The sequence below is a fragment of the Marivita sp. genome, assembly GCF_048006345.1.
Lineage (GTDB): Bacteria > Pseudomonadota > Alphaproteobacteria > Rhodobacterales > Rhodobacteraceae > Marivita.
The window spans coordinates 2,766,859-2,822,357 of the sequence record NZ_CP180351.1 but is presented as its reverse complement, the minus strand read 5'-3'; the positions used below and the strand labels follow the sequence as shown (position 1 = coordinate 2,822,357).

The 55,499-nt window shown below is 60.8% G+C and carries 53 protein-coding genes, 2 tRNA genes and 1 pseudogene (2 of these 56 only partly in view); 28 read left to right on the top strand and 28 right to left on the bottom strand.

All coding sequences use genetic code 11. The features are described from left to right. A protein-coding gene (locus ACMVPR_RS13820; RefSeq protein ID WP_416883355.1) for an SPFH domain-containing protein crosses the window boundary here: on the top strand, nucleotides 1-61 show its 3' portion. It extends 1,064 nt beyond the left edge of the window; only the last 61 of its 1,125 coding nucleotides appear in the window; its start codon lies beyond the left edge, outside the window; the stop codon is at nucleotides 59-61. Between the two features lie 96 nt (nucleotides 62-157). Here ACMVPR_RS13820 and ACMVPR_RS13815 read toward each other — a convergent pair whose 3' ends face one another. Further along, on the bottom strand, nucleotides 158-526 hold the full coding sequence (locus ACMVPR_RS13815) for a CZB domain-containing protein (protein WP_416883354.1): 369 nt from the start codon (nucleotides 524-526) through the stop codon (nucleotides 158-160). A gap of 77 nt (nucleotides 527-603) precedes the next feature. Between ACMVPR_RS13815 and ACMVPR_RS13810 the strand changes: the two genes are divergently transcribed. Further along, a complete protein-coding gene (locus ACMVPR_RS13810) occupies nucleotides 604-1,695 on the top strand; it encodes a primosomal protein N' (replication factor Y) - superfamily II helicase (protein WP_416883353.1) in 1,092 nt (363 codons plus the stop codon). 3 nt (nucleotides 1,696-1,698) lie between these two features. On the opposite strand, the gene fnrL is transcribed toward ACMVPR_RS13810, so the two are convergent. Next, nucleotides 1,699-2,445 carry a transcriptional regulator FnrL gene (fnrL, locus tag ACMVPR_RS13805; protein ID WP_416883352.1) on the bottom strand — a complete coding sequence of 249 codons (747 nt, stop codon included), beginning with the start codon at nucleotides 2,443-2,445 and terminating at the stop codon, nucleotides 1,699-1,701. Nucleotides 2,446-2,504: 59 nt separating this feature from the next. Here fnrL and hemN point away from each other — a divergent pair. Then, a pseudogene (gene hemN / locus ACMVPR_RS13800) lies at nucleotides 2,505-3,861 on the top strand (oxygen-independent coproporphyrinogen III oxidase). On the opposite strand, the gene ACMVPR_RS13795 reads toward hemN, so the two are convergent. From ACMVPR_RS13795 to ACMVPR_RS13775, 5 genes are all read right to left on the bottom strand, one after another. Continuing rightward, entirely contained in the window at nucleotides 3,858-5,450 is a 1,593-nt protein-coding gene (locus tag ACMVPR_RS13795) for an ABC transporter ATP-binding protein (RefSeq protein ID WP_416883351.1), read from the bottom strand. The pseudogene hemN and the gene ACMVPR_RS13795 sit on opposite strands and share 4 nt — an antisense overlap. Next, complete coding sequence (locus tag ACMVPR_RS13790) at nucleotides 5,447-6,637, bottom strand: ABC transporter permease (protein ID WP_300588611.1); 1,191 nt, start codon at nucleotides 6,635-6,637, stop codon at nucleotides 5,447-5,449. The genes ACMVPR_RS13795 and ACMVPR_RS13790 overlap by 4 nt, the downstream gene beginning before the upstream one ends. 3 nt (nucleotides 6,638-6,640) lie before the next feature. Continuing rightward, nucleotides 6,641-7,801, bottom strand: coding sequence for a microcin C ABC transporter permease YejB (locus ACMVPR_RS13785; protein ID WP_416883350.1), 1,161 nt, complete (start codon nucleotides 7,799-7,801; stop codon nucleotides 6,641-6,643). A gap of 7 nt (nucleotides 7,802-7,808) precedes the next feature. After that, nucleotides 7,809-9,758: an extracellular solute-binding protein gene (locus ACMVPR_RS13780; protein ID WP_416883349.1), complete on the bottom strand. Its 1,950-nt coding sequence runs from the start codon at nucleotides 9,756-9,758 to the stop codon at nucleotides 7,809-7,811. A 185-nt stretch (nucleotides 9,759-9,943) separates the two neighbouring features. Beyond that, nucleotides 9,944-10,459, bottom strand: a complete 516-nt coding sequence (locus ACMVPR_RS13775) for a c-type cytochrome (protein ID WP_416883348.1) — start codon at nucleotides 10,457-10,459, stop codon at nucleotides 9,944-9,946. Nucleotides 10,460-10,583: 124 nt separating this feature from the next. Between ACMVPR_RS13775 and ACMVPR_RS13770 the strand changes: the two genes are divergently transcribed. Beyond that, nucleotides 10,584-11,417, top strand: a complete 834-nt coding sequence (locus tag ACMVPR_RS13770; protein WP_416883347.1) for a prephenate dehydratase — start codon at nucleotides 10,584-10,586, stop codon at nucleotides 11,415-11,417. A gap of 20 nt (nucleotides 11,418-11,437) precedes the next feature. Here the strand turns inward: ACMVPR_RS13770 and ACMVPR_RS13765 are convergent, their stop codons facing one another. The 7 genes from ACMVPR_RS13765 to ACMVPR_RS13735 all read right to left on the bottom strand — a co-directional run bounded on the left by ACMVPR_RS13765 (nucleotide 11,438) and on the right by ACMVPR_RS13735 (nucleotide 19,285). Then, a complete protein-coding gene (locus ACMVPR_RS13765; protein ID WP_300588601.1) occupies nucleotides 11,438-12,295 on the bottom strand; it encodes a DMT family transporter in 858 nt (285 codons plus the stop codon). Nucleotides 12,296-12,553: 258 nt separating this feature from the next. Further along, nucleotides 12,554-13,012, bottom strand: a complete 459-nt coding sequence (locus tag ACMVPR_RS13760) for a methylated-DNA--[protein]-cysteine S-methyltransferase (RefSeq protein WP_300588599.1) — start codon at nucleotides 13,010-13,012, stop codon at nucleotides 12,554-12,556. Beyond that, complete coding sequence (locus ACMVPR_RS13755) at nucleotides 13,009-13,245, bottom strand: DUF3253 domain-containing protein (protein WP_300588597.1); 237 nt, start codon at nucleotides 13,243-13,245, stop codon at nucleotides 13,009-13,011. The genes ACMVPR_RS13760 and ACMVPR_RS13755 overlap by 4 nt, the downstream gene beginning before the upstream one ends. After that, the gene (gene ileS, locus ACMVPR_RS13750) at nucleotides 13,229-16,162 is read right to left on the bottom strand and encodes an isoleucine--tRNA ligase (RefSeq protein WP_416883346.1); all 2,934 of its coding nucleotides are present in this window, start codon (nucleotides 16,160-16,162) and stop codon (nucleotides 13,229-13,231) included. Before ileS ends, ACMVPR_RS13755 begins: the two co-directional genes overlap by 17 nt. A 266-nt stretch (nucleotides 16,163-16,428) precedes the next feature. Beyond that, nucleotides 16,429-17,436 (bottom strand): YcjF family protein, encoded by a 1,008-nt coding sequence (locus tag ACMVPR_RS13745; RefSeq protein WP_416883345.1) that lies wholly within the window; start codon nucleotides 17,434-17,436, stop codon nucleotides 16,429-16,431. Continuing rightward, the gene (locus ACMVPR_RS13740) at nucleotides 17,433-17,873 is read right to left on the bottom strand and encodes a GNAT family N-acetyltransferase (RefSeq protein ID WP_416883344.1); all 441 of its coding nucleotides are present in this window, start codon (nucleotides 17,871-17,873) and stop codon (nucleotides 17,433-17,435) included. The genes ACMVPR_RS13745 and ACMVPR_RS13740 overlap by 4 nt, the downstream gene beginning before the upstream one ends. Next, on the bottom strand, nucleotides 17,870-19,285 hold the full coding sequence (locus tag ACMVPR_RS13735) for a YcjX family protein (protein WP_416883343.1): 1,416 nt from the start codon (nucleotides 19,283-19,285) through the stop codon (nucleotides 17,870-17,872). Before ACMVPR_RS13735 ends, ACMVPR_RS13740 begins: the two co-directional genes overlap by 4 nt. Before the next feature lie 111 nt (nucleotides 19,286-19,396). Here ACMVPR_RS13735 and truA point away from each other — a divergent pair, with 111 nt between their 5' ends. The 3 genes from truA (at nucleotide 19,397) to argF (ending at nucleotide 22,580) form a co-directional block, all read left to right on the top strand. After that, a complete protein-coding gene (gene truA, locus ACMVPR_RS13730; protein WP_416883342.1) occupies nucleotides 19,397-20,167 on the top strand; it encodes a tRNA pseudouridine(38-40) synthase TruA in 771 nt (256 codons plus the stop codon). 301 nt (nucleotides 20,168-20,468) lie between these two features. Beyond that, nucleotides 20,469-21,650 carry an aspartate aminotransferase family protein gene (locus tag ACMVPR_RS13725; RefSeq protein WP_416883341.1) on the top strand — a complete coding sequence of 394 codons (1,182 nt, stop codon included), beginning with the start codon at nucleotides 20,469-20,471 and terminating at the stop codon, nucleotides 21,648-21,650. 3 nt (nucleotides 21,651-21,653) lie between these two features. After that, on the top strand, nucleotides 21,654-22,580 hold the full coding sequence (gene argF / locus ACMVPR_RS13720) for an ornithine carbamoyltransferase (RefSeq protein WP_300588583.1): 927 nt from the start codon (nucleotides 21,654-21,656) through the stop codon (nucleotides 22,578-22,580). Here argF and ACMVPR_RS13715 read toward each other — a convergent pair. From ACMVPR_RS13715 to rpmH, 6 genes are all read right to left on the bottom strand, one after another. Continuing rightward, nucleotides 22,555-23,667: a Hint domain-containing protein gene (locus ACMVPR_RS13715; protein ID WP_416883340.1), complete on the bottom strand. Its 1,113-nt coding sequence runs from the start codon at nucleotides 23,665-23,667 to the stop codon at nucleotides 22,555-22,557. The two genes, argF and ACMVPR_RS13715, sit on opposite strands and share 26 nt — an antisense overlap. A gap of 86 nt (nucleotides 23,668-23,753) precedes the next feature. Further along, a complete protein-coding gene (locus ACMVPR_RS13710; RefSeq protein WP_416883339.1) occupies nucleotides 23,754-24,107 on the bottom strand; it encodes a hypothetical protein in 354 nt (117 codons plus the stop codon). A gap of 122 nt (nucleotides 24,108-24,229) precedes the next feature. Further along, nucleotides 24,230-25,300 carry a M35 family metallo-endopeptidase gene (locus ACMVPR_RS13705; RefSeq protein ID WP_416883338.1) on the bottom strand — a complete coding sequence of 357 codons (1,071 nt, stop codon included), beginning with the start codon at nucleotides 25,298-25,300 and terminating at the stop codon, nucleotides 24,230-24,232. Nucleotides 25,301-25,535: 235 nt separating this feature from the next. Continuing rightward, complete coding sequence (gene yidD, locus ACMVPR_RS13700; protein ID WP_416883337.1) at nucleotides 25,536-25,754, bottom strand: membrane protein insertion efficiency factor YidD; 219 nt, start codon at nucleotides 25,752-25,754, stop codon at nucleotides 25,536-25,538. After that, nucleotides 25,751-26,155, bottom strand: coding sequence for a ribonuclease P protein component (gene rnpA / locus ACMVPR_RS13695; protein WP_416883336.1), 405 nt, complete (start codon nucleotides 26,153-26,155; stop codon nucleotides 25,751-25,753). Before rnpA ends, yidD begins: the two co-directional genes overlap by 4 nt. A 28-nt stretch (nucleotides 26,156-26,183) precedes the next feature. Beyond that, nucleotides 26,184-26,318: a 50S ribosomal protein L34 gene (rpmH, locus tag ACMVPR_RS13690; protein WP_089233247.1), complete on the bottom strand. Its 135-nt coding sequence runs from the start codon at nucleotides 26,316-26,318 to the stop codon at nucleotides 26,184-26,186. Between the two features lie 504 nt (nucleotides 26,319-26,822). Here rpmH and ACMVPR_RS13685 point away from each other — a divergent pair. The 4 genes from ACMVPR_RS13685 to ACMVPR_RS13670 all read left to right on the top strand — a co-directional run bounded on the left by ACMVPR_RS13685 (nucleotide 26,823) and on the right by ACMVPR_RS13670 (nucleotide 30,542). Beyond that, entirely contained in the window at nucleotides 26,823-27,557 is a 735-nt protein-coding gene (locus ACMVPR_RS13685) for a TVP38/TMEM64 family protein (RefSeq protein WP_292264279.1), read from the top strand. A gap of 2 nt (nucleotides 27,558-27,559) precedes the next feature. Then, a complete protein-coding gene (locus tag ACMVPR_RS13680) occupies nucleotides 27,560-28,978 on the top strand; it encodes a dihydrolipoyl dehydrogenase family protein (RefSeq protein ID WP_416883335.1) in 1,419 nt (472 codons plus the stop codon). A gap of 24 nt (nucleotides 28,979-29,002) precedes the next feature. Beyond that, entirely contained in the window at nucleotides 29,003-30,385 is a 1,383-nt protein-coding gene (locus tag ACMVPR_RS13675; protein WP_416883334.1) for a sensor histidine kinase, read from the top strand. An 80-nt stretch (nucleotides 30,386-30,465) separates the two neighbouring features. After that, a tRNA-Arg gene (locus tag ACMVPR_RS13670) sits at nucleotides 30,466-30,542 on the top strand. A gap of 71 nt (nucleotides 30,543-30,613) precedes the next feature. Here the strand turns inward: ACMVPR_RS13670 and ACMVPR_RS13665 are convergent. Then, a complete protein-coding gene (locus ACMVPR_RS13665) occupies nucleotides 30,614-31,498 on the bottom strand; it encodes a LysR family transcriptional regulator (protein WP_416883333.1) in 885 nt (294 codons plus the stop codon). Nucleotides 31,499-31,765: 267 nt separating this feature from the next. Here ACMVPR_RS13665 and ACMVPR_RS13660 point away from each other — a divergent pair, with 267 nt between their 5' ends. From ACMVPR_RS13660 to ACMVPR_RS13645, 4 genes are all read left to right on the top strand, one after another. Then, nucleotides 31,766-32,731 (top strand): glycine betaine ABC transporter substrate-binding protein, encoded by a 966-nt coding sequence (locus tag ACMVPR_RS13660; protein WP_416883332.1) that lies wholly within the window; start codon nucleotides 31,766-31,768, stop codon nucleotides 32,729-32,731. A gap of 80 nt (nucleotides 32,732-32,811) precedes the next feature. Continuing rightward, nucleotides 32,812-33,867 carry a quaternary amine ABC transporter ATP-binding protein gene (locus ACMVPR_RS13655; RefSeq protein WP_416883331.1) on the top strand — a complete coding sequence of 352 codons (1,056 nt, stop codon included), beginning with the start codon at nucleotides 32,812-32,814 and terminating at the stop codon, nucleotides 33,865-33,867. Then, nucleotides 33,864-35,405, top strand: a complete 1,542-nt coding sequence (locus tag ACMVPR_RS13650; RefSeq protein ID WP_300588561.1) for an ABC transporter permease — start codon at nucleotides 33,864-33,866, stop codon at nucleotides 35,403-35,405. The genes ACMVPR_RS13655 and ACMVPR_RS13650 overlap by 4 nt, the downstream gene beginning before the upstream one ends. Next, nucleotides 35,402-36,178, top strand: a complete 777-nt coding sequence (locus tag ACMVPR_RS13645) for an alpha/beta fold hydrolase (RefSeq protein ID WP_416883330.1) — start codon at nucleotides 35,402-35,404, stop codon at nucleotides 36,176-36,178. Before ACMVPR_RS13650 ends, ACMVPR_RS13645 begins: the two co-directional genes overlap by 4 nt. A gap of 8 nt (nucleotides 36,179-36,186) precedes the next feature. Here the strand turns inward: ACMVPR_RS13645 and ACMVPR_RS13640 are convergent, their stop codons facing one another. Continuing rightward, nucleotides 36,187-37,425: a CoA transferase gene (locus tag ACMVPR_RS13640; RefSeq protein ID WP_416883329.1), complete on the bottom strand. Its 1,239-nt coding sequence runs from the start codon at nucleotides 37,423-37,425 to the stop codon at nucleotides 36,187-36,189. After that, a complete protein-coding gene (locus ACMVPR_RS13635) occupies nucleotides 37,422-38,258 on the bottom strand; it encodes an FAS1-like dehydratase domain-containing protein (RefSeq protein ID WP_416883328.1) in 837 nt (278 codons plus the stop codon). The genes ACMVPR_RS13640 and ACMVPR_RS13635 overlap by 4 nt, the downstream gene beginning before the upstream one ends. Before the next feature lie 329 nt (nucleotides 38,259-38,587). On the opposite strand from ACMVPR_RS13635, the gene ACMVPR_RS13630 reads away from it, so the two are divergent. The 6 genes from ACMVPR_RS13630 to ACMVPR_RS13605 all read left to right on the top strand — a co-directional run bounded on the left by ACMVPR_RS13630 (nucleotide 38,588) and on the right by ACMVPR_RS13605 (nucleotide 44,185). Beyond that, nucleotides 38,588-39,712: an ABC transporter permease gene (locus ACMVPR_RS13630; protein ID WP_416883327.1), complete on the top strand. Its 1,125-nt coding sequence runs from the start codon at nucleotides 38,588-38,590 to the stop codon at nucleotides 39,710-39,712. Then, on the top strand, nucleotides 39,709-40,494 hold the full coding sequence (locus ACMVPR_RS13625) for an ABC transporter ATP-binding protein (protein WP_416883326.1): 786 nt from the start codon (nucleotides 39,709-39,711) through the stop codon (nucleotides 40,492-40,494). Before ACMVPR_RS13630 ends, ACMVPR_RS13625 begins: the two co-directional genes overlap by 4 nt. Nucleotide 40,495: 1 nt before the next feature. Continuing rightward, nucleotides 40,496-41,149: an MlaD family protein gene (locus ACMVPR_RS13620; protein WP_416883325.1), complete on the top strand. Its 654-nt coding sequence runs from the start codon at nucleotides 40,496-40,498 to the stop codon at nucleotides 41,147-41,149. 17 nt (nucleotides 41,150-41,166) lie between these two features. Continuing rightward, nucleotides 41,167-42,234: a hypothetical protein gene (locus tag ACMVPR_RS13615; protein WP_416883324.1), complete on the top strand. Its 1,068-nt coding sequence runs from the start codon at nucleotides 41,167-41,169 to the stop codon at nucleotides 42,232-42,234. Continuing rightward, nucleotides 42,231-42,857 (top strand): ABC-type transport auxiliary lipoprotein family protein, encoded by a 627-nt coding sequence (locus ACMVPR_RS13610; RefSeq protein ID WP_416883323.1) that lies wholly within the window; start codon nucleotides 42,231-42,233, stop codon nucleotides 42,855-42,857. The genes ACMVPR_RS13615 and ACMVPR_RS13610 overlap by 4 nt, the downstream gene beginning before the upstream one ends. Before the next feature lie 116 nt (nucleotides 42,858-42,973). Next, on the top strand, nucleotides 42,974-44,185 hold the full coding sequence (locus tag ACMVPR_RS13605) for an APC family permease (RefSeq protein ID WP_416883322.1): 1,212 nt from the start codon (nucleotides 42,974-42,976) through the stop codon (nucleotides 44,183-44,185). A gap of 6 nt (nucleotides 44,186-44,191) precedes the next feature. On the opposite strand, the gene ACMVPR_RS13600 is transcribed toward ACMVPR_RS13605, so the two are convergent. Continuing rightward, nucleotides 44,192-45,844, bottom strand: coding sequence for a thiamine pyrophosphate-dependent enzyme (locus ACMVPR_RS13600; RefSeq protein ID WP_416883321.1), 1,653 nt, complete (start codon nucleotides 45,842-45,844; stop codon nucleotides 44,192-44,194). Between the two features lie 135 nt (nucleotides 45,845-45,979). On the opposite strand from ACMVPR_RS13600, the gene ACMVPR_RS13595 reads away from it, so the two are divergent. The 3 genes from ACMVPR_RS13595 to ACMVPR_RS13585 are packed head-to-tail and all read left to right on the top strand — an operon-like array spanning nucleotide 45,980 to nucleotide 48,905. Continuing rightward, on the top strand, nucleotides 45,980-47,014 hold the full coding sequence (locus ACMVPR_RS13595) for a pyridoxal-phosphate dependent enzyme (protein ID WP_416884657.1): 1,035 nt from the start codon (nucleotides 45,980-45,982) through the stop codon (nucleotides 47,012-47,014). Beyond that, nucleotides 47,011-48,168, top strand: coding sequence for a M24 family metallopeptidase (locus ACMVPR_RS13590; RefSeq protein WP_416883320.1), 1,158 nt, complete (start codon nucleotides 47,011-47,013; stop codon nucleotides 48,166-48,168). The genes ACMVPR_RS13595 and ACMVPR_RS13590 overlap by 4 nt, the downstream gene beginning before the upstream one ends. Continuing rightward, nucleotides 48,168-48,905 (top strand): Asp/Glu racemase, encoded by a 738-nt coding sequence (locus ACMVPR_RS13585; protein WP_416883319.1) that lies wholly within the window; start codon nucleotides 48,168-48,170, stop codon nucleotides 48,903-48,905. The genes ACMVPR_RS13590 and ACMVPR_RS13585 overlap by 1 nt, the downstream gene beginning before the upstream one ends. A gap of 1 nt (nucleotide 48,906) precedes the next feature. Here ACMVPR_RS13585 and ACMVPR_RS13580 read toward each other — a convergent pair whose 3' ends face one another. Further along, nucleotides 48,907-49,668, bottom strand: a complete 762-nt coding sequence (locus ACMVPR_RS13580; RefSeq protein WP_416883318.1) for a hydroxypyruvate isomerase family protein — start codon at nucleotides 49,666-49,668, stop codon at nucleotides 48,907-48,909. A 197-nt stretch (nucleotides 49,669-49,865) separates the two neighbouring features. On the opposite strand from ACMVPR_RS13580, the gene ACMVPR_RS13575 reads away from it, so the two are divergent. From ACMVPR_RS13575 to ACMVPR_RS13560, 4 genes are all read left to right on the top strand, one after another. After that, a tRNA-Gly gene (locus tag ACMVPR_RS13575) sits at nucleotides 49,866-49,939 on the top strand. Nucleotides 49,940-50,075: 136 nt separating this feature from the next. Continuing rightward, nucleotides 50,076-51,875 carry an ABC transporter transmembrane domain-containing protein gene (locus ACMVPR_RS13570; protein ID WP_416883317.1) on the top strand — a complete coding sequence of 600 codons (1,800 nt, stop codon included), beginning with the start codon at nucleotides 50,076-50,078 and terminating at the stop codon, nucleotides 51,873-51,875. A gap of 98 nt (nucleotides 51,876-51,973) precedes the next feature. Continuing rightward, entirely contained in the window at nucleotides 51,974-52,924 is a 951-nt protein-coding gene (locus ACMVPR_RS13565) for an NAD(P)-dependent oxidoreductase (protein WP_416883316.1), read from the top strand. A gap of 46 nt (nucleotides 52,925-52,970) precedes the next feature. Beyond that, nucleotides 52,971-53,447, top strand: coding sequence for a hypothetical protein (locus tag ACMVPR_RS13560; RefSeq protein WP_300588532.1), 477 nt, complete (start codon nucleotides 52,971-52,973; stop codon nucleotides 53,445-53,447). Nucleotides 53,448-53,450: 3 nt separating this feature from the next. Here ACMVPR_RS13560 and ACMVPR_RS13555 read toward each other — a convergent pair whose 3' ends face one another. The 3 genes in view from ACMVPR_RS13555 to ACMVPR_RS13545 are tightly spaced (each overlapping or abutting the next) and all read right to left on the bottom strand, a layout consistent with a single transcriptional unit that may run on beyond the window. Next, nucleotides 53,451-54,263, bottom strand: coding sequence for a TadE/TadG family type IV pilus assembly protein (locus tag ACMVPR_RS13555; protein WP_416883315.1), 813 nt, complete (start codon nucleotides 54,261-54,263; stop codon nucleotides 53,451-53,453). Next, nucleotides 54,263-54,802, bottom strand: coding sequence for a TadE/TadG family type IV pilus assembly protein (locus tag ACMVPR_RS13550; RefSeq protein ID WP_416883314.1), 540 nt, complete (start codon nucleotides 54,800-54,802; stop codon nucleotides 54,263-54,265). The genes ACMVPR_RS13555 and ACMVPR_RS13550 overlap by 1 nt, the downstream gene beginning before the upstream one ends. Then, nucleotides 54,799-55,499, bottom strand: partial view of a pilus assembly protein TadG-related protein gene (locus ACMVPR_RS13545; protein ID WP_416883313.1) — the final stretch only. 970 nt of this gene lie beyond the right edge of the window; only the last 701 of its 1,671 coding nucleotides appear in the window; its start codon lies beyond the right edge, outside the window — the gene reads right to left on this strand; the stop codon is at nucleotides 54,799-54,801. Before ACMVPR_RS13545 ends, ACMVPR_RS13550 begins: the two co-directional genes overlap by 4 nt.

Genomic DNA, 55,499 nt, shown 5'->3' with positions numbered 1-55,499 from the left:
AGATGTGATGGAACTGGCCCAGCTTTTCACCGTTTTGCCGCCGCCCCCGCCCGGAGCATGACCAGATGCGAGATGGGCACGTGCTTTGTTGTGCCCCTCAACGTCTCATCATCACCAACATGGGTGAACGCGGTTCATGATGACGTCCCACACCGGCTTATCGGCTTGCCGACAGTTTCCACTTTGCGACAGCACTTTTGAGCGCGCTCGACGCTTCGCTGAATTCGTCATCCAGAAGGGCAAGTGCCGCGTCCTTTTTGCCTTGCGCAATCATCTGCGCCACCCGGCCCGCGCTTTTGTGAAACGCGGCATGCAAGTCGATCGTCTCGCGGGCTTCGGGCTGTGCCCGCATGTCGGCGGGAAGGCTGTCCAACCAGCGGCCAAAGTCGCAGGCATGGCAATCGCCAGCAGCGCCCGTGATGTCGGACCTTTCGCCTTTCATTGCGGCCATCCGCAAACGAAGTTTCCACGCGCCATGTGCTCCGATCGCGTCGCTCAGCTGCGTGTAGAGGTTTGCGTTGTTCATGAAGTATCCTTGTCTTTAGTTGTACAACCTGAGAACGACCCCCTCCGCCTTGGATTTAGACACTGGGACAATTTGGCATGACGGACCCCCAGCATCGCTTCCCTTGTGACAATTGCGGTGCGGACCTTCGGTTCGACCCGGACAGCGGGAAGATGCTCTGCGATCATTGCGGGGCTACAAATGACATCGCGGGGTCTGGTCCCTGGACCGGGGGCAGCATTCGCGAGATCGACTTCCAGACCGCCATCGCAGATCGGCTGCCGATGCAGGAACTGGAAGAGACCCGCGTTTCGAAATGCCCGAACTGCGCTGCAATGGTGGAATTCGACCCCGGTGTGCACGCTGCCGAATGTCCGTTCTGCGCAACCCCGGTGGTGACCGACACAGGACCCAACCGACATATCAAACCAAAAGGTCTTTTGCCCTTTGCCCTGGATGAGAAAGACGCCCGCAAGGCCATGACCGACTGGCTCGGAAGGCTTTGGTTTGCGCCCAATGGTTTACAGGACTACGCGCGCAAAGGGCGCAAGATGACCGGGATTTACGTGCCTTACTGGACGTTCGATGCGGACACCAAGTCGTCCTATCGCGGCGAACACGGCACGGTCTACTACGAGGCGCGCCAGGTCGTTCGGAACGGAAAGACTGAAACCGTGCGTGTTGCCAAAGTGCGCTGGCGTCCCGCCTCGGGACACGTGGCGCGGTTCTTTGACGATGTGCTGGTGCTCGCATCGCGATCACTGCCGAAGAAATACACCGATGCGTTGGAGCCTTGGGACCTGTCGGCCTTGGAACCCTACCAGCCGGAATTCCTCGCCGGGTTCCGCGCCGAGGCCTACAGCGTCGAACTGGACGAGGGCTATCAAGAGGCGCGGTCCTACATGGACAGCATCATCATGCGTGATGTCAAATTTGACATCGGCGGAGACCGCCAGCGCGTGCACAACATCGACACGCGCATTTCCGATGTGACATTCAAGCACGTCCTCCTGCCGGTCTGGCTGGCTGCTTACAAGTACCGGGGCAAGAGCTATCGCTTCGTGGTCAACGGGCGCACGGGTGCGGTGCAGGGCGAACGGCCCTGGTCTGCGTGGAAGATCGCATTTGCGGTAATCCTTGGGCTTATCGTCGCCGCTGCATTCGGCTACGTCGCTGCGATGAACCAATAAGGGTCAGATCAGCATCCCGCCATCTGTGTCGTCACCAGCTTCTTCGAGAAGCAGGGTCATGTCAGGCACCGTGATGTGACGCTTGCCCTCAAGCTGGATGATCCCATCCTTCTTGAGCGCCGACACCTGACGCGACACTGTCTCAAGCGTCAGGCCCAGGTAATCCGCCATGGCTTCGCGGGTCAGTGGCAGGTCGAAGGTGACAGGGCCATCAAGCCCACCCATGTTCAGCGTCGCATCGCGCCGGGCGATGATCGACAGCAGTGAGGCGATCTTTTCGCGCGCCGTTTTCCGGCCCAGCACCAGCATCCATTCGCGCGCAGCGTCAAGCTCGTCCAACGTCATCTGCAAGAGGCGCTGCGCGATATGCGGAGTCCGCTCCATCAGGTCTTCAAAGGGCGCTTTGCGGAAACAGCACATCACCATGTCAGTGGTCGCCACAACGTCATAGGCAGCAGTCGATCGGCCCGGGCGACCGACAAAATCGCTGGGCAGCAAAAGACCGACCATCTGCGTCCGACCGTCTTCCATCGTTTGGGTCAGTGTTGCGATTCCCGACACGACCGAGCCCACAAAATCCATCCGATCCCCAGACCAGATCACCGTCTGGCCCGCTTCGTAACGGCGGTAGTATTTTATGTTTTCCAGACGCTCGAGTTCGTCCGTCTCGCAACGGGCACAGACGGCGCGATGGCGGATCGGGCAATCGCCGCAATCCTGAGTGACGGAGAGGCTGTCTTCTTTCAACATGGGTCCGTTCTTGATCTGCATCAAAGTTGATTGGGTGTAACTCTCATAATGGTATGCACATGGTAGCGAGAACACAACTTTCCCGTTTGGGACTATTCGACGCGAAGGTACCTCGGTACACGAGTTACCCCACGTCTCCGCATTTCAAGAATGACGTGAAACCAAGGGATTTTTCCAGTTGGATCGAAGCGATCCCGGAAAACTCGGACATATCGCTCTATTTGCATGTGCCGTTTTGTCGCCGTCTGTGCTGGTTCTGCGCCTGCCGGACGCAAGGCACCGCAAGCGGTGAGCCGGTGACCGCCTATGTCGAGACGCTCAAGGATGAATTGTCCTTGCTGAAACGGCATCTGCCGCGCGGTGTGCGCCTGTCACGGCTGCATTGGGGTGGGGGCACCCCGACACTTTTGTCACCGGACCACATGCGCGACCTTTCTGCCGCCGTGCGCGAAGTTGCGGATTTTGCAGAAGGTTACGAATTCTCGGTCGAAATCGACCCGAACGAGATTGATGCGGGTCGTCTGGATGCGCTGTTCGAAAGTGGAATGAACCGCGCGTCCATCGGTGTACAGGATTTCGACCCAGAGATTCAAAAGACCATCGGTCGCGAACAAAGCTTCGACACCACAAAGCGTGCCGTCGACATGATCCGCGAGCGTGGCATCCAAAGCCTGAATGCCGATATTCTTTACGGCCTGCCGGATCAGAACCGCTCCAAGATCGTCGAACTCGGTGCAAAAGCTTCTGTCCCTCTCGCCGGATCGCGTGGCGCTTTACGGCTATGCGCATGTGCCGTGGATGGCCAAGCGCCAGCAGATGATTCCCTCGGACGCGCTGCCGCGCCCTGATGAACGGCTCGATCTGTTCGAAACGGCGCGCAGGTTGTTCGTCTGGGACAATTACGACGAGATCGGGATCGACCATTTCGCCACCAAGGAAGACGGTCTGTCGGTTGCAGCCCGCAAAGGCACGCTCCGGCGCAATTTCCAGGGCTACACCGACGACACATCGGATGTACTGGTCGGCTTGGGCGCGTCTTCGATTTCAAAGTTCCCGCAGGGCTACGCGCAGAACGCGCCGGCCACGTCGGCCTACACCAAGGCCATCCGGGCGCATGAATTCTCGACCGTCCGGGGCCACAGTTTTACCGAACAGGATAAGCTGCGCGCGCGGATGATCGAGATGCTGATGTGCGATTTCCGCGTCAATACGGCCGAGCTGGTCCGTGACTACGAAACCACCGCAACCGAGGTGACGGAAATGCTCCGACGGGCCAATGGCGAATTCGAAGGCCTGCTGCTTGTCGATGACACCGGCCTGTTCGTGCCGCATGACGCCCGTCCGCTGACCCGGATGATCGCGCGCAGCTTTGACGCCTATGATCTGTCTTCAGCGGGCCACAGCTCGGCGATTTAACTGGCCAGATCGAAAGCCGCTGCCATCAGTGTCTTGGTGTACTCCGTCTGCGGATTGGAAAAGATCTCTTCCGCCGTACCGTATTCCACCACATCACCGGCTTTCATCACGATGACCTTGTGGGACATCGCGCGCACGACCTTGAGGTCGTGGCTGATGAAGAGATAGGCAAGGTCGTATTTCCGTTGCAGCTCGCGCAGCAGGTTCACGATCTGCACCTGCACCGTCATGTCCAGCGCTGATGTCGGTTCGTCCAAGACCACCAGCTTGGGGCGCAGCACCATCGCTCGCGCAATCGCAATGCGCTGGCGTTGACCGCCGGAAAATTCATGCGGGTAGCGGTGCATGGTGGCCGGATCAAGCCCCACCTCGGTCATCACCTCGGTCACCAGTTCCCGGTCCGTCCGGCCATCTGGCGACCCGTGTACACCAAGCCCTTCGGCAATGATCTGTTCACAGGTCATACGAGGGCTGAGGCTGCCGTAGGGATCCTGGAACACGATCTGCATATCGCTGCGCAACCGCCGCAATTCCCGTGTGGACCAGTCGCGCACATTCTGCCCGCGATAGGTGATCCCACCTTCGGACCCGATCAACCGCATGATCGCCAGTGCCAGCGTCGTCTTGCCCGACCCGGATTCGCCGACGATGCCCACGGTTTCACCAGCCCGCACGGCGATCGTCGCATCATTGACGGCCTTCACATAGCCGACTGTGCGTTTCAGAAAGCCCTGCTGGATGGGGAACCAGATCTTGAGGTTGTCCGTGCGCGCGATTTCCTCTGCGCCTTCCTTGACCGGGTTGGGCGATCCGGTGGATTCGGCACTCAGAAGCATCTGCGTATAGGGGTGCTGCGGGTTGCTGAAAATCTCGCGTGTCGGCCCGGTCTCGACTATTAACCCGTCTTTCATCACGCACACCCGGTCGGCGATCTTGCGCACGATCCCAAGGTCATGGGTGATGAACAAAAGGCTCATGTCCTCGGCCTTTTTGAGGTCGGCCAGCAGATCGAGGATTTGCGCCTGAATGGTCACATCAAGCGCCGTGGTCGGCTCATCCGCAATCAGCAATTCCGGCCCGTTCGCCAAAGCCATTGCGATCATCACACGCTGGCGCTGACCGCCAGAAAGCTGGTGGGGATACGCCCCAAGACGGCTTTCGGGGTCACGGATGCCTACCTTGTTCAGCAGTTCGATGATCCGTGCGCGCGCCTCAGCGCCCGTCAAACCCTGATGCAGCGCCAGCGACTCGGCCAACTGCTTTTCCAGCGTATGCAGCGGGTTGAGCGAGGTCATCGGCTCCTGGAAAATGAAGCTGATGTCATTGCCCCGGATACGGCGCAGCTGAGCATTGTCCGCGCCCACCATCTCTTCGCCGTTGTAAAGCACCGACCCCGACACCCGCGCGGAATCACCCAAAAGCGACACCGTCGACAATGCCGTCACCGATTTTCCTGACCCGGATTCCCCCACCAGCGCCACGGTTTCCCCGCGTTCGATATGGAAGGATACGCCGCGCACCGCAGCCACCGTCTGACCGTCTTGCCGGAACCCGACGCTCAGGTTCTTGACCTCAAGGATGTTCGTCATGTGAACGTCTTTCTTGGATCAAACGCGTCGCGGACGCCTTCGAAAATGAACACCAGCAGCGACAGCATCAGCGCGAATACAAAGAAGGCGGTAAAGCCGAGCCACGGCGCTTGCAGGTTCTGTTTGGCCTGAAGAGTCAGTTCCCCAAGAGATGGCGCCGAGGAAGGCAAGCCGAACCCAAGGAAGTCCAGCCCCGCCAGCGTGCTGATCGTGCCTGTCACGATGAACGGCAGCATGGTCAGTGTCGCCACCATCGCGTTGGGCAGCATGTGCCGGAACATGATCGTCGCGTTGGACACGCCCAAGGCTTTCGCGGCCCGCACATATTCCAGGTTCCGCGCCCGCAGGAATTCCGCCCGAACGACGCCCACCAGCGCGGTCCAGCCGAACAGCACTGTGAGAAACACAAGGAGCCAGAAACTTCGCCCCAAGATCGCGAATAGAATGATGATGATGTAGAGCGACGGGGTGGATGACCATATCTCGATCACCCGCTGGAAGATCAGGTCCAGCCAGCCTCCGAAATAGCCCTGCAACGCACCGGCCACGATGCCGACGACGCTGGCCAGAACCGTCACGATCAGCGTGAACACGATCGACAGCCGGAAGCCGTAGATCACCCGCGCCATCACATCGCGCTTGGTATCATCGGTGCCCAGCCAGTTCTGTTCGTTCGGGGGCAGGGGGGCCGCGCCGGGGCGGTCCACCGGGGTCTGGTAGTCGTAGGGAATGGGCGGCCAGATCGACCAGCCCTTGTAGAAATCCCCGTCCGGCACAAAACCTTCCTCAACCTGTTCGATCAGGCCTTCTGGGTCGTCAAAGCATTCCTCAAGACCACCTGTCCGAATGAGGCACTGAACCTCGGGATCGCGATACGCGGCCTCGGTCCGGAAATCGCCACCGAACTCGGTTTCGGCGTAGAAGTTGAAGATCGGGGTGTAATATTCGCCGCGATACTGCACGAGGATCGGTTTGTCGTTCGCGATGAACTCGGCAAAGAGCGACATGCCGAACAGCACGCAGAAGATGATGAGCGACCAGAACGCGCGGCGATTGCGCTTGAAATTGTTCCAACGACGCTGGTTCAGCGGCGACAGGGTGAAGCGGCTGCGCACGGGCGCGACTGGCACCGCCGGGCTTGGTTCCGTCACGATGGCGCGCTCGTTCGGCTCAGGATTGGCTGCCATGGGTCAGCCCTCCCGTCTTTCGAAGTCGATGCGTGGATCGACCAGAACATACATCAGGTCCGACAGGATGCCGACCAAGAGACCGATCAGCCCGAAGACAAAGAGCGTGCCAAAGATCACCGGATAATCGCGCGCCACCGCCGCTTCGAACCCAAGCCGTCCCAGACCGTCCAGCGAAAAGATCGTCTCGATGATCAGCGACCCGGAAAAGAACACACCGATGAACACCGCCGGAAAGCCCGCGATCACGATCAGCATCGCGTTGCGGAACACGTGACCGTAAAGCACCTGCCGTTCCGCAAGGCCTTTGGCCCGTGCAGTGATCACGTATTGCTTTTTGATCTCGTCCAGAAAGCTGTTCTTGGTGAGCAGAGTGAGTGTCGCAAAGGCCGAGATTGTCGAGGCGAGAACCGGCAAGGTGATGTGCCAGAAATAGTCTGCAATCTTGCCAAAGAAGGACAGGTTTTCCCAATTGTCCGAGGTCAGCCCCCGGAGCGGGAAGATCTGATAATACGACCCGCCTGCAAACAGAACGAGAAGCAGGATCGCAAACAGGAAGCCGGGGATCGCATAGGCCACGATGATCGCGGCGGACGTGTAGGTGTCGAACGGGGTGCCATCCCTGACAGCCTTCCGAATGCCCAGCGGGATCGACACGATATAGGCGATCAGCGTCGACCAAAGGCCAAGCGAGATCGACACGGGCATCTTTTCCAGCACCAGCTCCATCACGCCGATGGACCGGAAATAGCTCTCTCCGAAATCGAGCCGCAGGTAGTTCCACATCATCAGGCCAAAGCGTTCAACCGCGCCGATGGCCTCTTTCTGGCAAGCGGGATCATCCAGATCGGGTTCCCCGACATAGCCGTCTTCGCAGACGATCCGGGCAAAACCGAATTCGATCTCGAGTGTTTCGATGAATTCCTTGGGCAGGCCACGGGCACCGATATAGTCGCTGTCGGACCCAAAGGTCTCTTCGACATTCTGGTTGCCACCGCCATCCCCCGAGAACCCGGCGAACACATCACCTTCGCCCTGAATGCGCGCAAGGGCTTGTTCAATCGGGCCACCGGGCACGAATTGCGTCAGGGCGAAGTTGATGACCATGATCCCGAACAAAGTCGGAATGATCAGCAACAGCCGTCGAAGAATATAGGCTCCCAAGGGTCTGTTACCTCAGCGCGCCAGCGGCCTTGAGGGCCTCGTATTTCTCTTCGTTGAACCACCAGAAGTCGAGCACGCCAATACCAAGCGGAGGCAGGTTTTCGGGGCGTTCGAAGATGTCGTAATAGGCAATCCAGTATTCCGGTACATAGCCCGCATGGGCAATCACCCGCTCGTAGCGCAGGGCGCGGTCAAGCGCCATCATCGCGACAACCTCTTCCTCGCGCGATTCTGCGTTCAGCGCCGCTTCGATAATGGCATCCACTGCCGGGCTGCGCAGCGCGGACGGGTTCCATGACGACACTTCCGCCGTTTCCGACCCGAACAGCTGCTTGAGACCTGTCCCAATGGTTGAGAAGGTCTGCATGGAGGTCTGAATCAGGTCATAATCCTTGTCGAGGAACCGCTGCTGGCCCTGTGCTGAATCGACCGCATTGGCGTTCACCTGAATGCCCCAGTCGCGGAGGGTATTCACATAAGTCTCGATCGTCGCCTGCCGCGTGTCGTCCCAAGTCGAGAGCACAAGGAAGTCGAGCGTCATCTGTTCGCCATTGGCATCGACCATGCGGCCCTGATCGTCCACCGTCCAACCTTCATCGGCAAGGATGCGCAAGGCCGTCCGCTGGTTGCGGCGGTCAGACGGATTATCCTTGTTCGACGTATGCGGCATGACAACGGGCTCGGTCAGCATCTCGGGTGGCACAACGTCGCCAAGCGATTGCAGGAAGGCCAGTTCCGCGCCCTCGGGGACGCCTTTGGCTTCCCATTCCTGCCCTTCGGCAAACGAGTTGCGCTGTGTCGTCAAATCGAATTCCAGCGACTCTCGCGTCCATTCAAAGTTGAAGGCAAGCGACAGCGCGTGACGCACATTTCGATTGTCGACCGGTGCGCGCAAGGTGTTGAAAATGATGCCGGAATTCAGCGGTGCCGTCTGGTCCGGCAACGCCTCCTTGATCACCTGTCCCTCTTGCAACGCCGGGAAGTCGTATCCTGTCGCCCAGCGTTTGCTCGATCCTTCGGATCGGAATGTATATTCCCCGGCCTTGAACCCTTCGAATTCCGCCGTCGCATCAGCGAAATATTCGATGCGGATGCGGTCGAAATTGTGCCGTCCTACGTTGACCGGATGATCCCAGCCCCAGTAGTTCGGGTTCCGTTCATACACCACGTAACGGTTGAATTCGTAGTCGCCCACCTGGTACGGCCCCGATCCCATCGGCGACAGAACCGACGGTTCGTCCAGCCGTTCGCCGGTTTCCTTGTACCACTCTTCGGACAGCACGATCATGCCGCCCACCTGGCTCACCAGGGAGCGGCGCGAGATGCCATCCACGAATTTGTAGCGCAGCGTCAGGTCATCAATGACTTCGACACCTTCGATCCGTTCACTCACCGACCGCGAGAAGGACCGGATGCCCTGTTCGATGAACAGGTTGAATGTGAAAGCTGCATCCTGCGCACGCAGCGGCGCCCCGTTGCGGAAAACCACGTCGTCCCGCAGGTGGAACACGCACCATTCCTTGGACTTCGGATATTCAACCTCGCGCGCGATCAGGCAGTATTGGTCGGTCAGCGAATCCGCCGGTACCGATGTACCGAATGCGTCGCCCGCCAAAAGCGACTCGCCCACAACATCCGAGTTGGTCTGCGGGTTCCCCCGCCAGGCCCAGCGGTTGAAGCCATCGAATGTGCCGCGCGCACTGAGCGTGATCTGTCCGCCCTTCGGGGCATCGGGATTCACGTAGTTGAAGTGTTTGAAATCCGGTGAATAGAGCAGGTCGCCGAAATAGGAATAGCCATGCGAACGGATGATCTCGTCCTCACCCCCATGGCTTGCGGCGAATGCCAACGTCCCCGAAGCGCCTGCACCTGCCGCAACGGCGCTGCCCCCCAGAAGTTTCAGCGTTTGTCGACGATCAATGTCTGCAAAGGAAGGCCGGTTGCGTCTGTTGGACATATTCAAGTCTCCATTGCTCGTGCGTGCGTTTCTGCGCTCTTATGTAAGCTAAAGAACGAATTTGCCCACATTCAAGGTGAGAATGCGCGACCCCGGCCCAAATGCCGATCAAAAAACGTGATTGTGAAAAAGAAAAGCCGCCGCCCAGCGGGCAGCGGCCAAATTTCGCAACGCGATGCGTCGAATTATTCAGAGAACGTCGCAAGGTAGGCGATCAAATCCTGACGCTCCTCGGATTTGCTCAGGCCGGCAAAGCCCATAGACGTGCCTGGTGCATAACCGCGCGGATTTTCGAGGAAGTAGTACAGGTTCTCCGGTGTCCACACATCGGCCACTTCGCTCAGAGCGCCGGAGTAGTTGAAGCCCTGCGCGGTACCTACATCACGACCAACGACGTTGAAAAGGTACGGACCAGCCGCGTTCTCGCCTTTTTCCAGCTTGTGGCAGGCACGGCACTTCCCGAACACGCGCTCACCTTTTGCGGCATCCGCTGTCTCGAGCATGGTGTCGAAATTGACGGCTGCGACCTCCTCTGCCGGCGCATCGTCTTCGTTTGTTTCGATGACATAGACCGCAACCTCTTCACCATGGGCACCGCCCACGTGATACAGGGTTTCAGCAGCCCATTTGCCCAGAAGGAAGATCAGAAGCGCGCCACAAAAGCTGCCGACGATCTTGGTGAAGGTCATTGTATCCAACATTGTGTGCGTACCCGTCCGCTAGTGTTTCTTGCGTATCGCGCGGGTATCTATTGCTTCCCCTTCAGCAAGGCAAGGTGTAGAAGCCGCGACCAAACGCCCGGTGGGCCAGATTTTCGGAGTCCGCATGACCAATGCCATCGCTTTCCAGGGGGAACTGGGCGCCTATTCGCACGAAGCCTGCCGCTACAAACGCCCCGACATGGAGCCGCTGCCCTGCCGCACCTTTGAAGATGTGATCTCGGCTGTGCAGACGGGCCAAGCGGATCTGGCGATGTTGCCGGTGGAAAACACTATTTATGGTCGAGTTGCCGATATCCACCGTCTTTTGCCGAAAAGCGGACTCAAGATCGTCGATGAAGCCTTCGTGCGCGTGCACATCAACCTCCTCGGTGTGCCGGGTGCAAAACTTGAAGACGTGACCGAGGCGCATTCCCATCTGGTGCTGCTGCCGCAATGCGCGACCTTCCTGACTAAACACGGCATCCGGGGGCGCGTGAACGCCGACAACGCCCGCGCCGCGCGTGAAATCTCGGAACGCGGGGAAAAACACGCCGCTGCCTTGGCCAGCGAACTCGCGGCCGAGATCTACGGCCTCGACATCCTCGCGCGCCACATCGAGGACACCGACAGCAACACGACCCGCTTTCTGCTGATGGGGCGTGGCGGCGACACGTCCCGCCGTGGCGATCACGGCATGATGACCACATTCGTCTTTCAGGTCCGCAACATCCCCGCTGCTTTGTACAAAGCGATGGGTGGCTTTGCGACCAATGGCGTCAACATGACCAAGCTCGAATCCTACATGGTCGACGGGTCGTTCACCGCCACCCAGTTCTACGCCGACATCGAAGGCCACCCGGACGATCCCGAAGTGGCCCGCGCGCTCGAGGAACTGGATTACTTCACCGATATGCTGAACATTCTGGGGACCTATCCGCGCGACCCGCGCAGGGATTGATCCGAACAGTTTTGGTCGCGTCACCCTGCCTTGGCGCGGGTTTCCCTGTGCCAGACGTAAAGCCCGGCTGCCGCGATCACCAGACTGCCGACAACCGTCCAAAAGTCTGGAATCTCTGAGAAAAAGATCACGCCCCAGAACGCTGCGAAGGCCAGCCCGATGTAGGAATATGGCGCCAGCATCGCGGCCTCGCCTTTGGTAAACGCTCGGATCAGCGCAAGCTGCCCCGTTGTGCCTGCAATGGCCACGATCACCATCAGCCCGACATCCGCAGCACTTGGCGTCTGCCATTGAAACGGCACCAGAATGCTCAGCAACACCGTGCCCACGAACCCGGTGTAGAACAGCGATGTCCACACATCCTCATCCGCGCCGACCCGCCGGGTCAGCAGCGCATAGGCCGAATAGCAAACGGCCGCACCCAGCGGGAAAAGCGCGGCCGCACTGAACACGTCGGTGCCCGGTCGAATGATGATCAAAGCGCCGATCATTGCGGCAACGATCCCGCCAATCCGACGGACCCCCAGTTTTTCGCCGAGAAAAATCGCAGCCCCCAACGTGATCAGCATCGGATTCGTCGACATCAAGGCCGCTGCATCCGACAGCGGGATCAGGCTCAGACCTGTAAAGAAACAAGCCGTGGCGCTCATCAGCAGAAGGGATCGAAAGAATTGGAAACCGGGGTATTTCGTGCGCACCACGGTTTTGAGCCTCGGCAGGACCAGCACGAACACCAATAGCATCTGCCCGGCATAGCGCGCCCAAAGTGTCGGAAGAACCCCGACATTCGGAGCCAAGGCTTTGACCGTCGCGTCCATGATCGAAAAGCAGAAGATCGCAGCGATCATCAGAAGGATGGCACGGTTCTGTTCTATCATGCTGCGCTTTTTCTTGAGCCGAAGTCAGGTACATCACACTGCGCCTGTTCGGAGTGCGGGATGTCCTTCGGACTAGCACACTCAGGGGGACACACAAGCACGGTACGCGAACAGAGGCTGTGCAGGTCTGGCGTTTACCACTCCTTAAGGGTTTACATAGTTAGGTCCGCTTCGGACCCATTGTTTCGCGCGCGAAACGTTTTGGCCTGAAAACGGGCGGAACCCAAAGCGTAGGATGCGTGCTCGCACGCACCAAACTCAAATCAGCAACCCCGCCGCGCCCTCATGTTTGAGCAGCCAAACCTTGGTCTCTACCCCACCATCGCCTGAGTAGCCCCCAAGGCCATTGGCCCCCAGCACCCGATGACAGGGAATTAGGATGGGGATCGGATTGCCCCCACAGGCCTGCCCAATCGCCTGTGCGGGTACACCCAGCTGCGCCGCCAGATCGCCATAGGTCCGGGTCTCGCCAAACGGAATCGCGGACATGGCCGCACATACACTGCGTTGGAAGTCGGAGCAGGTCAGACGGATCGGCACGGTGAAGTCCTGCCGTTTCCCTGCGAAATACTCTGAGAGTTGGTTTGCAGCCTGCACCAAAACAGGCGTCCCGTCCCGCCGCCCCTCGCGCCACTCCAGCGCGGTGATCCCAACCGCATCTGCGATCAGCGTCAGTGGGCCAAGTGGCGACTCCAAGGCCTGCTCAAACCGGCTCATCCCGGCAACCCCAACCGGATCGGCCCCTTTGCCGTCAAGGGATCGACCGGTAAGCCCTTCTGGGTCGCTAGCAAATCAAGCTGAGCCGCCACGCGCCGCACTTCTGGCATCAAGGAACGCCAGTCGTCTGACAGCCGCCGCGCGGCTTCGGAGGGGCAAAAGGTTTTCCCGACCCCACGCTGGTGCGCGAGGTCGAGCAGGACGTCCGCGATGGCGTTATCCGAGGGCGTCATTGCACCGCTGGCAGGTGCCCGGGTGCTGGTGCGTGCCGACGTCCGGCAAAATCTTCCAGCAGCGCTGGCACTTGTCGCCCTCGGCTTTTTCGAAGACCACGCCAACCCCCGCCACTTCGGGCAGGCGGAACGCCTCAGCCGGGGCCGGGTCGCCCGTCAGGGTGATTGCCGAGGTGATGCAAAGATCGTCGAAATTCACCGACTTCAACGCCTCGAGCATCTCCGCGTCGTCGATATGCACCACAGGGGCCGCTTCAAGCGACGCGCCGATCACCTTGTCCGTCCGCTGCACTTCGAGTGCGGCAGTCACCGCACGCCGCGCACGACGTACCTTGGCCCATTTCGCCGCAAGCGCGTCGTCTTTCCACGATGCGGGCGTTTCCGGGATGTCCTGCAAATGCACCGAGGACTCGTCGCCGGGGAAGCGGTCAAGCCAGACATCCTCCATCGTGAACACCAGCACGGGTGCCAACCACGTGGTCAGGCGGTGGAACAGGATGTCCATCACCGTCCGCGCGGCCCGGCGGCGTTGGGTGTCGCCGTCGCAGTACAACGCGTCCTTGCGGATGTCGAAGTAGAAGGCCGACAGTTCCACGGTGCAGAAGTTGAACAACTGCTGGAACACGCCCTGAAAGTCATAGGAATCGTACCCGTTCCGAACGACCTCATCCAGTTCCGCCAGACGGTGCAGCACATAGCGTTCAAGCTCTGGCATATCGGCAGGGTCTACGCGGTCCGCCTCGCTGAAATGCGACAGCGCGCCGAGCATGTAGCGCATGGTGTTGCGCAGGCGGCGGTAGCTGTCGGCCACGCCTTTGAGGATCTCCGGCCCGATGCGCAGGTCGGCGGTGTAGTCGGCCTGCGCCACCCAGAGGCGCAGGATGTCCGCACCATACTGCTTGGTCACGTCCTCGGGGGCCACGGTATTGCCCAGCGACTTGGACATCTTGTTGCCCTTCTCGTCGAGCGTGAACCCGTGGGTCAGCACGCCGCGATAGGGCGCACGACCCCGTGTGCCGCAGGATTGCAGCATTGACGAATGGAACCACCCGCGATGCTGGTCGGTGCCTTCGAGGTAGAGATCGGCGAGGCCATCCTCGGACCCGTCCTCGCGGTCGCGCAGAACGAACGCGTGGGTAGAACCTGAGTCAAACCACACATCCAGAATGTCGAACACCTGTTCCCATTCGCTGGGATCATAGTCATTGCCCAGGAACCGCTCTTTCGCGCCGGGCTTGTACCACGCATCCGCGCCTTCTGCCTCGAACGCCTCGAGGATGCGGGCGTTGACGGTGTCGTCCTTCAGCAGGAAATCGGCGTCTGTCGGCAACGCGCCTTTCTTGACGAAACAGGTGAGCGGCACACCCCAAGCGCGCTGGCGCGAGAGCACCCAGTCGGGGCGGGCTTCGATCATCGAATACAGTCGGTTGCGCCCGGTCTGCGGGGTCCATTTTACCAATTGGTCAATACTTGTGAGCGCCCGTTCGCGGATCGTCTTGCCGTACTCGTCCTGCCCGTCGCCAACCTCTCGGTCGATGGCGGCGAACCATTGCGGCGTGTTGCGGTAGATCACCGGAGCCTTGGAGCGCCAAGAATGCGGATAGCTGTGCGTCATCCGCCCACGCGCCAGCAGGACGCCTGCCTCGACCAGCTTGTCGATCACGGCAGTGTTGGCCTTGCCTTCCTTGCCCTTGTGATCGAGCACCTTGAGGCCCGCGAAGAACGGCACATGCGGCAGGAACTCGGATTCCTCGCCCACATTGTGCGTCATCCGGTCCATCCAGCCACGCGCGACGAAGGCGTCGTAGTCTTCCTGACCGTGGGAGGGCGCAGTATGGACAAAGCCCGTGCCCGCGTCGTCGGTCACATGATCGCCGTCGATCATCGGCACGTCGTAATCCCAGAAGCCTTCCGCACCGTCGAGACCCCGGAACGGGTGCGCGAGGGTCAATGCACCAAGTTCGTCCGCCGTCACATCACGCAGGCGGCGGTACATCGACGTCTCCAGCCGCGCCTTGGCCAGCACGTCTTCGGCCAGCGCATCGGCCAAGAGATAGCGGTCGCCGATCCGCGCCCAGCATTCCTCGGGGCGGCCGGTGACTTCGTAGAGACCGTAGGCGATGGTGTTGTTGTAGGCGACGGCCTTGTTCGACGGGATCGTCCACGGGGTGGTGGTCCAGATGACGACCTTAACGCCTTGCAGATCACCCGCACCATTGGTGGCTTTGAATGGCACCCAGATCGTGTGCGACTTGTGGTCGTGATATTCGATCTCGGCCTCGGCCAGTGCTGTCTTTTCGACCGGCGACCACATCACGGGCTTGGACCCCTGATACAAAGTCCCGGTCATCAGGAATTTCTGGAATTCCTCAGCGATAATCCGCTCGGCGCGGTAGTCCATCGTGAGATAGGGCTTGTCCCATGTGCCGGTCACGCCAAGGCGTTTGAACTCCTCGCGCTGGATGTCGATCCAGCCTTCGGCGAACTTGCGGCACTCCTGACGGAAGGCCACGACATCAACCTCGTCCTTGTCTAGGCCCTTGGCGCGGTACTGTTCCTCGATCTTCCATTCGATCGGCAGGCCGTGGCAATCCCAACCGGGGATGTAGCGCGCATCGCGGCCCATCATCTGCTGGGAGCGCACGACCATGTCCTTGAGGATCTTGTTCAGCGCGTGGCCGATATGCAGGTGGCCGTTGGCATAGGGGGGGCCATCGTGAAGTGTAAAGGGCGTCCGAGCCTTTCCATTTTCGCCCTCCCGGGCGAGGGCAGCCTTTTCGCGCAGGCGGTCATAGATGCCCATCTTGGCCCATTTTTCCAGCCATGCGGGTTCGCGGTTCGGCAGGCCCGCGCGCATCGGGAATTCAGTCTCGGGCAGGTTCAGCGTGTCTTTGTAATCAGGTGTATCGGCGCACATGTGGAGCGTCCTCGGGTGTTCGGATCAGGAATATGTGAGAGGATCGGCGCGGTGGTCCATACGCCTTGTCCCGGCGGCTCGATTGCTCAGAGCGCCGGGCATGTAATTCGAATGATGATCGCGATCAGATGCGTCATGCGGCGCGTTATAGGAGCGAGTTGGGCCAACGTCCAGACAGTGTTTCCCGGTCCTTCCGACCGGGACCGGTTGGGGGGCCAGCCCCCCAAACCCCCCGGCATATTTGAAAAAAGAAGAAGACAGGAGGATCAGCGCGTCTTGCTTGTCACAAGGCCGGAAAGCGCGGTTTTGACGATGGATCTGACCGAAGGGCGTTTCCCGGGCGCAAAGGGCAGGGGGCGGCACACCTCGATGGCAGCCACACCAACACGGGCGGTGAGCGCGCCATTGACCAGACCTTCGCCAAACCGGCGTGAAAGCTTGCCCAGAATGGAGCCTCCAAGGATCGGCTCCAGCATGTCATCGCCCACGGCAACCGCACCAGTGGCCACGAGATGGGAAAGAACTGCACGGGTCAAACGCCAGCTTCCCAGAGTGCCGGAGCGGCCGCCGTAGATTTCGGCGATCCGGCGGATCATCCTGATGTTCGAGCCAAGTGCTGCCACCACATCTGCCAGCGCCAGCGGAACCAGCGCTGTTACAGTGGCCACCTGACGCGCCGCTGCCTCGACCTCGCGCCGGGCAGCAGCGTCAAGCGGGCCGAGGAGTTCGTGATCCGCCAGCGCGATGAAGGCTGAGGCATCAAACATGTCCGCCTCTCGGTCTTTCAGGCGGTCGCGGCCCCATTTGGTATCATCGCGGGAGGCGTAGAGTTTGGTCAAATCCTTCACCACGTGGCGCGCCGCGGTCAGGTCCTCGCTGGCGAGAGCCGCATCTGCAGCCAATTGAATGCGGTCAATCCGGCCAAGGCGCGCGAAGGCCGAGAGTTCCTTGATCACGATCAGCAGAACAACGGCGATGAACAGCGCAAAGAGGGCTGCGACGGCATAGCCGAGGTACAGGTTCTGGCTGAGCAGATTGGTGACAAAGTTCCATGCCGCCACCGAGGCCACCGTGGTGATCAGCGCAAACAGCAGCGACCAGAACCAGCGCGCCAGCCGCGACACGGGACGCGACGCCAAAGCGGCGACCGTGGTCATCGCCTGTCCCGTCGGGGCGTGGTCCAGTATGTCGGGAACCGGTGGCGCCTCTGCCGGGGTGGGCGCGGGGGCCTCGTCATCAAGATCGAAAAGGACCGGGCCTTTGGCTTTGGTCATGAGGGCGTCCTTTGCCAATGATAGCGGATGTCGGGCAGGCCTTCGTCATTCCCTGCGCCATCAGTCCGTTCGACGGGGGTAAAGCCGTGGCGTTCATAGAAGGCTTGCGCACGGATGTTGGCCTGAAACGTCCAAAGCGTCAGTTGATCGACGCGGCGCATCGCATCGCTGAGCAGCCGAGACCCCACACCCTGACCGCGTGCGGAGGCATCAACATAGAGCGCCTGGATGTCGTCACCGTCGCGGGCAAGAAATCCGTTGATTGTTTCGCTTTCGGAAACAGTGACCCAACCGCGATCCACCATCATGCTGGCAAAGCCGATATCCTCGGCCCGCGTGTGGATGCGCGGCATCCATGGGGTTTCGTCAATCCAGGCCGACAGGATCGCACCGACGCGGCCTGCATCCAGTGGTTGGGCGGGGCGCAGCAGGGTCACAAGCGGTCTCCGATCAGGAACTGCGCCGCGCGGTCGAGGCGGATATGGGGCGGACCTTCGCCGGGTTTCAGGCTGAGCTTCGCGGGCGCAAAACGCATGATCTGGTAGTCCCGATCTAGCCATTTCTCGGCACCGTCGCGCGCCGGGCCGAGAAGATGCGTGGGGTCGACCGGCAATTCACCGGGGTAGAAGGCGGCCTGTTTGCCGCTGTCGAGAAGCGTGCCCCGCACACAGGCCAGTTCGCTGCCCTGATGCGCGCGCATTTCCTCGACCGTTGCGCGCAGGCTGGCGATGGACATGGCGCTTGTCTTTGCACCGCTGTACTGCGCACGGTCGCGGGCCTCGCGGGTCAGTGCCTCCATGATCGCGGTCAGGCGGGCATGCTGGGTGTGGTGCAGATGGTCGGCCTTGGTGGCGGCGAAAAGGATTTTCTCGACACGCTTGCCGACGAACAGTTGGCTCAGAAAGGCGTTTTGGCCGGGGCGAAAGGCGCTCAGGATGTCGGACATCGCCTGTCGCATGTCCTCGACCGCTTGCGGGCCTGCATGGATCGCGCCAAGCGCATCGACCAACACGATCTGACGGTCGATCTTGGCGAAATGATCCCGGAAGAACGGTTTGACCACTTGGGATTTATAGGCCTCGAACCTCCGTTCCATTTCGCGGGCCAGCGATTTGCGCGTTGGGTTTTGGGTCGGTGGCAAGGGCGCGAAGGTCAGCACGGGGCTGCCCGCCAAATCTCCCGGCAGCAGGAAACGCCCCGGCGTGCAGTCAGAGAAGCCGGCCTGACGCGCGGCGATCAGGTAGGCGGTGAACCCGGCGGCAAGGGATTGCGCGCGCGGTTCTTCCAGCGGTGCGCTGGCGTCTTCTGCGCGGGCCTGTGCCAGATAATCCTGCGCCGTGTCACGGTTTTCGATCCGCTTAAGGGTTTCTTCAGACCATTGGTCGTAGGTTTTGTCGAGCAACCCCAGATCAAGCAGCCACTCACCGGGATAATCCACTATGTCGAGATGTATGGTCCGTGGGCCCTGAAGCCCCGAAAGCAGGCCCGAGGGACGCACCTTGAGCGAGAGGCGCAATTCGCTGATGGTCCGCGTGCTGTTGGGCCAGCGCGGGTCCAGTGCCGTCAGATCGCTCAGATGCGATTCATAGTCGAAGCGCGGCAGCGTGTCGTCGGGCTGCGGCTGAAGATAGGCCGACAGGATACGCCCTTCGCTTTCCGCCAGAAGGCCGGGCATCCGCCCGCGATCCATCAGGTTCGCCACGAGTGACGTGATGAACACCGTCTTGCCCGACCGCGCGAGCCCGGTCACACCAAGCCGGATCGCCGGTTCGAAAAACGCGCCCGACACGGTGTCAGCGACGTTTTCGATCCCACGTGTGAGGGTGTCGGCGATGGCGGAAATGACCAATGGGGGCCTCTTTTCATTGTGTTGGTGCCACAGATAAAGGCGCAGGCCCGCGGTTACCAGTGTTGCGCAAGGGGGATTGTTCGGCGCAAAGCGTCAGGATAAGCGGGGCGCATGCCCAGATTTGCCCTGAAAGTCGAGTATGATGGCGCGCCGTTTGCCGGTTGGCAAAGACAGGCGGACCAGCCATCGGTGCAGGGTGCCATAGAAGCGGCCTTGGCCAAACTTGAGCCGGGCGAGCACACGATTGCCGCAGCGGGGCGTACCGATGCCGGAGTTCATGCGCGCGGGCAAGTCTGCCATTGCGATCTGGAAAAGGACTGGTTGCCCTTTCGGTTGTCCGAGGCGCTGAACCATCATTTGAAACCCTTGCCGGTGGCGATTGTCGACGCGGCCGAGGTCGAGGGCGATTGGCACGCGCGTTTCTCGGCGGTAGAGCGGCGGTATCTGTTTCGACTGGTGTCGCGGCGTGCGCCGTTGACGCTGGAGGCCGGGCAGGTCTGGCAGGTGAAGCACGATCTGGAGCTTGCGCCAATGCAGGCGGCGGCACGGCATCTGATCGGATTGCACGACTTCACCACGTTCCGGTCCACCATGTGTCAGGCGGCGTCGCCGGTCAAAACGCTGGATGCGTTGGATATAAGTTCGGTCGAGACCGACTGGGGCACCGAATTCCAGTTCCGCCTGCGCGCGCGGTCCTTTCTGCACAATCAGGTACGCAGTTTCGTCGGCACGCTGGAACGGGTTGGTGCGGGCGCGTGGGGGCCAGAAGATGTGAAGCAGGCCTTGGACGCGCGGGATCGTGCTGCCTGTGGACCTGTATCTCCACCGCAGGGTTTGTATCTGATGGGCGTTGGCTATCCGGACGATCCGTTTCAGCACTGAGCGTGGTTGCGCTGCGCGGGGCGCATCGCCGGGCATGCAGATTTTGAAAAATCTGCCTGGGGCGCTGCCCCAGACCCCGAAGTATTTTTGAACCAGAGAAGAATGGGACTTGTTTTGAAGGCGGTTTTGCCTGATGACGCGGGTCATGACACATGTGACCGATATCCGACGAGACATCTGATCTTGTTTTGCCGCCCCGCACTGTGGGCGATCCGTCACCTTTTGTCTGAATTCACATCCTTTCCGTTGACTTGGCCCGCGCCGCTTGGCACGGCTTGGGCTTCCTGAAATGAGGTTTCCCATGATCCCCTCTGTTCTGCCGACGTATTCCCGCGCTCCGCTTCACTTTGTGAAAGGTGAAGGCACCTGGTTGATCGAGGCGGACGGGCGACGCTTTCTCGATCTGGGCGCGGGCATCGCGGTAAACGCGCTGGGCCACGCGCATCCAGCGCTGGTGCAGGCGCTGACGGATCAGGCGCAGAAGCTCTGGCATGTGTCGAACCTCTACGAGATCCCGCAGCAGCAGGCGCTGGCCGACAAGCTGGTAGCCAGCACCTTTGCCGACACGGTGTTCTTTACCAATTCGGGGACCGAGTCCTGCGAGCTCGCCGTCAAGATGGCGCGCAAGTATTGGTACGAGAAAGGCCAGCCCGAGAAGACCACGATCGTGACCTTTGAAGGGTCTTTCCATGGACGGTCCTCGGCGGGGATCGCGGCGGCGGGGTCGGAAAAGATGACCAAGGGGTTTGCGCCGCTCCTGCCGGGGTTCAAACATGTGCCTTGGGCTGATCATGAGGCGCTGCATGCCGCAATCGACGACAGCGTTGGTGCGATCCTGATCGAGCCGGTGCAGGGCGAGGGTGGGATCAGGCCACTGCCCGATCAATGCCTCAAGGGGTTGCGCGCACTCTGCGATGAGAAGGGCATTATTTTGATCCTTGACGAGGTCCAGTGCGGTGTATCGCGCACGGGGCGTCTGTTTGCACATGAGTGGGCGGGTGTGACGCCCGACATCATGATGGTCGCCAAGGGCATCGGCGGGGGCTTTCCTCTGGGCGCGGTTCTGGCCACCGAAGAGGCGGCGTCGGGTATGACGGCGGGCACACATGGATCGACCTATGGGGGCAATCCGCTCGCTTGTGCGGTGGGCTGCGCGGTGATGGATATCGTTAGCGCGCCGGACTTCCTCGAGACCGTGAACGCACGGGCCGGGTTCCTGCGACAGAAGCTGGAAGGTCTGGTTGCAGCGCATCCTGACGTGTTCGAGGGCGTGCGCGGTATGGGCCTGATGCTGGGTCTGAAATGCAAGGTGGCGCCGATCGACGTGGTCAAGGCGGGCTATGAATGCGGTGTGATCACGGTCCCGGCTGCGGACAATGTGGTACGTCTGCTGCCGCCGCTGAACATCAGCGAGGACGAGATATCCGAGGCGGTGAACCGGCTGGACTTTGCCGCGGATGCGGTTCTTGAGGCGCAGGGCTGAGATATGAAGCATTTTCTGGATATTCACAAAACCGACGCGGGTGATCTGCGGACGGTGATTGATCAGGCCATCGCCATGAAAGGTAGCCGGAATGGTCGCCCCAAAGGCGCGCCGGATGATGAGCAGCCGCTGGCTGGGCGCATGGTTGCGTTGATCTTTGAAAAGCCCTCGACCCGGACGCGTGTGTCCTTCGATGTCGGCGTGCGCCAGATGGGCGGGCAGACGATGGTGCTCTCTGGGTCGGACATGCAGTTGGGCCATGGTGAAACCATCGCCGATACCGCGCGTGTGATGAGTCGCTATGTCGACCTGATCATGATCCGCACCTTTGACGAGGCGGTGCTGGAAGAGATGGCGGAAAACGCCAGTGTTCCGGTGATCAATGGTCTGACTGACCGCACCCATCCCTGCCAGATCATGGCGGACGTGATGACCTTTGAGGAACATCGCGGGCCGATCAAAGGCAAGAAGGTGGTGTGGTGCGGTGACGGCAACAACGTGTGCGCGTCCTTCCTGCATGCGGCGGCGCAGTTCGGCTTCGATTTCACCTTTACCGGGCCCGTCCAGCTTGACCCGGAAATGGAGTTCGTGGGCCTTGCCCGGAACGCGGGTGTCCAAGTTGCCATCGAACGGGATCCGTTCAAAGCCGTCGAGGGGGCTGATTTGGTGGTTGCCGACACGTGGGTGTCGATGCACGATGCGCAGTCGGCCAAGGAACGGCGGCACAACATGCTGCGGCCCTACCAGGTGAACGTGGACCTGATGCGCCACGCGAAACCCGATGCGCTTTTCATGCACTGCCTGCCGGCGCATCGCGGCGAAGAGGTGACGTCTGAGGTAATGGACGGCCCGCAATCGGTGATCTTTGACGAGGCGGAAAACCGGCTGCATGCGCAGAAGGCGATCATGCGGTATTGCCTAGGGGTGTGATCCCGTCACTAGGCGTGTCTGATCGAGCAGATCTGAGGCCCTGCGTTTTGTGCGAAGCACGACGCGGGGTCTTTCTTTTATTAAGGTGATCCCGGCAGTGTCGGACCGTCATGCAAGGTCGGGCCGGTGGGCCGTTCAGCGCTTGGTCGGTGTCCTGAGATTTGGGAAACACCCGAAAGATGCCAAGACGTTCGCGCGGTGTCAGTCCGGACATCGCCATTCCGCCCAGCAGCAGCGTTTCCGAAAAGCAGCCTTGCGCGAAGACAATTTCGTGCCGCGCGCACGCGAAATGAACCCACGTCACGGCACGTTTCCCATGCATCTGGCGAATACCGGGCAGGATGGTGAGGGCTTTGGCCGGCACGAACGTTTCGCCTGCGAAACTGTTGGATAGCTGCATCTGGCCGCCAACGAGCATCCGATGCTGGGGTGACACGATCAGGTCTCTGAAGGGACGATTCGGACCAAGTGCCGAGGCTTGGATCAGGATTGGCGCAGATTTTTCCGATGTCTGATCCAGCACCTCGACATGTCGGCGGGTCCACATGACCGGTTGCACGCCATTATCGAGAGTCAGAACAGGATCGCCTTCCCGCAGGCTCTGCACCGGGCGTGGTCCCGAAGGTGTGTCGATGCGTGTGTCTTCGGCAAAGCAAATCGTTTGGTATGTCGCGGACGGGTCCCGATCAGATGTCCAGAAAGCGTTTGGGGTGGAGGGACTGCCGCCATTCGACCAATACCACCCTTCGAGGTCGAATCCCGGCGACCAGACCAGCTGAACCAGTTCACCTGAGCTTGTATCCGTGCCTTCGAAGACAACAGCGCCTTGACCCGGGCCGACGTAATCGCTGCGAATGATGGTTGCGTCTTCCAGCGCGCTGGCCCCGCCATTGCCGGACCAGCTCAGGTCATAGCGGTCACCTACGCCGAATTCGTATGGGGACGGATCCCCGCCGTTCGAAGTGATCACAAGATCCTTGGTCGAGTTCGGCGGGTAATCGAAATAACTGTAGGCCGTCGTCACGTTGACATTGCTGCCGGACGAGACTGCGAATTCATTATTGATGGCATTGATGAAGACAACCACGACACCGCTCCTTTGCAGAGCACAGTGTCGGGCGAAATCATTGACGTTGGCTTAAGTGCCAGCGGGGTCCCCGCGCTCGAGCGCTCTTACCCGCCGGAGGGCGTTGACGTCCCAGTCTCGGGGTCCACTAGAAAGCGCCGACCGCGTATGTCTTCGACTTCGATCATGTTACCGGACATGCTGATGCGTTTCATCGCGATCATGTTGCGTCCGCCACCGGGAAGGAACGGGTCCACCGGATCGGGATTGGTGTAGACCTGGGCCAGCCAGAGAACCTCGCCTGATGCAATGTTCGTGGCGCGCATCCATCCACTGACATCTGTTGCGTCCAGAGGCAGGCCGGACAATGCCGGTTCGTAGCGGATGCCGTTCCGTTCGAGCGCATCGACCTTGGGCGGAGGAACTCGGCTCGCTCCGGAGCCGGGCAGATCTGAACTCATGGTGTCGATTTCCTTGTCAGTCGAGGGATTCTGCGAGTCTTGTGCTCCGCCCGCCCAGAGGGCAAGCGAAACCGTGACCATGATCAGCGCGGCGCCTGTGCCGAGAGAGGCGCGCCGCGGTATCATGGCTTTGGATTGAGCGCGACATTGCGTTCCGAGTTGGTGAGCATTCCAGCCGCATCGACGGCGAAGAAGGCCCAACTGTCGGCATTGTTCATAGCGTATTCCGTGTGGAAGCTGTCCTTACGCGGCTTGATGCCCTGTGGATGCCACGAATAGCGCGGATGTGCATCGCCGGGCACGGTCACGTCGTCGGTGTTCAGCTGCGAATGCGTCAACTCGTGGATCAGTATGCGCGCCCAATTCTTGGACCCTTCCAAAGTGTTGCCTTTGCCGAAAAACGCTTTTTCGATGTAGATCACGTTCAGGCGCTGGCCACCCAGACGGTAGGCAAAGGCTTCGCTGTTCTCCCAGTTGCCGTCCCCCCGGACGGTCGGGTCGTCCGTAAGAATCATGCGCCCGCTGTTGCTGGCGCGGGAGATCTTCTGGAACCCTGTAGACAGGCGCGCGGCTAGGGCCGAAATCTTGGCATCAGATTGATGATCTTCGTCCGCGAACCAACGCTGGATCAGTTTGCGTCCGATCGTATTGGGACCAACCGAGTCGCAGATCACATTCGCTTTCTGAGACCAGGCGAGCGCCTTTTGGGAGGCGTGTTGAAGATTCTTCAGATCGCGTTTCGTGTGGTATTCGTTGATGTCCTTGAGCTTGGTCTTGAGGCTGTCCGCATTGGCATTTTCAAGTTCGCCCGTCGCCCAGTTACGATAGGATTTGGGCAAAGACAGCGCCCAAGCATCGTGACCGCCGAATTTGGACAGCAGATAGAGATGTCGGAGTGTCTTGAGAGCGGCGGCTTTCTTGTTCTTGGTGGCACCCGTTCCGGAAAGGTCGAGGATGCCATTCGCTTCGCGGTCCTTGTCCATCCCGAAAACCCGTTTGAACAGACCGCGCTGGCACTGTTCACGTAGGGTGTCGAGAGCTGCGGCATGGCCGGGGGCGGGACCCGACGCTTCCATGAGAAGGATGAGATTGTCGATCAGTTTTTGCTCTTCTCCGCTCAGCTTGTCCGTATTGCTCGAGATCGCGAGGTTGGCTTTGACCCGATCATATTCATCGGTGAACTTCGACGGCATAATTGGATTCCTTCAAAACAGGTCCGTGGTCTTTCTGGTGATGCACTATTCGGCCGCAACCCGCGGCATGACCTATGAATACCGGTCAAAACTCGTCATTCAGATAAAACGACCAAGTGCACAGAAGCCCTTGGCAGGCGGTGCAGGATGATAAAGTGACTTAACGTCACCGTGCGTCCAAACGAGACTACGCGCAAGGTTTTTGTTGGAACTGCAGCGAGTGGCTGAAGCGCTCTCAGGGCACATTATCTATGCCGCTTTTGCCCCATGGATGGCAGCGGGCGATGCGCTTTGCGGCCAGCCAGCCGCCTTTGATGCCACCGTGCTTCTGCAACGCCTCGAGCGCATAGGCCGAACAGGTGGGGTGATAGCGGCAGTTGTGCCCGACCCAAGGACTGAAGATCAGGCGATAGGCGCGGACGGGTAGGGCGAGTGTCCATGCCAGAGGGGTCATGACGGCGTGTGGAGTTTGCGCAGGGCATAAGCCAAGTCGTTCTTGAGCGCCTGAAAATCGCGGTCGATCGTGACGCCGGGGCGGCCGATCAGCACATAATCCCAGCCGGGTTGCGCACCGGGCAACAAGGCTTCGGCCACAACGGCCCGCAGGCGGCGCTTGGCGCGGTTGCGGGCCACGGCATTGCCGATCTTCTTGGAGCAGGTATAGCCGACGCGGATCGTCGGATCGCCGTCATCGCGATGCCGTGCCTGCACCAGCATCCCGTCGGTGCCCCGGCGAAGGGCACGGGCGGCGCGCAGGAAATCGGCGCGATGGCGCAGGACGGCGACGGGCGAACATGACAACACCGCCGGAGGCGTGTTTCCCCTTGTGTCCAAGGAGGCCTCCGGCGGTGTCATGTCAGATTGCCTGCGCTGTCGCGGACGCTTACGCGCTCAGCGACTTGCGGCCACGGGCGCGGCGCGCGTTCAGGATTTTGCGGCCGCCCTTGGTGGCCATGCGCGCACGGAAGCCGTGGCGGCGCTTGCGAACGAGGTTCGAGGGCTGATAGGTGCGTTTCATCGCGTCCAACTCCGTTTGATCGGGCCGGGCCGCGCGGATTCGGCGACCGGTCATGTTCGAAGCCCGTGCTATAGGCAGGTGCTTTTGGGTTGTCAAACGCTGTGTCAGGGAATTTCAGCGTTTTCTTGGTCCCTGCGCAGGATCCCACGCGTAACATGGGTCTATCCGGGCGGAAAGAGGTGGGGGTGTTGCACCCATTGCCAGATCGGGCGCGCCCCCCGGGATATTTTTGAACCAGAGAAGATCATCGGGCAGCGCTTTTCAGCGTGGCGTTTTGAAACAATGGCACACGGCGGCGTGTGGGTTTGACACAGTCTGCAATATTGGCCGGGGGTGCGCGGGTCTAATGTTTCAATAAGGGCCGCTGAGCAGGGGATTCTCACGTAAATCGGAGCCAGCGATCAACCGGACGTGAGCCGGGTGTTGCTGGAGTGCTGCAAGGGGCATGTATCAGTCAACGCAAACACATCAGTTCAAGAGGTGGCCCTCCCCGGCCTGTATGACATGACAGATATGACAAACACCCAACACACCCCCGCATGGAAGCGCTTTGCGCCCCTGATTGCCATTGGCGCGGTTGCGCTGATTGGTGCCTTTACCCTGCGCGATTACCTGAGTTTCGAGACACTGGCGGCCAATCGTGAGGCGCTCGAGGCGTTCCGCGACGCCAATTATGTCCTGACGGCAGGTGTGTTCATGTTGGCCTATATCGCGATTGTCGGGTTTTCCCTGCCGGGAGCGACGATTGCGACGCTGACGGGGGGCTTTCTGTTCGGGGTGTTTCCGGGTGCGTTGTTCAATGTCCTCGCGGCCACCGTCGGCGCGACGATGATCTTCCTGGCGGCGCGCTATGGTCTGGGTGAAAAGCTGGCGGCCAAGATGGAAGCCAGCGATGGCGCGGTCCGCAAGATCAAGGACGGGATCGACGAGAACCAATGGTCGATGCTGTTCCTGATCCGATTGGTGCCCGCCGTGCCGTTCTTCGTCGCAAACCTAGTGCCTGCACTGGTTGGCGTCCCGCTCTATCGCTTCTTCGTTTCCACCTTCCTTGGCATCATTCCTGGCGGTGTGGTCTATACTTCGGTCGGGGCCGGTCTGGGTGAAGTGTTCGCGCGTGGCGAGACACCGAACCTCGGCATCATCTTCGAGCCGCATATCCTGCTTCCGATCCTTGGTCTCTGTGTCCTTGCGGCGCTTCCCATCGTGCTGAAGGCCGTGCGCGGCAAGAAAGGACTGTGATCATGGAAACCATCAAGACAGATGTTCTGATCATCGGCGCGGGGTCCGGCGGATTGTCGGTAGCAGCAGGGGCGGTGCAGATGGGGGCCAGCGTGGTCCTTCTCGAGGCGCACAAAATGGGCGGCGATTGCCTGAACTATGGCTGCGTTCCCTCAAAAGCGCTGATCGCTTCGGCCAAGACGGCCTATGCCATGACCCATGCAGACCGTTACGGCATCGCGAATGTCACCCCTCAGGTGGACTACGCTGCGGCCAAGGATCATGTGGCCGACGTGATCGCCCAGATCGAACCGGTCGACAGCCAGGAACGGTTCGAGGGGCTGGGGGTCCGCGTGATCCGTGAATTCGGGCGCTTTGTCTCTCCGACCGAGGTCGAGGCCGGTCCGTATCGTATCAAAGCCCGCCGTGTGGTCATCGCCACGGGCTCTTCCCCCTTCGTGCCGCCGATCCCCGGTTTGGACAAGGTGCCCTACATCACCAATAAATCGCTCTGGGAGCTGCGCGAACAGCCCGAGCATTTGCTGGTCATCGGTGGTGGCCCCATCGGGATGGAAATGGCGCAGGCGCATCTGCGGCTTGGATCAAAAGTGACGGTGATCGAAGGCGCGAAGGCGCTGGGCAAGGACGACCCGGAAATGGCGGCTATCGTGCTGGACAGTCTGCGCGAAGAAGGGCTTGAGATCGCCGAAGGATCGAACGCGAAAGAGGTGCGCGGCACAGCAGGTGCAATCGAGGTGGAAACCGAAGACGGCCGCGTGTTCAAGGGAACGCATATTCTGGTTGCCGTTGGTCGCAAGGCGAACACTGCAGGGCTTGATCTGGAAAAGGCAGGCATCAAGACGACGCGGACCGGCATCGAAGTGGATGCGTCGATGCGGACCTCGAACAAGAAGGTCTACGCCATCGGCGATGTGGCGGGCGGTCTGCAATTCACCCATGTCGCGGGCTACCATGCCGGGGTGATCATCCGCTCCATGCTGTTCGGTCTGCCTGCCAAGGCGTCGACGCGGCACATTCCCTGGGCCACCTACACCCAGCCGGAGCTGGCACAGGTCGGTCTGACCGAGGAACAGGCCCGCAAGGCGCACGGGACCAAGCTTGAGGTCGTGCGCTTTCACTACAGCCATAACGACCGGGCGATTGCCGAACGCAAGACGCGCGGTCTGATCAAGGTGATGGTGGTCAAGGGCCGCCCGGTCGGTGCGTCGATTGCCGGAGAACAGGCAGGCGAGTTGATCAATCTTTGGGCCCTTGTCATTGCCAACAAGATGAAGATGGGCCAGATCGCCAACATGGTCGCGCCTTATCCAACAATCGGAGAGCTTAACAAACGGGCAGCGGGGGCTTATTTCTCTCCGCGACTGTTCGAGAGTGATACCGTGAAGAAAGTTGTCGGATTTGTTCAGAAATGGCTGCCCTGAGGTGAACCGGCCGGGGATGCCCTCATGTTGAATTCGCTCTCTGGTCGTTTCCTGATCCTGACCACCGTCTTCGTGATGCTGGCAGAGGTGCTGATCTTCGTGCCGTCGATTGCGCGGTATCGAGAGGATTTTCTGCTGAACCGCCTCGAGCGGGCGCAGATCGCCTCGCTGGCGCTTCTGGCGGATGACATGATCGACACCGAACTGGAAGAAGAACTGCTGCTCAATGCCGGTGTGTTCAACGTGGTGCTGCGGCGCGACGAGTTGCGGCAACTGGTGCTGTCCTCTCCGATGCCTAGCGAGGTGTCGCAGACATTCGATCTGCGCGATGCCAACGCGCTCACCCTGATCCGCGATGCGATGGCCCGCTTGATCGACCCCGAGAACGAAACGATCCGGGTGATCGGCAACCCGTTCCGGGATGGCGGTCTGCTGATCGAGATCACGTTGGACACCAGCGAGCTGCGGATGGCGATGATCGATTATGGCCTGCGCATTCTGGTGCTGTCGGCGGTGATCTCGATCGTGACTGCGGGCCTCTTGTTCCTTGCAGTTCGGATATTGCTCGTGAAGCCGATCAAGGGTGTCGTTGGTCATATGCAAAGCTATGCCAAGGCTCCCGAAGACGCGCGGCGGATCATTCAGCCCTCGGCCAGCGTGACCGAACTCCGCGACGCGGAAAAAGCGTTGCAATCCCTGCAAACGCAACTGACCCAGGCGCTCAAGCAAAAGGAACGCCTCGCGCAATTGGGTGGCGCGGTGGCCCGCGTCAGCCATGATCTGCGCAACATCCTGACGTCGGCACAGCTCTTCACCGACCGGATCGAGATGAGCGAAGACCCCGCAGTCAAGCGGATGGCACCCAAGCTTGTGAATTCGATCACTCGTGCTGTGTCGCTTTGCGAAAGCACCCTTGCATTCGGGCGCGCGGAAGAGCCGGCACCGACACTGACGCTGATCAACCTGGCTCAACTGGTGTCCGATGTTCTGGACAGCGAACGCCTTGCCATCGGTGACTTCGACCTGAGCCTGAGCGAGGACGTGCCGGGCAACTTGATGGTGCGGGCTGACCCGGAACAGATGTACCGCATCCTGTCCAACCTTGTTCGCAATGCGCGACAGGCAATCATTGGCACGGGGACGCCCGGCGAGATCAATGTCGCCGCCAAGGTGTGTGACGATGCCTGGTGCATCGACGTCACCGACACCGGGCCTGGTCTGCCGCCCAAAGCGGTCGAATACCTGTTCCAACCCTTCCAGGGCGGTGCCCGAAAAGGGGGATCGGGGCTTGGTCTGGCCATCTCCGAAGAACTGGTGCGCGGCCATGGCGGGACGTTGACGCTGGTCAACACAGACGCCAGCGGCACGGCATTTCGCATCCGCCTGCCCATGGGCGGGCTGACCTAGACGGCTCTGGCAAAGGTGCAAAATTTTCTTGGAATTTGCGCTTGCATCGCTCCGACACTGGGTCTATTTCCACCCCTCACGGACCGATAGCTCAGCTGGATAGAGTACTTGACTACGAATCAAGGGGTCGGGGGTTCGAATCCTCCTCGGTCCGCCACTTTCCCCTTCGCAGTCTTTTCCAGCATCACCTCTCACACCTCATTTTGACGTGGATCCTTGGGTTCGGCGTCACAGCACCTCCCACAAATCGCGGGTGGTCGTGTCGAATTGTGAAGGGTCCGCATAGGCTGCGATGGTCAGGTGAGCGACCCAACTGTCATCCCCAATACGCACAAGTGCGCCGTTCGCCAGTTCGGTCTGGACAGCGGTTTCAGGCATCCAGGCAAACCCGCTTCCAGCCATCAGGCGGCGCTTGATCGCCTCGACCAATCCGTCGACGTAAATCGTCTCGGCATGGAACGGTTTGCGCCCGATTGTCTGTTCGACAACGATGCCAAGAAAGCTTGTGCGCTCATACGCGAGGTAGGGAATGTCCTTGCCGTTCGGCGCATCCAAATCCCATCCGTTCTTAAGCGCGGGCTCTGCTGCGGCGACTGGGATCAGGCGATCTGTCAGCAGATCCTTACGGTCGAACGCCGTCTCGTCGATGGTCAGGGACACCGCGTTGTGCGTGTAGCACAGCATGATGTCGACCGCGCCTTCGACCAGCAACTCGCAACATGTGCTGAGCGAGTCTGAAATCACCCGTGTACGAATATCCGGCATGCTCTGCTGCAATGTCTCGATCCGGTTGGCAAGGAAGTTGACCGAGATCGTGTGAAGCACTGAAAAGCGGATGAACCGGTGTTCGCCGCGGTCCGCGTCCCGCAGGGTTTGCCGACTTTCGGACAACTGGGACATGGCAGCGGTGGCCACGGGCAGGAACTGAAGCCCGGCGTCTGTCAGTTGCACCGGATAGGTTGCCCGATTCACCAAGGGCAGGCCGACCCAGCTTTCCAAAGCCTTAATTCTTCGGCTGAACGCAGACTGAGTGATGTTTCTTTCATCAGCAGCCCGTGTGAAGTTTTGTGTGCGTGCAAGGCACTCGAAATCGCGCAGCCAATTGAGATCCATGCATGCCCCTGAAAAAAATGAATTTTCCACGATCATACAGAATTCTATGCAAGATCGGAATAGTTTGATGAAATGTTTGAATTGGAGTGCTCTGAGAATCTGTTCCTACGCTTCGATATGGGCATGAGTCGCTCTTGGCCCCGTCTGCCCGACATCGGCGGGTGCGGTGGCCAAGCGGGTCCTGCCAACACGCGGAAGTTTGCGTGTAAAGAGAAAGAAAATGTCGAGCTGGGCAAAAACGACCAGCCATCAACAGAGGAGACGACCATGATCAAGAATATCAAAAGCCTTGGCCTGGCCACTGTGGTCAGCGCACTGGCCCTTCCGGCCTTTGCGTCGGAAGAGGTCAAGATCGGCGTGCCGTCCTGGACCGGGGCGCAGGCCATTGCGCATGTGCTGGGCCATGTCGTGGAAACACGCATCGGCGGCACCGTGGAATATGTGCCGGGCAACAATGCCACGATTTTCCAGGCAATGGACCAGGGCAAGGGTGACATCGACGTACACCCGGACGTCTGGTTGCCGAACCAGGAAGCCTTTACCAAGCAATATGTCGATGATGCAGGCACGGTAACGCTGTCTTCCAACCCCTATCAGGGCAACCAGGGCTTCTGCGTGTCCAAGCAGTTCGGCGAAGCCAACAACATCACCGACATCGCGGATCTGGGTCGCCCCGACGTGGCCGCGCTGATGGACAGCGATGGCAATGGCAAGGGTGAACTGTGGATCGGTGCACCGGGCTGGGCTTCGGCCAACGTGAACGAGGTCAAGGTCCGCGACTACGGCCTGCTCGACTTCATCGAACCGATCCGCGCTGAAGAAGCGGTCAAGACCGCGCGCATCAAGGACAGCATCGCCAAAGGAGAGGGCTACGCCTTTTACTGCTACGAGCCGCACGCGGTGTGGTTCATGTTCGACGTGATGATGCTCACCGAGCCGACATACGATCCCGAAAAGTACGTCATGGTACAGCCGTCGGACGACCCCGATTGGTACACAAAATCCATGGTCGCTTCGAAAGATGCGCTCAAGGATGTGCAGATTGCATGGTCCAATTCACTGGTTGATCGGTCCCCGGCGATTGCCGAATTCTTCCAGAACTTCGGTCTTGAAGCATCGGACGTCAGCTCATTGGCCTTTGAGATCAGCGCCAATGGCCGCGATCCGGCAGAAGTGGCGGCAGAATGGGTTGAGGCAAACTCCGACCGCGTTGACGCGTGGCTGGGCCTCTGATCCCGACCCTTTGACGATCGGCCACCGGGGATACCTCCGGTGGCCGACCCTTCCAAATCCCGATGACGAGGCGTGGCCTGATGGATGACGAAACCGTCATAGAAATTTCCAATGTCTGGAAGATTTTTGGGGCCCGACCCGATGCGGCGCTGCGGGCGATCCGGGAAGAGGGGCTGACCAAGGCCGAAGTGCTGGCACGGCACAACGCCGTTGTGGGCGTTGCGGATGTCAGCCTGTCGGTCAATCGTGGCGAAATCTTCTGCATCATGGGCCTGTCCGGCAGCGGTAAGTCCACGCTCGTGCGCCATTTCAACCGTCTGTTGGAACCGACGGCGGGCAAGATCATGATCGAAGGCACCGACGTGATGGCGCTGGGCCCGAAAGAGTTGCAGACCTTCCGCAACCGCAAGATCGGCATGGTGTTCCAGAACTTCGCGCTGATGCCGCACCGGTCTGTGCTGGATAATGTGGCAATGCCCTTGGAAATCCGGCAGGTCGCCAAGAACGAACGTATGCGTCAGGCGGCGGCAATCCTCGACATCGTGGAACTGGGCGCATGGGGGTCGAAATTCGCGCATGAACTTTCCGGCGGGATGCAGCAGCGGGTCGGGCTGGCCCGCGCATTGGCTGCGAACCCGGATGTCCTCTTGATGGACGAACCGTTCTCTGCGCTTGACCCGCTGATCCGGCGGCAATTGCAGGATGAATTCATCCGGCTCAGCAAAATCCTGAAGAAAACGACTGTCTTCATCACCCACGATCTGGACGAAGCCGTCCGCATCGGTGACCGCATCGCGATCATGCGGGACGGCAAGATGGTTCAGATGGGCACGGCCGAAGACATCGTCATGCATCCCGCAGACGATTATGTGGCTGATTTCGTCGCCGGGATTTCGCGGCTCAAGGTGGTGCATGCACATGCGGTGATGCAGCCCATCGAGGCCCATATCGCCGCCCATGGACCGATTGACGCCGATGCGCCACGGGTGGGGGCGCAGGAAACGCTCAGCACGCTGATCAATCTCGCCATAGACAACGACAGTGCCGTTCTCGTGCAGGAGGGCGGTCAGGATGTCGGTGTCATCACGCGCAAGGATCTGCTGCGCACCGTGATCGAGGGAACGGAAGTGTCATGAACAAAGAAGACATCAATCCTCTTGAAGACACCGAAAGCGAAGCCGCTCTGGCTTATGCCGAAGAGCGCCGCGAGAACATCCGCACTTTCGTGCGCACCAACCCGGACTATTACATCCGCAACTTTGACAAGATCGGCGCGTCGTCCCGATTCACCCCGACCTTCAATCTCATGGCGGGTCTGTTCGGCCCGATCTGGTTTGGGGCGCGCGGCCTGTGGTCATGGGCGTTGCCCTTTCTGATCCTCGAAGCTTTGGCCTTTGTTCAGATCGCCCGTGGCCTGTTCGGAGATCTGGCCGCCGATGCCATGGCCCGGATTGCGTCCATCGAAGGCACACTCGAACTGCGGCGGCAGCAATTGGCCGCTGCGATTGAAAGCAATTCGGACCGGGTCGATGCGTTTCAGCGCACCGTGGATTCGCTCGAAGCGAATATCGGCGGAATCCGCGCAGAAGCCGAAGCCCTGGCCGCCGAAGGGCCGACAATTGTGCTGACCGGGATTGCCCTGCTGATCGTGGTCAAAGTCATTCAGGCCATTGTCGCCAACTGGGCGCTTGAAGCCCGGTTTTCCGAATGGCTGTCGGACCGCAGCGTCCGCTCCGGTCTGCCGCCGCAGCACATTGTCCTTAGCGCCTTGTTCATGGTGATCATCGTGGCCACCGCCATGGTCCACTATAGCTTTCCGGGGCGCTATTCGCTGCTGAGCACCTTTCCGACCGATCCTGACATCCGCCTGACCGGGATCACCTTGGTCGAGAACTTCATCGCGTGGTGTGTGAGCAACTCTGAGGCATTCTTCGACGGCCTGACCTTTGCCATCCGGTCGCTCTTGGACGCGCTCGAGGTGATCCTTGTCCAGACACCATGGATCGTGATCGTCAGCCTTATCGTCTTGTTGACATGGCTGACCGCCGGATTGCGCACCGCCATCTATTCTGGTGCCTTCCTGGCCTATATGGGCCTGCTTGGCTTTTGGGAGGCGGCGATGACCACCCTGGCCCTTCTCGGCACAGCCGCATTGCTGTCTATCGCCATTGGCATTCCTTTGGGCATGTTTGCCGCCCGCCGCCCGCGCTTTTACGCGTTCATCCAGCCGATCATGGACTTTATGCAGACTATGCCTGCCTTTGTCTTCATGGTCCCTGTCATCGCCTTCTTCGGCGTCGGCAAACCGGCGGCGGTCATCGTGACGATGATTTTTGGAGGCACACCCGTTGTGCGTCTGACGGTACTGGGGTTGCGCGGCGTGCCCGAAAGTGTGCGCGAAGCGGCGATCAGTTTCGGCGCGAACAAGTGGTATCTGCTGACCAAGGTCGACCTGCCATTGGCCAGCCCATCCATCCGCGCAGGCATCAACCAGACCATCATGCTGTCGCTGGCGATGGTGGTGGTGGCCTCGCTCATCGGGGCCAAGGGGCTGGGTGAAGACGTGCTCGAAGCGCTGCAATACGCCAATGTGGGGCAGGGCATCCTTGCCGGATTCGCGATCCTCTTCTGTGCGATGATCCTTGACCGCATCGTTCAAGGGGCGCGCAAATGACGCCTTTGGTCATGGTGCATGGGTTCATGGGCGGCAGCCGCCAATGGGCCGAACAGACCAAGGCTTTGGCGTCTTGTTTGGATGTGGTGACCGTCGATCTGCCGGGGTTCGGGCTTAACGCTCATCTTCAGGCCCCCGACACGATCACCGATTACGCGACATGGGTGCTCGACCATCTGCGCGCCAAGGGCATCGATCGGTTCCACCTGTTGGGCCACTCGATGGGCGGTATGATCGCGCAGGAAATGGTCGCCCTGTCACCAGACCGGGTTGACCGCCTCGTTCTTTATGGAACGGGTGCCACCGGTGTGCTGCCCGGCCGGTTCGAACCGATCCACATTTCGAAAACCCGCGCTCAGACCGATGGCCCGCGCAAGACCGCGCGCCGCATAGCCGCGACATGGTTCCTTGACCGCGAGGGTGCCGCCGGGTTCGAGTCCTGTGCGTCCATCGCGGAACGAAGCAGCCTGCAAGCCATCGTGGCAGGATTGAACGCCATGGAGGGGTGGAACGGCGAACCAAACCTCGTGGCGATCAAGTCTCCGACCCTTGTGATCTGGGGCGATCACGACCGCACCTATCCGTGGCACCAGACCGAACAGCTCTGGACCGCCATCGACGACACCAGCCTCGCGGTGATCCCCAACTGTGCCCACGCGGCGCATTTGGAGAAGCCCGCTATCTTCAACAGCATCCTGCGGGATTTTTTCGAAGGTGTCGGGTCGGCTGACCGAAGCAGCGCCGTTCTGGAAGCCTCAGCCCATGTGACCTGACCGCCGGGTCAGGCCGCGTTGCGCGGTTTGGCGAAGGTCGGGGATTGCACGACCCCGGCATCGAAAAGCTTTGCGATCTCGGTGCCGGTACAGCCCGCAACATCGGCCAGGATCTCTTCGGTATGCTGGCCCAATGTCGGCGCAGGTCTTGCGGGGCTACGCTGCAGCGCGCTGAACGCCGCTGGATGGGCAGGCACACGGAACGTGCCAACCCCCGGCTGTTGAACGTCGGTAAACATCGGGTTCTCGGTGCTCAGGTCGCTGTCCTGCTCCACCGCTTCCCGCACGGTGCGGAACTCTGACCATGTCAGTCCGGCGTCGTTGAACGCGGCCTCGAACTCGGGCACGCGGCGCTGGGCAAACCACGGCTTGAGGATCGCCGTGATCTCATTGCGGAAGCGCCAGCGGTTGCCTTCATCGGCCAGAGACACGCCCAGACGCCCTTCGAGCGATGCCATCGCTTCGACCGTGCCCGTCGCCTTGCAGATGCCACGCCACTGGCGGTCGGTCAGGCCGATCACCATCACGCGGCGGCCATCGGCGCAGACGAAATCCTGCCCGTAAGCCCCATAAAGTGCGTTGCCGGATTTGCCACGGTCCCCGGAGTTCAGGGTCACATCCCCGATCATGCCCAGATGCCCAAGCGTCGCCGCTGCCACGTCTTTCAATGCGATCTCGACCTCTTGTCCACCCTTCCCACGCAGCCGGTGCCGTTCAGCAGCCAAGAGTGCTGAGACACACATGTTGCCCGCGATCAAATCCCAAGCAGGTAGCGCATTGGCGACAGGGTCGTCGGTGTCCACGGGTCCAGTCATGTGCGGAATGCCCAGCGCCGGATTCACGGTGTAATCGACCTGAGGTCGCCCGTGCCGGTCCCCGGTCAAGGTGACCATGACAAGGTCGCGCCGATACTGGCTCAGCGTTTCGTAGTCCATCCAGCCGCGCACCCGCAGGTTGGTCAGGAACAGCCCCGCGTCGTCCCCCGGTGCGGTGATGATCCGGGTGATCAACTCGCGCCCTTCGGGAGATTTCATGTCGACGGCAATGGATTTCTTGCCCTTGTTCATGCCCGCCCAGAACAGGCTTTCGCCGTTGGGGGCAAGCGGCCAGCGTCCGGCATCAAGACCGCCACCCAGACGGTCAAAGCGGATCACCTCGGCCCCCATCTGCGCCAGCGTCATGCCCGCCAAAGGCACCGCGACAAAGGCCGACCCTTCGACGACCCGCATACCCTTGAGCACGCTCATTGCGCGTCTGCCCAGATCGCTGTGGCTTGCATGCATTGATGCCCGTCCTGCCCAGTCCAGAGGCTCAGAACCGCGTCTTCGGCCTCCATCGCAATCTCGCAAGGATTGCCCGCAAACATCGGATGAACGCCACGGAAATCGAAATACTTGGGGGTCCTGCCACGCTCGCGGATCGCGGCACGCATCAGCAGTGTGGCTTGCAACGGGCCATGCACCACGAGGCCGGGGTATTTCTCGACCTCCTTGGTGTAGGCAAGGTCATAGTGGATGCGGTGGGCGTTGAACGTGACAGCCGAATAACGGAAGAGCAGCGCTTCGGTTGTGTCAATCTCTTCCACCGGCGCAGTCGGAAGCGGCTTTTTCTTCGGCGGCGTAAAGGTGTCCGGGATTTCGAGGTAAACGATGTCCTGCCGTTCTTCGATGGCTAATCCAGAGGGGCCATAGATCGCGTGATCGACCGTCACGAACACCATCGGCCCGCTCGATCCTTCTTTTTCTGTCACAGACCGGATGGACGAACGCCGCTCCAACGGATCACCGATGCGCAGAGTGGGGCCATAGAACTTCAACGCGCCACCGGCCCACATGCGCCGGTCCAGACGCACGGGCGGCAGAAGATCGGTCTCGCGCGGATGTCCGTCGCGGCCCAGCTTGTCATTCGGGGTTGCGATGGGGAAGGCGCACCAATGCCAGAGCGGCGGCAACGGGTCACCATGAGTGGGCAGTTTGCCGAAGCCGACCGTGGCCTGAAGCTGCCGAGCAAGCTCTGGCGTGACACAGCCTGCATCGCGGGTGACACGGCCAGTCCACGCATCAAGGTTCAGCATATCCATGATCTTCCTCCCCACAGAACATCCAATGCAGATAGGTCAAATAACATAAAAAATCAAATGTTATTAAGTACTTATGGGAATACCACGGTATACCGTCTACGCCATTTCGCAGGCGCGGCATTTGAACGAAAAGGAAATTCCCGCTTTTTCTGCACCTGCAGCGTCGCGCAAAAAATCGCGTATCAAACCTGATCCGGCCACGTGGCAGAGGCGGTTCGCCGCAGTGGATGACCGCTTTCCCCTGCCGGTCACTCGGGATAGCTTGCGGGTATGGACACAACCGGGATCGCGGCAAAAGAATTGCGCAGACAGCGCGCCGAGACTTCGCCATGACCAATGGCGATGACACCGGGTTCTCTGTTCAGCCTGCCGATGACGATGGCACCGTTCGCCTGTCAGGGGCGCTGACGATCCGCACGGTCACAGAGGTCCGCAATCAGTTGAAAGCGCTCGACCCGTCAACGCTCCGCCGCATCGACCTGTCGTCCGTGTCACGCCTCGATACGGCGGGCGCATGGGTTCTACTCAGTCTCAATAGGGGTGCCGAAACCGGACAGATCGCGTTCACGGGCGCAAGCGCCGAGGCGGAAAGCCTTCTTAACAGCGTCCAGCAGGCGTTGCCGAAACCCGAAGCGCCACCCGCGCATGACAGCTCGTTTTCGGCATGGCTCGGTCAGTTCGGCCAGCGGGTGTATTCCGGCCTGATGTTCCTGCGCGCGCTGACCGGGTATCTGGGCATCTTCCTGCACCGCCTGGCCCGCGCCATGCGCCACCCAAGCGAATTCAAACTCACGTCCCTTGTACATCATTGCGAAGAGGTCGGCCTCAAGGCCGTACCCATCGTGGCACTGATGGCATTCCTGATCGGTGTGGTGCTGGCCTTCCAAGGGTCGACCCAGTTGCGCCAGTTCGGGGCCGAGGTGTTCGTCGTCGACCTGATCGCCATCTCCATCCTGCGCGAACTGGGCATCCTGCTCACCGCCATCATTGTCGCCGGCCGCACCGCATCGGCCTTCACCGCGGCCATCGGCTCGATGAAGATGCGCGAGGAAATCGACGCGATGCGCACGCTGGGCCTTGATCCCGGCATGAACCTCTTTGTGCCGCGCATTCTGGCGCTCTTGATCATGCTGCCGATCCTTGGGCTGATCGCCAATATCGCCGGGCTGTTCGGGGGCGCGCTGATGGCGTGGATCGACCTTGGCATCTCGCCCGCGATGTTCACCACGCGTCTGGTCGAAGGCACGGCGGTCAGCCACGTCTTCGTCGGTCTGGTCAAAGCCCCGGTCTTTGCGATGATCATCGGCGTCGTTGGTTGCCACGCGGGCATGCAAGTGCAAAGCAACGCGGAATCGCTGGGCCGCATGACATCGAACGCTGTGGTCACAGCAATCTTCGCGGTGATCGTGGCCGACGCCGTCTTCTCCATCTTCTTCGCGCGGATCGGCATATGACAGACCGCGAGGTGGTCATCAAGCTGCGCGGCATCCGAAACCAGTTCGGGCGACAGGTGGTGCACGAGGATCTGGACCTCGACGTTTATCGCGGCGAGATCCTTGGCGTGGTTGGCGGCTCTGGCACCGGAAAATCTGTCCTCCTGCGCACCATAGCAGGCTTGCAGAAACCTGCCGCCGGGTCAGTCGACGTGCTGGGCACCGATGTTCTAAACGCCGACGAGGACACGCGGCAAAAATTGGAAAGCCGTTGGGGTGTGATGTTTCAGGACGGAGCGCTGTTCTCGTCGCTCACCGTGCGCGAAAACGTCGAAGTGCCGATGCGTGCGATCCCCGGACTTGATCCGCAAATCCGCCGCGATTTGGCCGATCTCAAGATCTCAATGGTGGGGCTGCAATATCTGGCAGGCAACAAATATCCGTCCGAGCTTTCGGGGGGCATGCGCAAGAGAGCAGGGCTGGCCCGTGCGCTGGCGCTTGACCCCGACATCGTGTTTCTGGATGAACCGACTGCTGGCCTTGATCCGATTGGCGCGTCTGCGTTTGACCAGTTGATCCGGGGGCTCAGCCATTCCCTCGGCCTGACTGTATTCCTCGTGACCCATGATCTCGACACGCTGCACGCGACCTGTGACCGCATCGCGGTGCTGGCAGAACGAAAGGTACTGGTGACTGGCAGCATGGCAGATATGCTTGAGGTCGATCATCCTTGGGTCCACGAGTATTTCCACGGGCCCCGCGCCCGTGCTGCCGTGCCCGAAAAGACGACGAAAGGCGACTGACTTGGAAACCAAGGCGAACTTTGTCCTCATCGGCGCGTTCACTCTCGCGGGGCTGTTGGGCATCCTTGGGTTTTTCCTGTGGTTCGCTCAGGTCGAGCTGGACCGCCAATTCGACTATTACGACATCCGCTTTTCCTCCGTTTCTGGCCTGAGCAACGCCTCCGACGTGCGCTTCAGCGGTTTGCCTGTGGGGCAGGTGGTGGATGTGCGCCTGTCCCCCAATCGGGACGGCACGATCCTTGTCCGGGTCGAGGTAGATGCCGCCACCCCTGTCCGCACGGACAGCATCGCTACCATTGAAGCGCAGGGCGTCACGGGCGTGTCCTTTGTCGGCATCGGCCCCGGATCACCCGACGCCGCGCTGCTGGAACCGACGGATGACAAGCCCGTGCCCGAGATCACCGCAGGACGCTCCACCCTGCAAAGCCTTTCTGAAGATGCCCCGCGTCTGCTGGAGGAAACGCTGCAACTCGTGACCGATGTGGGGGATCTCTGGGCGCAGAGAACCGCGACCGGATCAATTCGATCATCGCCAATGTCGAAACCGCCTCTGCCGAATTCGCCGAAACGCTGGACGGCTTCTCGTCGATCTCGACCACGGTCAGCGACTTCGCCGAACAGATCAACCGCTTCAACGAGACGCTCAACACCCTGACCGGCGACCTGACCGAGGTGCTGCAAACCGCCGACGCCACCCTGACCTCCATCGGCGAACTCTCCGAGCAGGGCAAAGGCGTCCTGACCAGTGGGGCCGATACCCTGACCAGCGCCCGGTCCGCCATCGACCGAACCGAAACCTACATCGCCACTGACCTGACCCAGACCACCGCAGATCTGCGCGCCACCGCCGCCGCGCTGCAAACCGAGCTGACCGCACTTTCCGCTGACGCCCGCGCGCTGATGGCGACGCTGAACACCACCGGTGCAACTGCAACCGCCCGTCTGCAAGAGGCGCAGGCAACCCTGCAAGCCACCGACGCGCTGATCGCCCGTCTGGATGGCACAGCCGAGGCCGTGACCGAAACCGCTGGCAGCATCGACAAGCTGATCCGCGATGAAGGCACGCCTCTGCTCGCCGAAACACGCGCAATGGTGGCCGATGCCGACCGCGCCATCGCGTCTGTGGCCACCATCGCCAACACCGATCTGCCCGTCATCATCGCCGACATCCGTCAGACGGCCGAGACCTTCCGCACCGTCGCGACCGAAGTGGGCGGCAACCTGACCGCCTCCAGCCAATCCGCCGAAGCGGTGTTGGACACGGCGCGGGTCACCCTCGAAGACGCGCGGGTGTCCTTTGCCAACGCCAACACGACGCTGGCCGCGATCAATGACGCGCTGGAAACCGGCGACCGTGCGCTGGGTGCGGCGGAACGGGCCTTCACCGGGGCGGATCGTGTGATCAACGAGGATCTGGACGGCATCATCAGCGGCCTTGAGGCCTCTTTGGGCAGCCTTGATGCGGCCATCGCGCAGGTGTCCGAGGACATTCCCGGCATGTCCGCCGATCTGCGCGCCGCGAGTCAGGCGGCCTCCGACACCTTTGCCGAGCTGCGTAACCTGACAAGTGCCGCGTCGCCGTCGATCCGCGAATTCACCACCACCGCGTTGCCGCTTTATTCGCGGTTGGCACAGGAAAGCCGCGCATTGATTGCAAATCTCGACCGATTGACGGAACAAATACAACGGGACCCGACGCGGTTCTTCCTCGACAGCGAAACGCCGGAGTTCAGACGATGAAGACTTGGGGGCACCTGCGACATGCGATGATGGTGATGGCTTTGGCCGCACTTTCCGGCTGTGCCGCCATTTCGGCAGTCAGCGATGCAGCCACACCGCTGGACGTGTACGAACTGCGCGCACCTGACACTATCGCAGCGACGAATGGCCGGGTGCTCGCGCGCGATGTGATCGTCGAGATTCCCACCACGAGCGGGGCCTTGGCCACCGACCGCATCATGATCCGCCCCAACGCGCTTCAGGCGCAGTACCTGCCCGATGTCCGGTGGAGCGAACCAACTCCGGTGATGGTGCAAACCCTGATGCTGCGCTCCATCGAAGCCACGGGTGCTGTGCGCTATGTCGGGCGCAAGCCCCTCGGCGTGAGCGGGGATTTCGCGCTTGTGACCGAGGTCATCGACTTTCAGGCCGATGTCGTGCCCGCGACCGATACCGCCAATGTGCAGATCACACTTCTGGTGCGGATTGTCCGCGAGAGCGATGCCAGCATCGTGGCCAGCCGCCGCTTCACCGCAAGTGCTGTGGCCGCAACGACCGAGACGGATGTTGTGATCGACGCCTTCAGTTCAGCGTCGGATCAGATCTTCGTCGATTTCGCACAATGGGTTCGGACAACGCTATAGCCATAAACGCCCCACGTTGATTGACCCATGTCATCTCTGATGAATGGTATCTGCGCTAGACCACGGACGCGGAGCTGGGCAATCACGCCCCGCCTCAAGGACAGGCAGGGTCGATCATGGCGAGCAACGAGTACAAGCTGCGCCGCGCGCTGAACGTGCCGCTGCTGACGCTCTACGGTCTTGGCGTGACCGTAGGCGCGGGAATTTACGTTCTGGTCGGCGCGACTGCCGCAGAGGCCGGGGCCTTTGCGCCCGTGGCGTTTGTGGTGGCAGCGATTGTCGTCGCCTTCACCGCCTTTTCCTATGCCGAACTGTCAACCCGCTATCCCGTCAGCGCCGGAGAAGCGGCTTATGTCGAAGCGGGCTTTTCCTCTGCGCTGCTTGCCACGGTGGTTGGGCTAGCTGTGGTGTTGTCCGGCCTCGTTTCGGCAGCAGCAGTGTCGCTTGGCGCAGCCTCTTACCTTCACGGTTTGACCGGTGCCCCCACTGTGGCTCTGACAGTGGCGGTCGTTGCGCTGATGGCGGTGATTGCCCTCTGGGGGATAACCCAATCAGTCACGGTGGCGGCCATCATCACCGTTGTCGAAGTGTCGGGCCTCTTGATGGTGATGCTCTGGGGGTTCGGTTTTTCCGAACCCTCCGGCGTGACGTTGACCGACATTCTCCCGCCCCTGACCGGGCCGCATTGGGCCGGGATAGGCGCTGCGTCCTTGTTGGCATTCTTCGCCTTTGTCGGGTTCGAGGACATGGCCAATGTCGCGGAAGAGGTGAAAGACCCTCTCCACACCATGCCCCGCGCGATCCTGTGGACGCTGGTTCTCGCAACTGTGCTGTACATCGGGACAACAACTGCCGTGTTGATGGCCGTGCCGCTTGAAACTCTGTCTTCATCGGCGGCGCCATTGTTGCTGGTCTTCTCCGCGGCCCCGGCCCCGTTGCAACAGGGGTTCAGCCTGATTGCCATCGTTGCAACGGTGAATGGCGTGTTGATCCAGATGATCATGGCGTCGCGTGTGCTGTATGGTTTGGCGGATCGGGGCCATCTGCCCAAGCCTTTGGCCTATGTCTCACCCAAGACCCAGACACCGGTGGTGGCCACCTTGGTCGTGGGCGCGACGATCCTGCTTTTGGCACTCACATTCCCGATTGATGCGCTGGCCGAACGGACTTCCCAGATCGTTCTGTTCGTGTTTGTCTTGGTCAACCTCGCGCTGATCCGCATAAAGCTGGCTGCCGCACCCGCAGACCGGCATTTCCGCGTGCCGATGATCGTGCCCATGCTGGGCGTGGCGACAAGCCTGTTGCTGTTGGCAACGGGTCTGTTGTGAACTGCGTCAGGACAGCCGTTTTCCCGGTGACAGGAAATTCGGATCGGCCTTCACCTCGATCAGCTTGACCCCTTTGCGCGACCGCCCTTCGGCGACTGCTGCGACAAAGCTGTCATAGTCCGGGGCCTTGGCTGCGAATGCGCCGAAGGACCGCGCAAAGTCGCTGAAATCGGGATTGGTCAGCACTGTGCCAGACACCCGGTCGGGATATTCGCGTTCCTGATGCGCGCGGATTGTGCCATAGCGGGCGTTGTCGATGATGATCACGGTCAGGTTCAGATCGTGATGCACGGCGGTGGCCATCTCCTGACAGGTCATCATGAAACACCCGTCACCCGCGACGACGAAAATCTCGCGATCGGGTTCGCAGATCGCGGCCCCGATGGCGGCAGGCAGGCCATAACCCATGGAGCCAGACGTTGGGGCCAGCTGAGATCCCGGCGCGCGGTACTTGTAGAACCGATGCAGCCAGCCCGCGTAGTTGCCCGCGCCGTTGCACAGGATCGCGTCCTCGGGCAGCACCTCGGCCAGATGCGCGAAATAGGGGGCCAGCGGATCATCCCCGACCGACGCCGGGTCGCTGAACGAAACGTACTGTTCGTGCAGGTCTGTCGTACGGTTCGAAAAGCTGTCAGGCGCGATGGGGTCCCAGTCAGCGACAGCCGTACAGAAGCTTTCGGTATCCGCCACCAGCGCGATTTCCGGCTCGTAGACGCGGCCGATTTCTTCGGGTTCAGGGAAGACATGCACCAGCGATTGCTCGGGCACCGGTGGTGTCAGGATCGAATAGCCTGCTGTGGTCATTTCCCCCAGACGCGGGCCGATGGCGATCAGCAGGTCGGTCTCGGCCATGATGTCCTTGAGGTAGGGCGGGGTGCCGACGCCATAATGGCCGATGTAGTTCGTATGGCGGTTGTCCATTAGTCCTTGGCATCGCAGGGACACGGCGACGGGCAAAGATTGCGTTTCTGCAAAGCGCTGCAGGGCGGTGATGCCGGTCTTGGTCCAGCCACCACCCCCCGCCATGACCAATGGGCGTTGGGCTTCGGCGATGCGGGTTTTGAGGTTCTCCAGATTTTTACCGGACGGTAAAAAACGAGGTGTCTCGATCCGGGCAGGCGGCGTGGGTTGCGTGATCTCGTCGTAAAGCATGTCCTCCGGCAGCGCGAGCACCACCGGACCGGGCCGCCCGGACATCGCAGTCCGAAACGCGCGCGAGATGTATTCCTGAAGCCTTGACGCATCGTCGATCTGCGCAACCCACTTGGCCATCTGGCCGAACATGCGGCGGTAGTCGATTTCCTGAAACGCCTCGCGATCCACCATGTCCCGCGCGACCTGACCCAAGAAAAGGATCATCGGGGTCGAATCCTGATAGGCCACATGCACCCCGGCGCTGGCATTGGTGGCACCCGGCCCGCGCGTGGCAAAGCATATGCCGGGACGGCCTGTGAGTTTGCCATAGGCGTCAGCCGCCATCGCCGCTCCACCCTCTTGCCGGCATGTGACAAAGCGGATGTCCTGCTCGCGGCCGTAGAACGCGTCCAGCACCGGCAAGTAGCTTTCACCCGGCACCCCGAACGCGGCTGTCGTGCCTTGAGCAACCAGCAGATCGACAAGATGGTCGGCGGCGCGGATCGTGGTGTTGGGACGGGTCATTTTGAGAAGGGCCTTTGGTGATTTGCCCAAACGCTAAAGCGGTTCGCAGGGCAGGGCAAACAGATGGTCGGTCCAAGTGCCAAGGATGTCGGACTTGGCGTTCCAAGGCGGGCGATGTCCTGCCACACTGACGGTATGACCGTGCTGCACAAAACCCCCGCCCTTGCCGATGCCGTGCTTGCGTCACTGGCTGATATTCCCTTTCCGAGCGTCGATGCCGACCGCCCGGCGGCGTTGCTGACCCGCTGCCCTGCTGCCGCGGTGACACCGCTCTCCGACGCCCCTGATTTGGCGAAGGCGGCGGGTGTCGGGCAGGTCCATGTCAAGGACGAACGTGAACGCATGGGGTTGGGCAGCTTCAAGGCTCTGGGCGCGGCCTATGTGATTGCGCGGGACGCGGAAGAGGGCAACGCCAAGGGCCGAACCTATGTCACCGCCAGTGCGGGCAACCATGGACTGTCCGTCGCCGCAGGCGCGCAAGCCTTTGGCGCGCGCGCGGTTGTGTATCTGGCGGACACCGTTCCCGAAGGGTTTGCCGACCGTCTGCGCAGCTTTGGTGCGGATGTGGTTCGGCACGGGGCGATCTATGAAGAGGCGATGGCCGGAGCGGCACAAGCCGCCAAGGACAACGGTTGGGCCTTGCTGTCGGACAGTTCGTGGCCGGGATATCTAGACCGGCCTCACACGTTGATGGAAGGCTATCTTGTGCTGATGCAGGAAGCGGTCGCGCAGATGCCCGCGCCGCCGACGCATATCTTTCTTCAAGCGGGTGTCGGTGGTTTGGCGACAGCCTGTGCAGCCTATGCGCGGGTGGCCTGGGGCGATGCGCCCCGGATCGTCGTTGTCGAACCCGAGGTCGCCCCGGCGCTCTATGCGTCGATCAAAGCAGGCTCCGCGCAGGTCACCGAAGGGCCGGAATCAGCGATGGGACGGCTGGATTGCAAAGAGCCGTCTCTGATCGCGCTCAAGGGGCTGGCACGGGATGCGGATGATTTCATGTTGATCTCTGAGGACGAAGGCGCTGCTGGCAGCGCGGCCTGTGCCGAAGCAGGCTTCCCAACCACGCCTTCGGGTGGGGCGGGGGTTGCCGGGTTGCTGGTGGCGGGGGCTGCGGTGGGCCTGACGACGGAGTCTTGTGTGCTTGTGATCCTCAGCGAGCAGGCGTCATGACACCTCCGCGTGGCTTTCCAGCCGAGGATCTCAAGCAACGCACCAGCGCCGCGCAAGCGTTGATGGCAGAGCACGGGTTGGCCGCGCTTCTTCTGACGACGGAGCCTGAAATCCGCTATTACACCGGGTTTCTCACCCGCTTTTGGGAAAGCCCGACACGCCCTTGGTTCGTGATCATCCCGGCGACTGGCGATCCGATTGCGGTGATCCCGTCCATCGGGGCGCATTTGATGGGGCAAAGCTGGATCACCGACATCCGAACCTGGGCGGCCCCGGATTACGAAGATGACGGCATCGGCCTGTTGGGTGATGCCTTGTCCGAAATCGTGCCCGCCTCAGGCAAGATCGGGTTGGCCGACCAGATGGAAAGCCATGTGCGCATGCCCTTGGCCGACCTGAGACGGTTGGAGGCCGCGCTGTCGCCGCGCAGCATTGTCGGCGATGCCACGATCACACGGCAATTGCGGATGGTGAAATCCGAGGCCGAGATTGCCAAAATTCGGCATGCCGCCGGGATCGCCAATCGGGCCTTTGGCCGGGTGCCGGAAAGCGTAGTCGCAGGCATGCCCCTGTCCGAGGTGTTCCGAAGATTCCAAAGTCTGTGCCTTGAAGAAGGGGCGGATTGGGTGCCCTATCTTGCGGGAGCGGCAGATGCGGGGGGCTATGCCGATGTGATCTCTCCCGCGACGGACACTCCGCTGGCGATAGGCGATGTCCTGATGCTCGACACGGGGTTGGTCTGGGACGGGTATTTCTGTGATTTCGACCGGAACTTCAGTCTGGGACACCCCTCTCAGGATGTCGTTGCGGCCCATGCCCGGCTGATCGACGCAACACAAGCTGCTGCGGACATTGCCAAACCCGGCGCTGTGATTTCCGATCTTTTCCACGCGATGAACCGCGTGGTGAACCCCAGTGGCAATGCGATGGAGGCGGGGCGTCTGGGGCACGGTTTGGGGATGCAGCTGACCGAATGGCCTTCGATCATCCCTCAGGATCAGACAGTACTTGTGCCGGGAATGGTGCTGACGCTGGAACCTTCCGTGACGGTTCGCGACGGCAAGATCCTCGTGCACGAGGAAAACATTGTGATCCGCGCGGGTGGTGCCGACTTCTTGTCCGCGCCGCAATCCCACGACATTCTGGTGATCTGATGGCGCTTCCCTATACGCTCGATGCAGACCGACCGACGCAGATTGGGCTTGTCACGCTGCAAAGCGACGAAACCATCGAGCGGGATTTTCGGATGCTGTTGCCCGCGGATGTGGAGCTGCTGGTGTCGCGGGTGCCTTCCGGGGCGACCGTGTCCTTGGACAGCCTCTGCGCGATGGAAGCCAACCTGACCGCATCGGCGCGGTTGCTGCCCGAAGGCGCGGAACTGGCGGCGGTGGGCTATGGCTGCACCTCGGCCAGCGCTGCCATTGGGGCTGCGCGGGTGGCCGAGTTGATCAAGGCGGGTGTGACGACGCCGCATGTGTCAGACCCGCTGACATCCCTAATTGCAGCCTGCCGCGCGGGCGGGATTTCGAAGATCGGGTTGGTCAGCCCCTATGTCGCGTCGGTGAGCAATCGGCTGATCGCGGGTCTCGAGGCGTCGGGGATCTCGGTCACATCCTTCGGCAGTTTCGATGAGCCGCAGGAAGAGCGGGTCGTGCGCATATCGCGTCAGTCGGTCCGAGACGCGGCGGTTCACGTGGGACAAGGCGGCGAGTGCGAAGCGGTCTTTCTGTCCTGTACCAACCTGCGCGCGCTTGAGGTGATTGACGAGATCGAAGCAACGTTGGGCTTTCCGGTTTTGTCGAGCAACCAAGTGCTGGCGTGGCATCTTGGACGGCTTGCCGGGTTCGCGGAAAGATGTACCCGGATCGGCAGGGTGTTCGATTTCGGCTGACCTATGCCCCGGCTTTGGCCGCGCGCAACCAGCCCAGCGTTTGATCCGTTTCATCCCCCGGACGGTATTCAGCCCCCAGAGGCCGGGTCCATCCCAAGGCAGCGATCCTTTTGAAGACAAAGGGGTAATTCAGCTCTCCCTGATCCGGGACACCCCGGTCTGGGACGGCGGCAAACTGGATATGTCCGACAAGGGGCAGCAGCGCTTCCAGCCGCGTCACGACATCTCCTTCGGTCCGTGCGACGTGGTAGCAGTCGAACATCATCTTCACACCGGGGTCGTTCAGGTCGGCCAAAAGGTCGGACGCCTGATCGGTGGTCCGCAGAAAGTAACGCGGCGCATCGTGCCGGTTCAGCGGTTCGATCAACAAGAGGATGTCTTCGGGGCAGGTCGCGCGGGCGTAGCGCAGATTGTCGAGGAACGTCCCGCGCGCCTCGAGGCCAGAGGCATTGCCGGCCATAACGTGGATGGTGCGTGTTCTGGTGGCGACGGCATAAGCGATGGCCTGATCGATGGCAGCTCGCGCCTCGGTCTCGCGGCCGGGCAGGGCGGTCAACCCGTTTTCGCCCGGAGCGCCGCGCACCGTGTTCAGGCCGAGCATCGGCAAACCTGTCTCTTGCAGCGCGTCATTTACCGCGTCCACAGGCGTATCGTAAGGCCAGTGGCATTCGACGGCATCAAAACCCGCCGTTTTCGCGGCGCGGATGGCGTCTGGCAGGGCACGGTCTGTCCAGAGAAACCCGAGATTGGCGGAAAACTTCATTCTGTCCCACTCCGTCGCGAACTGCCGATCACTTTGGAGCAGCATGACGGCCCAAAACGGGAATGACCACTGCGAACTGATGCACCGGGGTTCCGCGCGACGAAGCGCTGTCGATGTCTGTGCTTGAATTTCCGGCGCTCTGACCGCCTCAGATACTTGACGGCGCACCGACCATATCTTAGGTCGGATGTCGTTGAGCGGGCGTTGTGTAATGGTAAGACCTCAGCCTTCCAAGCTGATGATACGGGTTCGATTCCCGTCGCCCGCTCCAGAGACATACCTGAATTCTCTGGTTTCCCCGGAAAATCTAAGACTTTAGCGCGGCAAATCGGCATTTGCGGCGCGTTCGGCTTGACCAGTGCGGTCAGGCCAATGTTTAAGCGGGTGCAGCTGAAAATGGGAACCTGATGGCCGACGCGACACCAATACCCGCGAAGAACGACGAACGCGAGAAGTCCAAGAAGCTTGGATCGCTGGCCGCGCTTTGGCCTTTTGTCGCGCCTTACCGGCTGCTCATGTTCGCAGCGCTCTTTGCGCTGAGCGCCACCGCCTGCGTGTCCTTGATCCTTCCGATGGCCGTGCGCCGGGTGGTGGACAATTTCAACACCTCCGACGGGGCGCTGCTGGATCTGTATTTCGCGGCGGCGTTGGGCATTGCGGGTCTGCTCGCCATCGGCACCGCGCTGCGCTACGCGCTGGTCACGCGGTTGGGGGAACGGGTTGTTGCCGATATCCGCAAGGCTGTGTTCGGGCGGGTGATCGGCCTGAGCCCGTCGTTCTTTGAGCGCGTGATGACCGGTGAAGTGCTGAGCCGGATCACCACCGACACCACCCTGATCCTGAGCGTGATCGGGTCGTCCATTTCCATCGCTTTGCGCAACGTGCTGATCTTCTTCGGTGGCATGATCCTGATGCTGTTCACCTCGGCCAAACTGACCGGGATGGTGCTGCTCATCGTGCCTGCCGTGGTCGTGCCGATCCTCGTGCTGGGCCGCAAGATGCGCAAGCTGAGCCGTGAGAACCAGGATTGGATTGCAGCATCGTCTGGCAACGCGTCAGAGGCGCTGCTGTCGGTGCAGACGGTTCAGGCCTTCACGCACGAGGACATTTCGCGCAATGCGTTTGGCGAGGTGACGGAAAAGAGTTTTGACGCGGCCCGTCGCCGGATCTGGACACGAGCGCAGATGACCGCGATTGTGATCTTCCTTGTGTTCACCGGGATCGTCGGCGTTCTGTGGATTGGCGCCACGGACGTTCGAAACGGCACGATGAGCCCGGGTGAACTGGTGCAGTTCGTAATCTATTCCGTGATGGTCGCGGGTTCGGTCGCGGCGCTGTCCGAGATCTTCGGTGAATTGCAGCGGGCGGCGGGTGCGACCGAGCGATTGGTCGAATTGCTGCATTCCGAAGATACGGTCAACGACCCCGAGATGCCCCTGTCGCTGCCGGAACCGGTGCGCGGCGAAATCACGTTTGAGGATGTGCAGTTTGCCTACCCCAGCCGCCCCGGCGTGGCTGCGCTGGATGGCGTGAACCTGCGGATCGCACCCGGCGAAACAGTGGCCGTTGTCGGCCCGAGCGGCGCTGGCAAGACAACCATCATCCAGCTGATCCAGCGCTTTTACGACCCGGATTCTGGTGCGATTTGCCTTGATGGCATGCGGATTGACGCCCTCAATCGCGATGATTTCCGCAAGCATATCGCGCTTGTGCCGCAGGACCCGGTAATCTTTGCGGCCTCTGCCCGCGAGAACATCCGCTTTGGTCGCCCCGATGCGACGGATGAAGAGATTGAAACCGCGGCGAAGGCTGCTGCGGCGCACGACTTTATCGTAGCGTTGCCTGATGGCTATGACAGTTACCTTGGCGAACGCGGTGTGATGCTGTCGGGTGGACAGAAGCAGCGGATCGCCATCGCCCGTGCCATTCTGCGGGATGCACCGGTTCTGTTGCTGGACGAGGCGACAAGCGCACTGGACGCGGAAAGCGAACGGGCGGTGCAGCGCGCGGTGGATGAGTTGTCCGAAGGCCGCACGACCGTGATCGTGGCACATCGTCTGGCGACCGTGAAAAAGGCGGACCGGATCATCGTGATGGATCAGGGTCGCATCGTTGCATCGGGTGCGCATGATGCGCTGGTGTCCGAAGATGGGCTCTATGCCCGTCTGGCGCGGTTGCAGTTCACTGACGGCATGGCGGCCGAGTAGAAATTTCGACAAGCAGATCGGCAAGTGTCGGTTTTGGCCATGACAGGTCAGTTCCGACAACGGCACCTTGGCGCCAATCGGCAAACAGGGAGAACGCCATGCAGGTTGGATTTGTGGGATTGGGGGCTGTCGGGGCCAAGCTGGCTGGCACGCTGGCGCGCAACGGAGTGGACCTGACCGTCTTTGACCTTGATCCCGCGCGGATCGACCTGCTGGTGTCCCAAGGTGCCAAAGCGGGCACCAGTCCGGCCCAGATCATGCGCGATTGCGAGGTGGTGATCACCAGCCTGCCCAGTCCGGCGGCATCGCAGGCGGTGCTGGATCAGCTTCTGCCGGAAATCGGACCCGGAAAAATCTGGCTCGAGATGTCCACCACCGATCCCGAAGCGATTAAGGTTCAGGCCAAGGCTGTGCAAGACCGGGGCGGTCGCGCAGCGGACACGCCGGTTTCTGGCGGCTGCCACAGGGCGGCGACGGGCAATATCTCGATCTTCGCAGGCTGCGACCGCGCGACTTTTGAAACGGTGTTGCCGCTTCTGACCTATATGGGGCGTCGCGTGTTGCACACCGGTGAGGTGGGCAGCGCGTCCGTGCTCAAAGTGATGACCAACTATCTGGCGACCATCCATCTGGCGAGCCTGTGCGAAGCGATGACCACGATGGCGGCGCATGGCATCGACCTTGGCATCACCTACGAGGCGATCAAGGCGTCGTCGGGTACGTCTTTTGTGCATGAAACCGAAAGCCAGTTGATCCTGTCGGGCAATCGCGACGTGGATTTCACTCTGGATCTGGTGCTCAAGGATATTGGTCTGTTCCAGTCGCTGGCGGATGCCAAGGATGTTCCGCTGGAGCTGTCACCCTTGCTCATCCAGATCGTCAAGGATGGGCAGGCGCGTTATGGCGACCGTGCGCAGTCGGATCGGTTAATCGAACGACTGGAGGAAGCAACAGGGCTGTCGATCACGGCACCCGGCTTCCCGACTGAACTCATCGACGACGAACCCGAGGAACGCGGAGCGGAGATCCGCAGAGCGGTCTCGCCTTGATGGTGTGAATGCGCTATCGGCGTCTTTGCATCACAGGAGAGACGCCATGAACGACGAGATCCTTGCCGAGGTGGACCCCCGTGGCCCCCGTCGCATCCTGGGCATCGGCATGTTGCTCACGCTGGGTGGTTTGGTGCTGTATCTGGCGTTCTTGCAGCCGCCCGCAAACCCGCTGTGGCAAGTGTTCCTGATCGGGATGGGTCTGGTCTCGCTCTGGATGGCGCACAAGCTGCAGGTGGCGACGACTCGCAAGCTTTTCCTGACGGAAGAGGCGCTGACGGACAGCGATGGGACGATGATCGCGCGGGTCGAAGATATCGTTGCCGTCAACCGTGGCGCGTTTGCGATGAAGCCGTCCAATGGCTTTACGCTGAAATTGAAAAACCCGGCGCCACGGGCGTGGCAGCCGGGTTTGTGGTGGCGTCTGGGTCGCCGGGTTGCCGTGGGCGGGGTGACCCCTGGGTCACAGGCCCGCCCGATGGCTGACATCATTGCCGTGATGGTCGCCCGGCGTCAGGCTTGAAGATCAGGTATTCTTCTTCTTCTTCTTGCCTTTGCCGTTGGTCGGCTCGGACGTTGTCGCAGCGCATTCGGCGCTTGCATCCCCTTCATCGGCGTTTTCTGCGTTGTTGTTGCAGAGCGAGCCGCCAGGCGCATCCTGGTCACCATTGCCCCAGCCGTTGTTCTGCCAGGTCTTGCCGGAGCCGTCATTCGCGCCTTCAAAGATCACCTGCGATGCAAAGCGCGGGCGGGTGAAGGAATAGCTTCTGATGTCGAACCCGTCATTGGCGAGGTGAACCAGCGGCTGATACCAGTCGCGTGTCTCGACGATGATGGTCTGGTCTCCAACCGCAAGGATCGGCAATATCGACTCGTAGTTCGTCAGGTCGCTGTCGGTCAGAGCCGACCAGTCACCACGGGCTGTGGACCACACGAGGTCGTACGTCCCATTAGCACCGCCGCCGCCAGCGCTGTCGTTGCCGTTGCAATTGCCGTTGCCATTACAGCCGTTTTGACTGCCGTTGCCGTTGCCGTTGAACTGAACCACCGAGACTCGGAGGTCGACATCATCACCTTGAGCCTGCGACAGATGGAATAACAGGTTGCGCGCGTTGTCGATATAGGCGTCGTCAAGGATCTCGGTTTCCCGCGAGATGATATCCCCAATGGTATAGTTTGCCTTCTGGCTGATGGCCTGCTGGCGAAACACGTCGAAATACAGCCACGAGATTGCGAAGATCACGATCAGAGCCGGAAGGATGATGATTGCCTCAAGCGAAGCATCGCCCTTGGTGTCGCGGATGAACCGCGACACACGTTCATGAATACGAGCGGTCATTAGTAAGGCTCCTGTACGAAGGCCGAGAAGGACACGATTGCGGCGTAACCATCGGCATCTTTGGGCATCGCGGCCGCCACACTACCGACCGGGGTGATCGGCTTGTACTTGTAGCAGGCGCGCAGCAGCATCAGTTCGTTGGGCTGACCCGGATCGAACTGGCGTGCCGGGCGAACCGGTTCTGCCGAGTCGTAGCAGTCCGCATCACGTGCCGGTTCAGTCCAGTCCCGAAGGCTCAGCGGGATCATTTCGAGGCGCAGCATGCTGTCGCAATCCGTGAGCAGGGTCGTGTTTTCACAGATCATTGTCTTGATTGTCTCGTGATCCATGTTTTCACCGGTTCCGAGGCGCACTTCGCGAACCGCCAGATCCAGTCCACGCTCAAGTTGCGTGTGTCGGATCGAGAGCGCGCCCACTTCCATGCCCGCGACGATCACGGCCAGGAACACCGGCATCCAGATGACGAAGGGGATCGTTACGACAGAGCCGCTTTCGTCCCGCAGGAAGCTGCGGATTTTCTTGGGAACAAACCGCATCATTGTGTCAACCTCAGCTGGTTAATGGTCCGGGCAATCGCCTGGAACGCGTCGGAAATTTCGAGCCCTTCGACCGGGAAGTAGTGAGCCGGGGAAGACGCACAGTCACGCATTGCGGCCTGACCTTCATCGGGGGCTTCGAAGCCGATTGCGAAAACGGTGATGTCTGCGTCACGGGCTGCACCACAGATCGTCGACAGACGCGCGTCGGCTTGTTCGCCTGACACGATTGGCACGTAGGCGTAGTACGCGTTGTAGTACTGGTTGTACGACACCCATCCGTCAAAATACGGGCGGCGGAAGAACCTCTGACCAAAGGCACGTGTGCCCCAGCGCGCAAAGACTTCCGCGTTGGTCATCCGGCGTGCGCTGTTGCCACCGTCCGGCGTGTTCCGATAGCGGTCGTTCCAGCCGTTGTATTCGAAACGGGACCAGAAATACACGTCGTTGCTTGTGCCGCTCCAGTCACGCACCCGGTGCGAGAACCGATCGTTGGTCGGATCGTTGTCGCCGCGATCGTCGATCCAGATGTTAGAATTGCCACCCACATATTCCGGGGCCAGATCGAACTGGGTTGTGTTCATACCGTCGGTCATGACCACAGCGATCTTGAGCGCGTCAGGCGCATCATAGGCTGCAGGACGACCTGCGGCTTCCGGAACCACATCGCCACTGGCGATCAGACCGTTCACCACGGGAC

Bases quoted from the DNA above. Each gene is read 5' to 3' on its own strand.
- ACMVPR_RS13565 (WP_416883316.1), top strand. From the start codon at position 51,974: ATGCAGGTTGGATTTGTGGGATTGGGGGCTGTCGGGGCCAAGCTGGCT.
- fnrL (WP_416883352.1), bottom strand. From the start codon at position 2,445: ATGTTGAAAGAAGACAGCCTCTCCGTCACTCAGGATTGCGGCGATTGC.
- ACMVPR_RS13590 (WP_416883320.1), top strand. From the start codon at position 47,011: ATGACACCTCCGCGTGGCTTTCCAGCCGAGGATCTCAAGCAACGCACC.
- ACMVPR_RS13780 (WP_416883349.1), bottom strand. From the start codon at position 9,758: ATGTCCAACAGACGCAACCGGCCTTCCTTTGCAGACATTGATCGTCGA.
- ACMVPR_RS13705 (WP_416883338.1), bottom strand. From the start codon at position 25,300: ATGCCGTCGAAGTTCACCGATGAATATGATCGGGTCAAAGCCAACCTC.
- ACMVPR_RS13580 (WP_416883318.1), bottom strand. From the start codon at position 49,668: ATGAAGTTTTCCGCCAATCTCGGGTTTCTCTGGACAGACCGTGCCCTG.
- ACMVPR_RS13555 (WP_416883315.1), bottom strand. From the start codon at position 54,263: ATGACCGCTCGTATTCATGAACGTGTGTCGCGGTTCATCCGCGACACC.
- ACMVPR_RS13650 (WP_300588561.1), top strand. From the start codon at position 33,864: ATGAACAAAGAAGACATCAATCCTCTTGAAGACACCGAAAGCGAAGCC.
- rnpA (WP_416883336.1), bottom strand. From the start codon at position 26,155: ATGACACCGCCGGAGGCCTCCTTGGACACAAGGGGAAACACGCCTCCG.
- ACMVPR_RS13605 (WP_416883322.1), top strand. From the start codon at position 42,974: ATGGCGAGCAACGAGTACAAGCTGCGCCGCGCGCTGAACGTGCCGCTG.
- ACMVPR_RS13765 (WP_300588601.1), bottom strand. From the start codon at position 12,295: ATGATAGAACAGAACCGTGCCATCCTTCTGATGATCGCTGCGATCTTC.
- argF (WP_300588583.1), top strand. From the start codon at position 21,654: ATGAAGCATTTTCTGGATATTCACAAAACCGACGCGGGTGATCTGCGG.
- ACMVPR_RS13760 (WP_300588599.1), bottom strand. From the start codon at position 13,012: ATGAGCCGGTTTGAGCAGGCCTTGGAGTCGCCACTTGGCCCACTGACG.
- truA (WP_416883342.1), top strand. From the start codon at position 19,397: ATGCCCAGATTTGCCCTGAAAGTCGAGTATGATGGCGCGCCGTTTGCC.
- ACMVPR_RS13795 (WP_416883351.1), bottom strand. From the start codon at position 5,450: ATGACGAACATCCTTGAGGTCAAGAACCTGAGCGTCGGGTTCCGGCAA.
- ACMVPR_RS13745 (WP_416883345.1), bottom strand. From the start codon at position 17,436: ATGACCAAAGCCAAAGGCCCGGTCCTTTTCGATCTTGATGACGAGGCC.
- ACMVPR_RS13810 (WP_416883353.1), top strand. From the start codon at position 604: ATGACGGACCCCCAGCATCGCTTCCCTTGTGACAATTGCGGTGCGGAC.
- ACMVPR_RS13755 (WP_300588597.1), bottom strand. From the start codon at position 13,245: ATGACGCCCTCGGATAACGCCATCGCGGACGTCCTGCTCGACCTCGCG.
- ACMVPR_RS13625 (WP_416883326.1), top strand. From the start codon at position 39,709: ATGACAGACCGCGAGGTGGTCATCAAGCTGCGCGGCATCCGAAACCAG.
- ACMVPR_RS13610 (WP_416883323.1), top strand. From the start codon at position 42,231: ATGAAGACTTGGGGGCACCTGCGACATGCGATGATGGTGATGGCTTTG.
- ACMVPR_RS13630 (WP_416883327.1), top strand. From the start codon at position 38,588: ATGACCAATGGCGATGACACCGGGTTCTCTGTTCAGCCTGCCGATGAC.
- ACMVPR_RS13640 (WP_416883329.1), bottom strand. From the start codon at position 37,425: ATGAGCGTGCTCAAGGGTATGCGGGTCGTCGAAGGGTCGGCCTTTGTC.
- ACMVPR_RS13815 (WP_416883354.1), bottom strand. From the start codon at position 526: ATGAACAACGCAAACCTCTACACGCAGCTGAGCGACGCGATCGGAGCA.
- ACMVPR_RS13685 (WP_292264279.1), top strand. From the start codon at position 26,823: ATGACAGATATGACAAACACCCAACACACCCCCGCATGGAAGCGCTTT.
- ACMVPR_RS13680 (WP_416883335.1), top strand. From the start codon at position 27,560: ATGGAAACCATCAAGACAGATGTTCTGATCATCGGCGCGGGGTCCGGC.
- rpmH (WP_089233247.1), bottom strand. From the start codon at position 26,318: ATGAAACGCACCTATCAGCCCTCGAACCTCGTTCGCAAGCGCCGCCAC.
- ACMVPR_RS13725 (WP_416883341.1), top strand. From the start codon at position 20,469: ATGATCCCCTCTGTTCTGCCGACGTATTCCCGCGCTCCGCTTCACTTT.
- ACMVPR_RS13710 (WP_416883339.1), bottom strand. From the start codon at position 24,107: ATGAGTTCAGATCTGCCCGGCTCCGGAGCGAGCCGAGTTCCTCCGCCC.
- ACMVPR_RS13570 (WP_416883317.1), top strand. From the start codon at position 50,076: ATGGCCGACGCGACACCAATACCCGCGAAGAACGACGAACGCGAGAAG.
- ACMVPR_RS13665 (WP_416883333.1), bottom strand. From the start codon at position 31,498: ATGGATCTCAATTGGCTGCGCGATTTCGAGTGCCTTGCACGCACACAA.
- ACMVPR_RS13675 (WP_416883334.1), top strand. From the start codon at position 29,003: ATGTTGAATTCGCTCTCTGGTCGTTTCCTGATCCTGACCACCGTCTTC.
- ACMVPR_RS13585 (WP_416883319.1), top strand. From the start codon at position 48,168: ATGGCGCTTCCCTATACGCTCGATGCAGACCGACCGACGCAGATTGGG.
- ACMVPR_RS13655 (WP_416883331.1), top strand. From the start codon at position 32,812: ATGGATGACGAAACCGTCATAGAAATTTCCAATGTCTGGAAGATTTTT.
- ACMVPR_RS13550 (WP_416883314.1), bottom strand. From the start codon at position 54,802: ATGATGCGGTTTGTTCCCAAGAAAATCCGCAGCTTCCTGCGGGACGAA.
- ACMVPR_RS13600 (WP_416883321.1), bottom strand. From the start codon at position 45,844: ATGACCCGTCCCAACACCACGATCCGCGCCGCCGACCATCTTGTCGAT.
- ACMVPR_RS13770 (WP_416883347.1), top strand. From the start codon at position 10,584: ATGACCAATGCCATCGCTTTCCAGGGGGAACTGGGCGCCTATTCGCAC.
- ACMVPR_RS13595 (WP_416884657.1), top strand. From the start codon at position 45,980: ATGACCGTGCTGCACAAAACCCCCGCCCTTGCCGATGCCGTGCTTGCG.
- ACMVPR_RS13645 (WP_416883330.1), top strand. From the start codon at position 35,402: ATGACGCCTTTGGTCATGGTGCATGGGTTCATGGGCGGCAGCCGCCAA.
- ACMVPR_RS13790 (WP_300588611.1), bottom strand. From the start codon at position 6,637: ATGGCAGCCAATCCTGAGCCGAACGAGCGCGCCATCGTGACGGAACCA.
- ACMVPR_RS13660 (WP_416883332.1), top strand. From the start codon at position 31,766: ATGATCAAGAATATCAAAAGCCTTGGCCTGGCCACTGTGGTCAGCGCA.
- ACMVPR_RS13560 (WP_300588532.1), top strand. From the start codon at position 52,971: ATGAACGACGAGATCCTTGCCGAGGTGGACCCCCGTGGCCCCCGTCGC.
- ileS (WP_416883346.1), bottom strand. From the start codon at position 16,162: ATGTGCGCCGATACACCTGATTACAAAGACACGCTGAACCTGCCCGAG.
- yidD (WP_416883337.1), bottom strand. From the start codon at position 25,754: ATGACCCCTCTGGCATGGACACTCGCCCTACCCGTCCGCGCCTATCGC.
- ACMVPR_RS13775 (WP_416883348.1), bottom strand. From the start codon at position 10,459: ATGTTGGATACAATGACCTTCACCAAGATCGTCGGCAGCTTTTGTGGC.
- ACMVPR_RS13635 (WP_416883328.1), bottom strand. From the start codon at position 38,258: ATGGATATGCTGAACCTTGATGCGTGGACTGGCCGTGTCACCCGCGAT.